64 protein-coding genes, 1 tRNA gene and 1 pseudogene are annotated in these 51,829 nt (G+C 56.7%); 33 read left to right on the plus strand and 33 right to left on the minus strand.

Going from position 1 to position 51,829, the window contains the following annotated elements; genetic code table 11:
• Positions 1 to 128 precede the first annotated feature (128 nt).
• Positions 129 to 1,955, plus strand: coding sequence for an amidohydrolase (locus I9187_RS21010; protein WP_171620001.1), 1,827 nt, complete (start codon positions 129 to 131; stop codon positions 1,953 to 1,955).
• A gap of 34 nt (positions 1,956 to 1,989) precedes the next feature.
• Positions 1,990 to 2,130: pseudogene (tuf, locus tag I9187_RS21015) on the plus strand (elongation factor Tu); the annotation flags it as partial.
• A gap of 93 nt (positions 2,131 to 2,223) precedes the next feature.
• Here the strand turns inward: tuf and I9187_RS21020 are convergent.
• Complete coding sequence (locus tag I9187_RS21020; RefSeq protein ID WP_216599166.1) at positions 2,224 to 3,288, minus strand: DUF1214 domain-containing protein; 1,065 nt, start codon at positions 3,286 to 3,288, stop codon at positions 2,224 to 2,226.
• 346 nt (positions 3,289 to 3,634) lie between these two features.
• Between I9187_RS21020 and rpsJ the strand changes: the two genes are divergently transcribed.
• Genes rpsJ through I9187_RS21045 form a run of 5 tightly spaced genes read left to right on the plus strand, consistent with a single transcriptional unit; the run spans position 3,635 to position 6,229 of the window.
• Complete coding sequence (gene rpsJ / locus I9187_RS21025; RefSeq protein WP_008756422.1) at positions 3,635 to 3,949, plus strand: 30S ribosomal protein S10; 315 nt, start codon at positions 3,635 to 3,637, stop codon at positions 3,947 to 3,949.
• Between the two features lie 18 nt (positions 3,950 to 3,967).
• On the plus strand, positions 3,968 to 4,693 hold the full coding sequence (gene rplC, locus I9187_RS21030) for a 50S ribosomal protein L3 (RefSeq protein WP_170574972.1): 726 nt from the start codon (positions 3,968 to 3,970) through the stop codon (positions 4,691 to 4,693).
• Complete coding sequence (rplD, locus tag I9187_RS21035) at positions 4,690 to 5,307, plus strand: 50S ribosomal protein L4 (RefSeq protein ID WP_068340788.1); 618 nt, start codon at positions 4,690 to 4,692, stop codon at positions 5,305 to 5,307. The genes rplC and rplD overlap by 4 nt, the downstream gene beginning before the upstream one ends.
• On the plus strand, positions 5,304 to 5,600 hold the full coding sequence (locus tag I9187_RS21040) for a 50S ribosomal protein L23 (protein WP_008757532.1): 297 nt from the start codon (positions 5,304 to 5,306) through the stop codon (positions 5,598 to 5,600). Before rplD ends, I9187_RS21040 begins: the two co-directional genes overlap by 4 nt.
• Positions 5,597 to 6,229 carry a hypothetical protein gene (locus I9187_RS21045; RefSeq protein ID WP_171181590.1) on the plus strand — a complete coding sequence of 211 codons (633 nt, stop codon included), beginning with the start codon at positions 5,597 to 5,599 and terminating at the stop codon, positions 6,227 to 6,229. Before I9187_RS21040 ends, I9187_RS21045 begins: the two co-directional genes overlap by 4 nt.
• A gap of 267 nt (positions 6,230 to 6,496) precedes the next feature.
• Here the strand turns inward: I9187_RS21045 and I9187_RS21050 are convergent, their stop codons facing one another.
• From I9187_RS21050 to rplB, 19 genes are all read right to left on the minus strand, one after another.
• Positions 6,497 to 6,709, minus strand: coding sequence for a DUF1127 domain-containing protein (locus tag I9187_RS21050; RefSeq protein WP_171181592.1), 213 nt, complete (start codon positions 6,707 to 6,709; stop codon positions 6,497 to 6,499).
• A 303-nt stretch (positions 6,710 to 7,012) separates the two neighbouring features.
• Complete coding sequence (rpmD, locus tag I9187_RS21055; protein ID WP_050605831.1) at positions 7,013 to 7,201, minus strand: 50S ribosomal protein L30; 189 nt, start codon at positions 7,199 to 7,201, stop codon at positions 7,013 to 7,015.
• Positions 7,202 to 7,213: 12 nt separating this feature from the next.
• A complete protein-coding gene (gene rpsE, locus I9187_RS21060; protein WP_155148691.1) occupies positions 7,214 to 7,783 on the minus strand; it encodes a 30S ribosomal protein S5 in 570 nt (189 codons plus the stop codon).
• A gap of 116 nt (positions 7,784 to 7,899) precedes the next feature.
• Positions 7,900 to 8,259 (minus strand): 50S ribosomal protein L18, encoded by a 360-nt coding sequence (gene rplR / locus I9187_RS21065; protein ID WP_039523386.1) that lies wholly within the window; start codon positions 8,257 to 8,259, stop codon positions 7,900 to 7,902.
• 11 nt (positions 8,260 to 8,270) lie between these two features.
• Positions 8,271 to 8,804, minus strand: coding sequence for a 50S ribosomal protein L6 (gene rplF / locus I9187_RS21070; protein ID WP_170467582.1), 534 nt, complete (start codon positions 8,802 to 8,804; stop codon positions 8,271 to 8,273).
• A gap of 11 nt (positions 8,805 to 8,815) precedes the next feature.
• The gene (gene rpsH / locus I9187_RS21075; protein ID WP_171181595.1) at positions 8,816 to 9,208 is read right to left on the minus strand and encodes a 30S ribosomal protein S8; all 393 of its coding nucleotides are present in this window, start codon (positions 9,206 to 9,208) and stop codon (positions 8,816 to 8,818) included.
• A 13-nt stretch (positions 9,209 to 9,221) separates the two neighbouring features.
• Entirely contained in the window at positions 9,222 to 9,527 is a 306-nt protein-coding gene (gene rpsN / locus I9187_RS21080; RefSeq protein WP_068340744.1) for a 30S ribosomal protein S14, read from the minus strand.
• 19 nt (positions 9,528 to 9,546) lie between these two features.
• Entirely contained in the window at positions 9,547 to 10,107 is a 561-nt protein-coding gene (rplE, locus tag I9187_RS21085; RefSeq protein ID WP_171181607.1) for a 50S ribosomal protein L5, read from the minus strand.
• On the minus strand, positions 10,100 to 10,411 hold the full coding sequence (gene rplX / locus I9187_RS21090; protein ID WP_171092002.1) for a 50S ribosomal protein L24: 312 nt from the start codon (positions 10,409 to 10,411) through the stop codon (positions 10,100 to 10,102). Before rplX ends, rplE begins: the two co-directional genes overlap by 8 nt.
• 2 nt (positions 10,412 to 10,413) lie before the next feature.
• On the minus strand, positions 10,414 to 10,782 hold the full coding sequence (gene rplN / locus I9187_RS21095) for a 50S ribosomal protein L14 (RefSeq protein WP_008757934.1): 369 nt from the start codon (positions 10,780 to 10,782) through the stop codon (positions 10,414 to 10,416).
• A gap of 75 nt (positions 10,783 to 10,857) precedes the next feature.
• On the minus strand, positions 10,858 to 11,088 hold the full coding sequence (rpsQ, locus tag I9187_RS21100; RefSeq protein WP_171181609.1) for a 30S ribosomal protein S17: 231 nt from the start codon (positions 11,086 to 11,088) through the stop codon (positions 10,858 to 10,860).
• 4 nt (positions 11,089 to 11,092) lie between these two features.
• The gene (gene rpmC / locus I9187_RS21105; RefSeq protein WP_010437082.1) at positions 11,093 to 11,299 is read right to left on the minus strand and encodes a 50S ribosomal protein L29; all 207 of its coding nucleotides are present in this window, start codon (positions 11,297 to 11,299) and stop codon (positions 11,093 to 11,095) included.
• 195 nt (positions 11,300 to 11,494) lie between these two features.
• Positions 11,495 to 11,917, minus strand: a complete 423-nt coding sequence (locus tag I9187_RS21110; RefSeq protein WP_171181611.1) for an ester cyclase — start codon at positions 11,915 to 11,917, stop codon at positions 11,495 to 11,497.
• Positions 11,918 to 12,025: 108 nt separating this feature from the next.
• Positions 12,026 to 12,646 (minus strand): 2OG-Fe(II) oxygenase family protein, encoded by a 621-nt coding sequence (locus I9187_RS21115; RefSeq protein ID WP_171181613.1) that lies wholly within the window; start codon positions 12,644 to 12,646, stop codon positions 12,026 to 12,028.
• Between the two features lie 235 nt (positions 12,647 to 12,881).
• On the minus strand, positions 12,882 to 13,295 hold the full coding sequence (gene rplP, locus I9187_RS21120; RefSeq protein ID WP_117872242.1) for a 50S ribosomal protein L16: 414 nt from the start codon (positions 13,293 to 13,295) through the stop codon (positions 12,882 to 12,884).
• Positions 13,296 to 13,307: 12 nt separating this feature from the next.
• Positions 13,308 to 14,015, minus strand: a complete 708-nt coding sequence (gene rpsC, locus I9187_RS21125; RefSeq protein ID WP_171091997.1) for a 30S ribosomal protein S3 — start codon at positions 14,013 to 14,015, stop codon at positions 13,308 to 13,310.
• Positions 14,015 to 14,395, minus strand: a complete 381-nt coding sequence (rplV, locus tag I9187_RS21130) for a 50S ribosomal protein L22 (RefSeq protein ID WP_039538267.1) — start codon at positions 14,393 to 14,395, stop codon at positions 14,015 to 14,017. The genes rpsC and rplV overlap by 1 nt, the downstream gene beginning before the upstream one ends.
• A gap of 3 nt (positions 14,396 to 14,398) precedes the next feature.
• Positions 14,399 to 14,677: a 30S ribosomal protein S19 gene (gene rpsS, locus I9187_RS21135; protein ID WP_005980699.1), complete on the minus strand. Its 279-nt coding sequence runs from the start codon at positions 14,675 to 14,677 to the stop codon at positions 14,399 to 14,401.
• Between the two features lie 3 nt (positions 14,678 to 14,680).
• Positions 14,681 to 15,523: a 50S ribosomal protein L2 gene (gene rplB / locus I9187_RS21140; protein ID WP_008757664.1), complete on the minus strand. Its 843-nt coding sequence runs from the start codon at positions 15,521 to 15,523 to the stop codon at positions 14,681 to 14,683.
• Positions 15,524 to 15,998: 475 nt separating this feature from the next.
• Between rplB and I9187_RS21145 the strand changes: the two genes are divergently transcribed.
• Together I9187_RS21145 and I9187_RS21150 are read left to right on the plus strand one after the other, a co-directional pair.
• Positions 15,999 to 16,466 (plus strand): helix-turn-helix domain-containing protein, encoded by a 468-nt coding sequence (locus I9187_RS21145; RefSeq protein WP_209940327.1) that lies wholly within the window; start codon positions 15,999 to 16,001, stop codon positions 16,464 to 16,466.
• Entirely contained in the window at positions 16,463 to 16,966 is a 504-nt protein-coding gene (locus tag I9187_RS21150) for a PIN domain-containing protein (protein WP_209940328.1), read from the plus strand. The genes I9187_RS21145 and I9187_RS21150 overlap by 4 nt, the downstream gene beginning before the upstream one ends.
• 259 nt (positions 16,967 to 17,225) lie before the next feature.
• Here the strand turns inward: I9187_RS21150 and I9187_RS21155 are convergent, their stop codons facing one another.
• Positions 17,226 to 18,260 (minus strand): fatty acid desaturase, encoded by a 1,035-nt coding sequence (locus I9187_RS21155; protein WP_171181618.1) that lies wholly within the window; start codon positions 18,258 to 18,260, stop codon positions 17,226 to 17,228.
• 318 nt (positions 18,261 to 18,578) lie between these two features.
• Between I9187_RS21155 and rplO the strand changes: the two genes are divergently transcribed.
• From rplO to I9187_RS21255, 20 genes are all read left to right on the plus strand, one after another.
• A complete protein-coding gene (rplO, locus tag I9187_RS21160; protein ID WP_171091991.1) occupies positions 18,579 to 19,052 on the plus strand; it encodes a 50S ribosomal protein L15 in 474 nt (157 codons plus the stop codon).
• Between the two features lie 109 nt (positions 19,053 to 19,161).
• A complete protein-coding gene (secY, locus tag I9187_RS21165) occupies positions 19,162 to 20,526 on the plus strand; it encodes a preprotein translocase subunit SecY (protein ID WP_171181620.1) in 1,365 nt (454 codons plus the stop codon).
• Positions 20,523 to 21,167: an adenylate kinase gene (locus tag I9187_RS21170; protein WP_171181622.1), complete on the plus strand. Its 645-nt coding sequence runs from the start codon at positions 20,523 to 20,525 to the stop codon at positions 21,165 to 21,167. Before secY ends, I9187_RS21170 begins: the two co-directional genes overlap by 4 nt.
• 201 nt (positions 21,168 to 21,368) lie before the next feature.
• The gene (gene rpsM, locus I9187_RS21175) at positions 21,369 to 21,737 is read left to right on the plus strand and encodes a 30S ribosomal protein S13 (protein WP_170328762.1); all 369 of its coding nucleotides are present in this window, start codon (positions 21,369 to 21,371) and stop codon (positions 21,735 to 21,737) included.
• Positions 21,738 to 21,752: 15 nt separating this feature from the next.
• Positions 21,753 to 22,142 carry a 30S ribosomal protein S11 gene (gene rpsK, locus I9187_RS21180; RefSeq protein WP_008757289.1) on the plus strand — a complete coding sequence of 130 codons (390 nt, stop codon included), beginning with the start codon at positions 21,753 to 21,755 and terminating at the stop codon, positions 22,140 to 22,142.
• A gap of 114 nt (positions 22,143 to 22,256) precedes the next feature.
• A complete protein-coding gene (locus I9187_RS21185; RefSeq protein WP_050605850.1) occupies positions 22,257 to 23,273 on the plus strand; it encodes a DNA-directed RNA polymerase subunit alpha in 1,017 nt (338 codons plus the stop codon).
• A gap of 116 nt (positions 23,274 to 23,389) precedes the next feature.
• Entirely contained in the window at positions 23,390 to 23,812 is a 423-nt protein-coding gene (rplQ, locus tag I9187_RS21190) for a 50S ribosomal protein L17 (RefSeq protein WP_171181624.1), read from the plus strand.
• Between the two features lie 139 nt (positions 23,813 to 23,951).
• Positions 23,952 to 25,274 (plus strand): DUF3300 domain-containing protein, encoded by a 1,323-nt coding sequence (locus tag I9187_RS21195; RefSeq protein ID WP_171181626.1) that lies wholly within the window; start codon positions 23,952 to 23,954, stop codon positions 25,272 to 25,274.
• Position 25,275: 1 nt separating this feature from the next.
• The gene (locus I9187_RS21200; RefSeq protein WP_171181629.1) at positions 25,276 to 26,166 is read left to right on the plus strand and encodes a DUF2950 family protein; all 891 of its coding nucleotides are present in this window, start codon (positions 25,276 to 25,278) and stop codon (positions 26,164 to 26,166) included.
• Positions 26,167 to 26,289: 123 nt separating this feature from the next.
• Positions 26,290 to 27,345 carry a TauD/TfdA family dioxygenase gene (locus I9187_RS21205; RefSeq protein ID WP_171181631.1) on the plus strand — a complete coding sequence of 352 codons (1,056 nt, stop codon included), beginning with the start codon at positions 26,290 to 26,292 and terminating at the stop codon, positions 27,343 to 27,345.
• Between the two features lie 74 nt (positions 27,346 to 27,419).
• Complete coding sequence (locus I9187_RS21210) at positions 27,420 to 28,805, plus strand: trypsin-like peptidase domain-containing protein (protein ID WP_171181633.1); 1,386 nt, start codon at positions 27,420 to 27,422, stop codon at positions 28,803 to 28,805.
• Between the two features lie 3 nt (positions 28,806 to 28,808).
• On the plus strand, positions 28,809 to 30,119 hold the full coding sequence (locus tag I9187_RS21215) for a replication-associated recombination protein A (RefSeq protein ID WP_209509893.1): 1,311 nt from the start codon (positions 28,809 to 28,811) through the stop codon (positions 30,117 to 30,119).
• 98 nt (positions 30,120 to 30,217) lie between these two features.
• A complete protein-coding gene (locus I9187_RS21220) occupies positions 30,218 to 31,024 on the plus strand; it encodes a crotonase/enoyl-CoA hydratase family protein (RefSeq protein ID WP_171619985.1) in 807 nt (268 codons plus the stop codon).
• Positions 31,025 to 31,144: 120 nt separating this feature from the next.
• Positions 31,145 to 32,188 carry an RluA family pseudouridine synthase gene (locus tag I9187_RS21225; RefSeq protein ID WP_171238477.1) on the plus strand — a complete coding sequence of 348 codons (1,044 nt, stop codon included), beginning with the start codon at positions 31,145 to 31,147 and terminating at the stop codon, positions 32,186 to 32,188.
• Positions 32,185 to 32,856: an HAD-IA family hydrolase gene (locus I9187_RS21230; RefSeq protein WP_171235896.1), complete on the plus strand. Its 672-nt coding sequence runs from the start codon at positions 32,185 to 32,187 to the stop codon at positions 32,854 to 32,856. Before I9187_RS21225 ends, I9187_RS21230 begins: the two co-directional genes overlap by 4 nt.
• Before the next feature lie 3 nt (positions 32,857 to 32,859).
• Entirely contained in the window at positions 32,860 to 33,567 is a 708-nt protein-coding gene (locus tag I9187_RS21235; protein ID WP_209509894.1) for an ATP12 family protein, read from the plus strand.
• A 205-nt stretch (positions 33,568 to 33,772) separates the two neighbouring features.
• Positions 33,773 to 34,789 (plus strand): amino acid ABC transporter substrate-binding protein, encoded by a 1,017-nt coding sequence (locus I9187_RS21240; RefSeq protein ID WP_171181642.1) that lies wholly within the window; start codon positions 33,773 to 33,775, stop codon positions 34,787 to 34,789.
• A 123-nt stretch (positions 34,790 to 34,912) separates the two neighbouring features.
• Positions 34,913 to 36,145: an ABC transporter permease subunit gene (locus I9187_RS21245; RefSeq protein ID WP_171181644.1), complete on the plus strand. Its 1,233-nt coding sequence runs from the start codon at positions 34,913 to 34,915 to the stop codon at positions 36,143 to 36,145.
• Between the two features lie 3 nt (positions 36,146 to 36,148).
• Entirely contained in the window at positions 36,149 to 37,447 is a 1,299-nt protein-coding gene (locus tag I9187_RS21250; RefSeq protein ID WP_171181646.1) for an amino acid ABC transporter permease, read from the plus strand.
• Positions 37,448 to 37,459: 12 nt separating this feature from the next.
• Entirely contained in the window at positions 37,460 to 38,251 is a 792-nt protein-coding gene (locus I9187_RS21255; RefSeq protein WP_280922860.1) for an amino acid ABC transporter ATP-binding protein, read from the plus strand.
• Between the two features lie 44 nt (positions 38,252 to 38,295).
• On the opposite strand, the gene I9187_RS21260 is transcribed toward I9187_RS21255, so the two are convergent.
• From I9187_RS21260 to rpmH, 11 genes are all read right to left on the minus strand, one after another.
• Positions 38,296 to 38,793, minus strand: coding sequence for a histidine phosphatase family protein (locus I9187_RS21260; RefSeq protein WP_171619983.1), 498 nt, complete (start codon positions 38,791 to 38,793; stop codon positions 38,296 to 38,298).
• The gene (locus I9187_RS21265) at positions 38,790 to 39,476 is read right to left on the minus strand and encodes a ferredoxin (RefSeq protein ID WP_171238458.1); all 687 of its coding nucleotides are present in this window, start codon (positions 39,474 to 39,476) and stop codon (positions 38,790 to 38,792) included. Before I9187_RS21265 ends, I9187_RS21260 begins: the two co-directional genes overlap by 4 nt.
• A 22-nt stretch (positions 39,477 to 39,498) precedes the next feature.
• Positions 39,499 to 40,362: an acetylglutamate kinase gene (gene argB, locus I9187_RS21270; protein WP_171181652.1), complete on the minus strand. Its 864-nt coding sequence runs from the start codon at positions 40,360 to 40,362 to the stop codon at positions 39,499 to 39,501.
• 60 nt (positions 40,363 to 40,422) lie between these two features.
• Positions 40,423 to 41,076: a ribosome biogenesis GTP-binding protein YihA/YsxC gene (gene yihA, locus I9187_RS21275; RefSeq protein WP_171619979.1), complete on the minus strand. Its 654-nt coding sequence runs from the start codon at positions 41,074 to 41,076 to the stop codon at positions 40,423 to 40,425.
• Entirely contained in the window at positions 41,073 to 41,810 is a 738-nt protein-coding gene (locus tag I9187_RS21280) for an MOSC N-terminal beta barrel domain-containing protein (RefSeq protein WP_209509895.1), read from the minus strand. Before I9187_RS21280 ends, yihA begins: the two co-directional genes overlap by 4 nt.
• Complete coding sequence (gene yidC / locus I9187_RS21285; RefSeq protein WP_209509896.1) at positions 41,807 to 43,657, minus strand: membrane protein insertase YidC; 1,851 nt, start codon at positions 43,655 to 43,657, stop codon at positions 41,807 to 41,809. Before yidC ends, I9187_RS21280 begins: the two co-directional genes overlap by 4 nt.
• Positions 43,658 to 43,783: 126 nt before the next feature.
• Complete coding sequence (locus I9187_RS21290; RefSeq protein ID WP_245223349.1) at positions 43,784 to 45,340, minus strand: bifunctional diguanylate cyclase/phosphodiesterase; 1,557 nt, start codon at positions 45,338 to 45,340, stop codon at positions 43,784 to 43,786.
• A 44-nt stretch (positions 45,341 to 45,384) separates the two neighbouring features.
• The gene (gene ttcA / locus I9187_RS21295; RefSeq protein ID WP_171235903.1) at positions 45,385 to 46,278 is read right to left on the minus strand and encodes a tRNA 2-thiocytidine(32) synthetase TtcA; all 894 of its coding nucleotides are present in this window, start codon (positions 46,276 to 46,278) and stop codon (positions 45,385 to 45,387) included.
• Positions 46,279 to 46,334: 56 nt separating this feature from the next.
• Positions 46,335 to 46,580, minus strand: coding sequence for a membrane protein insertion efficiency factor YidD (gene yidD, locus I9187_RS21300; protein WP_209509897.1), 246 nt, complete (start codon positions 46,578 to 46,580; stop codon positions 46,335 to 46,337).
• Entirely contained in the window at positions 46,577 to 47,002 is a 426-nt protein-coding gene (rnpA, locus tag I9187_RS21305) for a ribonuclease P protein component (protein ID WP_171619969.1), read from the minus strand. The genes yidD and rnpA overlap by 4 nt, the downstream gene beginning before the upstream one ends.
• A gap of 25 nt (positions 47,003 to 47,027) precedes the next feature.
• Positions 47,028 to 47,162 (minus strand): 50S ribosomal protein L34, encoded by a 135-nt coding sequence (gene rpmH / locus I9187_RS21310; protein ID WP_005980833.1) that lies wholly within the window; start codon positions 47,160 to 47,162, stop codon positions 47,028 to 47,030.
• A gap of 296 nt (positions 47,163 to 47,458) precedes the next feature.
• Here rpmH and I9187_RS21315 point away from each other — a divergent pair, with 296 nt between their 5' ends.
• The 4 genes from I9187_RS21315 to I9187_RS21330 all read left to right on the plus strand — a co-directional run bounded on the left by I9187_RS21315 (position 47,459) and on the right by I9187_RS21330 (position 51,154).
• Positions 47,459 to 48,190: a TVP38/TMEM64 family protein gene (locus I9187_RS21315; RefSeq protein WP_171620155.1), complete on the plus strand. Its 732-nt coding sequence runs from the start codon at positions 47,459 to 47,461 to the stop codon at positions 48,188 to 48,190.
• A gap of 3 nt (positions 48,191 to 48,193) precedes the next feature.
• On the plus strand, positions 48,194 to 49,612 hold the full coding sequence (locus I9187_RS21320) for an FAD-dependent oxidoreductase (protein WP_209509898.1): 1,419 nt from the start codon (positions 48,194 to 48,196) through the stop codon (positions 49,610 to 49,612).
• A gap of 15 nt (positions 49,613 to 49,627) precedes the next feature.
• Complete coding sequence (locus I9187_RS21325) at positions 49,628 to 51,013, plus strand: ATP-binding protein (RefSeq protein ID WP_171238474.1); 1,386 nt, start codon at positions 49,628 to 49,630, stop codon at positions 51,011 to 51,013.
• 64 nt (positions 51,014 to 51,077) lie between these two features.
• Positions 51,078 to 51,154, plus strand: a tRNA-Arg gene (locus I9187_RS21330).
• 112 nt (positions 51,155 to 51,266) lie between these two features.
• Here I9187_RS21330 and I9187_RS21335 read toward each other — a convergent pair.
• Complete coding sequence (locus I9187_RS21335; RefSeq protein ID WP_171722497.1) at positions 51,267 to 51,644, minus strand: hypothetical protein; 378 nt, start codon at positions 51,642 to 51,644, stop codon at positions 51,267 to 51,269.
• Positions 51,645 to 51,829: the final 185 nt, after the last annotated feature.

Raw genomic sequence — 51,829 nt, forward strand, 5'->3', positions numbered from 1 at the left:
CAGCCCGGCACATCGGTGAGACTAAGAAGGCCGCTCCCTAAGGGGCGGCCTTTTTCTTTTTCGCAAACGTCCACCGAGATGCTAAACTCTTTCGTATTGGATTATTGCAATTCGAAAGAGGTCATAAGATGCACGTATCGGCATGTTCGCTCTGTCTTGTTGCGGCAATTGCTTTTTCATCTAGTTCGGCGTTGTCCCAACAAATCGCGGATCGCATTTACCTAGGCGGGCCAATCGTCACGATGCATGACGATGACCCCTCTGCCGAGGCGGTCGCGGTCAAAGACGGGCGCATTCTGGCTGTTGGATCGCTGTCTGACCTGTCTGTGCATCAAGGTGATGGAACGGAAACATTCGATTTGAACGGACGGGCGATGCTGCCGGGCTTCGTGGACAGCCACGGACATGTTGTCATGGGAGGATTGCAGGCGCTGTCAGCCAACCTTCTCGCGCCACCCGATGGCGAGGTCGTTGATATCGCAAGTCTGCAATCCACGCTGACTGACTGGGCCGAGGAGAATGCGCAGGCCGTTGAACAGGTCAAAATGATCATTGGCTTTGGCTACGACAATGCTCAACTGCAGGAATTGCGCCACCCTACACGGCAAGAACTGGACGTGGTGTCCGAAGACTTGCCTATCATCATCATTCATCAGTCCGGGCATCTGGGTGTCGCAAATTCCAAAGCTCTGGAGTTGGCAGGCATCACCGCCGCTTCTGAGGCACCACCCGGTGGTGTAATTCAGCGTGATGAAGCAGGAGAGCCAAACGGTGTTCTGGAAGAATACGCCTTCTTTTCGGTTCTCGTACCCATGTTGGGAAATCTGGGTGAGGACGGCTTGGCTGCCTTCGCCCGAGCCGGAACCGAACTTTGGGCAAAGTTTGGATATACGACCGGACAAGAAGGCCGTTCTTCTGGCGAAATTGTAGAAGTTCTTAGGAAAGTTGCGGCCGAAGACGGACTTCCAATCGACGTTGTAGCGTTTCCGGATGTTCTAGAGGCCAGGGAATTTATCGGTGCCAATACCTCAGAGGACTATGAAGACCGGGTTCGGGTCGGGGGCTGCAAGCTTACGATTGACGGCTCGCCTCAGGGTTTTACTGCGTTGCGGGATCGACCCTATTTTGATCCGGTTGGAAATTACGCTGCTGGGTATGCGGGATATGCAGCCATTACAATGGAGCAACTCCAAGATGCCGTGAACTGGTGTTATGAAAACGGCTTTCAGATTTTGGTGCATTCGAATGGTGAAGGGGCCTCTGACATGCTGATTGCCGCATTGGAAGAAGCGCAGATGAAGTATGGTGACCCCGGCAACCGTCCGGTTCTGGTGCACGGTCAGTTCTTACGAGAAGACCAGGTTGCCAGCTTCAAGCGCCTTGGCGTGTTCCCCTCCCTTTTCCCGATGCACACATTCTATTGGGGGGACTGGCATCGGGATCACACCGTTGGGCCGGTCAATGCCGACAACATCTCACCCACCGGGTGGCTGCACGAACGGGACATGATGTTTGGCACGCATCATGATGCCCCGGTGGCCTTTCCAGACAGCATGCGGGTCCTTGCGGCAACGGTCACGCGTCGCACACGGTCGGGCGACATTTTGGGCCCGCATCAGAGGGTTGATGTCATGACCGCCCTGAAGGCCATGACGATTTGGCCCGCATGGCAACACTTTGAGGAAGATGAGAAGGGTTCGATCGAAGTGGGGAAGGTCGCCGATTTTGTGATCTTGTCCGATGATCCAACATCCATCGACCCCGAGACGTTGGCCGAACTGGAGGTGCTTGTGACTGTCAAAGGGGATGAGGTTGTCTATGAAGCCCAAGAGAGTGTGAAAGAAGGCAATTTGCAGTTTTCACCTTTTTCGAATGACCCGGTGATTGCGCATGTTTTCTTGCATGCGATCTATCAGGGAATGAAGGTAGAAGAGCCGTGGCTTGTACGGAATTAGGCTAAGGATTTAGGTTTCGGTTGCTTGAAGCCCTGAAATAGTCATGCCTGACCAAAACGCGTCGTTCAGCGTTGAGCTGATCGCACCGATCGCAACGGAAATAGGCCTCCGCTTCGCGACCCGCGGAGGCGACCGCACCGTCGGCGCTTGCGTTGTCTCGAAAATCATCGAGTAAGGCGCGCTTGCCGCAACTCGGTTGAACTAAAGAAGGCCGTCCCATATCGGGGCGGCCTTTTCTTGCAACAGCTTATAAATCAGGCTTTTGCGTTCAGTCCGTGGACACTGGGACAGCCTTGGGGAAAGTCCACGTTCCATCAAGGATTTCGGGACCAGGTTGATACAGGCGCACTGCATAGTTCCACCCATCTGTCAACGGGATGCAGTTTACGCGTCCGTCACCGCATCCGCCAAGATGAACAGTCATGCTGCCGTCATCGTTTTCCGCGCCTGAAACAGAGTTTACATTGTAGACGCCGGTTTCGTTTTCCTCAAAAAAGCCATCCGCGTTGTAGACGCTGATGGACCAAAAGGCGTCCACCGGGACCGCAGCCGGGATATCGATTTTATATTCACCAACAGGGCGATTGGGGTCAATCGACAGATAGAAGGCGGATTCTTCCGGCAATCCCCCCCAGCCAAAAGCAGCGCCCAGAAAGTGGCGGATGGGGTCCACTTCACTTTTGGGACCAAACGTGGCCCGGCTATCAGGAATAAACCGGCTGAGCGATAGCGCAGCTTGCAATACGCCATCAAAACTTTTCTCGTCATAATGAGGCGAGATAAAGGGTTTTGCGGACTTTGCCTCTAAAGTGATTTTGTCTTGCAAAGCAGAAACTTCCGCGATGTCATCGGGATCGCTGGCATCCACTAGAAGCCTCACAATCATCACGACAAAAGGGGTGTCGAACGTGTCAAAATCCAATTCATAGGTTCCAGCGCCCAGAAACACCTTGTTCATATAGTGATCCTGATTGACGATCTGGGCCGAGATGTAGCGGTTCCCTCCGTCCGGTAAGGTGAGGGTTGCTCCTTCGGTGATGTCAATGACTGCCATACTGTAAAGGGTGTCCCGATTCATGCGGATCGTGGGTTGTTGGTCAATCGGGGTAGGTTCTCGAATGTGCAAAACTTTGTTGATACCGCCAGATAGTGCCACGTATTTCCCAAACTCGATATCCGTGGCGGCCCGTACAAAATTGTCGACCGTGACAGGAACATTGCGACTGTCAAAGAACTTTCTCAGGTCATTCGATGCGCCTTGTGCGGCAGAATCGTCAAAAGGCATTGTCAGTGCAGCGCCAAGGAGCACAGCAGTTGCAACATGCTTAAGCATCGTGATTCTCCTTTGGTAAAAATGGGTCGACCACTATCCCACGGGGGTGCCAGTTCAATTTGGTCTATGACTATCCGAGACAGAGTTTAATGATTGCGGCTTTCGTATGCATTGAGGTAAATCAAAGGCTGACCCGCGATGACGAGCAAGCGCCTCACTATCGGGTAGCTGCCTCGAGCAGTGTTGAAATTTCCCCCCTTGCCAAACCCCACCAATCCCACTAATACGCGCGAGTTCTCAATAAGAACATCAAGGCGGGATGATTCCCGCCTTTTGGGTTCGAAGAGGGTTGGCGATGCGCGTCTGTCCTCCTCTCAACCTCAACGCCTGATAAAAGGCTGTTAATATGCAAAGCCAAAACATCCGTATTCGGCTGAAGGCATTTGACTATCGCGTTCTGGATGCCAGCACGCAAGAGATCGTCAACACTGCCAAGCGGACCGGCGCGAACGTGCGCGGCCCGATCCCGCTGCCGAACAAGATTGAGAAGTTCACGGTTCTCCGTGGCCCTCACGTTGACAAGAAATCCCGCGACCAGTTCGAGATCCGCACGCACAAGCGTCTGCTCGACATCGTTGATCCGACCCCCCAGACCGTAGACGCGCTGATGAAGCTCGACCTCGCTGCTGGTGTGGACGTCGAGATCAAGCTGCAGTCGTAAGATCGGAGGGTATAGATTATGCGCTCTGGTATTATCGCAAAAAAAGTTGGCATGACCCGCCTGTTCATGGAAGACGGCAAGCAGATCCCTGTGACCGTTCTTCACCTGGACAACCTGCAGGTCGTTGCACAGCGTACCGCTGACAAAGACGGCTACACCGCCGTTCAGCTGGGCGCCGGTGCTGCCAAGGCAAAACGCACCTCGAAGGCCATGCGCGGCCACTACGCCGCTGCAAAGGTCGAGCCCAAGCGTAAGCTGGCCGAGTTCCGCGTCTCTGAAGATGGCCTGATCGAAGTGGGCGCCGAGATTTCGGCAGAACACTTCCTGGAAGGTCAGAAAGTTGACGTTTCGGGTACCTCGATCGGTAAAGGCTTTGCCGGTGCAATGAAGCGCCACAACTTTGGTGGTCTGCGCGCCTCGCACGGTGTTTCGATCAGCCACCGTTCGCACGGTTCGACCGGTCAGTGTCAGGATCCGGGCAAGGTGTTCAAAGGCAAGAAGATGGCCGGTCACATGGGTGCTGCCCGTGTAACCACCCAGAACCTGGAAGTTGTCAAAACCGACGCCGACCGGAACCTGGTCTTCATCAAAGGCGCCGTTCCCGGACCGAAATCGGGCTGGGTCACCGTCAAGGACGCCGTGAAGAAGAAAGCACCGGAAGGCCTGCCTTTCCCGGCTGCTGTGAAATCGGCTGCAACCGAAGCACCTGCGGAAGAAGCTCCCGCGGAAGGTGGTGAAGCATGAAACTTGATGTAATCAAACTGGACGGCGGCAAAGCCGGCGACATCGAGCTGAACGCCGATCTGTTCGGTCTCGAGCCGCGTGCGGACATCCTGCACCGTGTGGTCCGTTGGCAGCGTAACAACGCGCAGGCCGGCACCCACAAGGTCAAGACCCGCTCGGAAACCAGCTACTCGACCAAGAAGATCTATCGCCAGAAGGGCACCGGTGGCGCACGCCATGGTGACCGCAACGCGCCGATCTTCCGCAAGGGTGGTATCTACAAGGGCCCGACCCCTCGTTCGCACGGCCACGACCTGCCGAAGAAGTTCCGCAAGCTTGGCCTGCGCCACGCTCTGTCGGCAAAAGCCAAAGCAGGTGAACTGGTTGTGATCGAGAACGCCGAAGCCGAAGGCAAGACCGCTGCTCTGGCCAAACAGGTTGCAAACCTGGGCTGGAAACGTGCTCTGGTCATCGACGGCGCGACCGTGAACGAAGGGTTCCTGAAAGCGTCCAAGAACATCGAAGGTCTGGATATCCTGCCGTCGATGGGCGCAAACGTCTATGACATCCTCAAGCGTGACACCCTGGTGCTCACCAAAGCGGCTGTCGAAGCACTGGAGGCTCGTCTGAAATGAGCGCGAAGGCAGAACACTACGACGTGATCCGCAAGCCGATCATCACCGAAAAGTCGACCATGGCGTCCGAAAACGGCGCGGTTGTCTTTGAAGTGGCGATCGACAGCAACAAGCCGCAGATCAAAGAGGCCGTTGAGGCTCTGTTTGGTGTGAAGGTCAAGGCGGTGAACACCACCGTGACCAAAGGCAAGGTCAAGCGGTTCCGCGGCCAACTGGGCCGTCGGAAAGACGTCAAAAAAGCATATGTGACCCTGGAAGAGGGCAACACCATCGACGTGAGCACCGGTCTTTGATCCGACGCTTACTGCGACTATTTACGGCCTCGGCGGATCAACCCGCCGAGGCCGATTTCGTTTCAGACCCTGAGACCACGCGTACACAAGTGCTGGAGAAGATGCGCGCGTTCAGCGCCGAACCGTATTTCCAGATTGCTGACGAGCAACTGGGGCTTTTGTCTGTTTTCGATGATTTGAAATATGACCGGGCCGACGTAGACATGATCTCTCCGGCGATGCGTCGTCATGTGGTCGGCAAGCTTGGCCCATTGGGGTTCCGTCAGACCTCTGGTACGGTGCTTGAACACGCCGAGGCGGACATGCGCGTACACATCCCCAAATTCCACGCCTTGGGCGCGTCGCCGTTTGACATTGCGCGCTACACAGACAAGCGCCCGCAGGATTACTGCCTGCTGACCCCCACACAAGTTGCTTGCCAGTTCGTGGACCACTACGAGCTGGACGGTGCCGTGCAGCGGATCGAGTTGCTTGTTAAGAAACACCCGATCAACTTACTAAAACTGGCTGACTATCTGGAAGGGAAACCCAAGCACCGCGCGTTTCGCGAGGTATTAGGATACATCAAGCGTCAGCAGCGGTTGGCTGTGGAATCCGAACCTCTCTGCCGCAGGCGGTCTTTAGGGTAGGGGCCATGAGGTCGCTGAAGTTGTGGAGACACATTCCAGCCAGCTTATGAGGTGCCAGATGGCATTTGTGCTGCTTATGACAGTGCACCGGCTGCTCCTGTTGGGTGACAAACGACGCAGAGCCCGAATTTAGCGCCTTACAGCCGCTTTCGACCTTCTCGAGAGACCATGGGTCATCCGGCGCTGTCTGATCGCACTGTGGGCTTCTGGTTGAAACAGAAAAGGCGCCCTGTGGCGCCTTTGTGTTTTTGCTTCGGGTATCCGCGATTATGAGCAATAAACGTGCTTGTGCGCGATGTCCGCGATATCACAGCGACGGACGCCGATGTCATCCAGCTCGCGGTTGGTCAGGTTTTGCAGTTCGCGGTAAGTGCGCTGATACTCAGCCGCACGGGCGCGCGCGGTTTTCATCCGTTCGATCATGTTTGCAATCCGGGCGCTGAAGCCGAAGCCGGAGTGTGTCAGTGTAGCAGTTGTCATCTTCTTATTCCTTTCTCAAATCAGGGCGTATTCCCTGACGTTTCCTTTTTCGTGTTCCTTCATTGGACAAGCGTGAAATAGGGTTGAGAGGTATCGCTAACAACCGAATTTTCGGTCTACCGGCTATGCGTTTTCGGTATGTCCAACGTCAATCCTTACGCCGAACGGATAGGAATAGTTTCATCGTTTCTCATCCTTTTAACACAATGGATCAAAGCGACACGTCAGTTGGTGTTAAAGGCAAAAAAAAACGCCCCCGACCAAAGTCAGAGGCGTTCTTGGAAATTCTCGAAGGCTTCGCGCTTAGCCGCGTTCTTCGACGATTTCTACCAGATGCGGGATCTTGCGGATCATACCACGAACCGAAGGAGTATCTTCCAGCTCACGGGTTTTGTGCATCTTGTTCAGGCCCAGGCCGATCAGGGTTGCGCGCTGTTCGGCGGGGCGGCGGATCGGTGAACCGATCTGCTTGACGACGATGGTTTTTGCCATGGGTCGCTCTCCTTATGCTTCTGCTTCAGCAGCAGCCGGTGCTTCGTCCCGCTTGGGCAGGATGTCGGCAACTTTTTTACCACGACGCGCGGCAACCGAACGCGGGCTCTGCTCTTTCTGCAGGCCGTTGATGGTGGCGCGGATCATGTTGTACGGGTTCTGCGAGCCCAGCGACTTGGACACAACGTCTTTAACGCCCAGCATTTCGAACACGGCACGCATCGGACCACCGGCGATGATACCAGTACCTTCAGGTGCGGTGCGCATAACCACTTTACCAGCGCCGTGACGGCCTTCGATGTCGTGGTGCAGGGTCCGACCTTCGCGCAGCTGCACGCGGATCATTTGACGCTTGGCTTGTTCGGTCGCCTTACGGATGGCCTCAGGTACTTCTTTCGCTTTACCTTTGCCAAAGCCGACGCGGCCTTTCTGATCGCCGACAACCACCAGAGCGGCGAAGCCAAAGCGCTTACCACCTTTTACGGTTTTCGACACGCGGTTGATTGCGACCAGACGATCTGCAAATTCCGGTGCTTCTTCACGGTCGCGGCCACGGCCCCGACGGTTTTCACGTTCTGCCATTTGGCATCCCTTTTCTCATGTGGCGCTTGTGACGCCGTTTGCTTCAATCCAAGTGAGCCCCGACTGTTGCCGAGGCCCCCGGATCATCGGGGCAGCCGCAAAGCTGCCCGCAAGTCTTAGATCTTCAGACCACCTTCACGCGCAGCGTCGGCAACTGCCTTCACTTTGCCGTGGAACAGGAAGCCACCACGATCGAAATAGGCCTCTTCGACGCCTGCCTTCTTGGCACGCTCGGCGATGGCTGCGCCCACTTTGGTGGCCGCTTCGACGTTGTTCTTGCCAACAACACCCAGATCTTTCTCCAGGGTCGAGGCCGAGGCCAGGGTCACGCCACGAACGTCGTCGATCAGCTGAACGCTGATGTTTTTGTTCGAACGGTGAACCGACAGGCGTACACGGCCGGCGTTGACTTTGCGAAGTTTGTTCCGAACGCGCAGGCGGCGCTTCAGAAACAGGGTTCTTTTGCTGTTTGCCATTGTTTGCGTCCTTACTTCTTCTTGCCTTCCTTGCGGAAGATGAACTCGCCCTTATAGCGGATGCCCTTGCCTTTGTACGGCTCGGGACGGCGCCACTCGCGGATTTTGGCCGCGGTTTCGCCCACCAACTGCTGGTCGATACCTTCCACAACGATTTCGGTCTGCTTCGGCGCGGTGATGGTGACACCTTCCGGAGCAGTGAAATCAACATCGTGGCTGTAGCCCAGGTTCAGTTTCAGGGTGTTGCCCTGCATCTGAGCCCGGTAACCGACACCCTGGATCTCCAGCTCTTTTTTGAAGCCTGTGGTCACACCGGTTACCAGGTTGGCAACCATGGTGCGGCTCATGCCCCACTGCTGGCGGGCACGCTTGGACATGCCACGGGGGTCGATCTTGACCACGTTGTCTTCAACCGACAGCGTTACGTCGTCGGTGGCGGTGAAGCTGCGGGTGCCTTTCGGACCTTTCACTTCGATGGTCTGGCCGGACACAGAGGCGGTAACGCCGCTGGGCAGCTCGACCGGTTTTTTACCAATACGAGACATTGCAGACCTCCTTAGAAGACGGTGCAGAGCACTTCGCCGCCAACATTGTTGGAGCGAGCGTTTGCGTCCGACATCACACCTTTCGGAGTGCTGACAATCGACACGCCCAGACCCTGACGGACCTGCGGGATGTCATTGACGCCCATGTAAACACGACGACCGGGCTTTGAGACCCGCTTCAGTTCGCGAATAACAGGGGTGCCTTCGTAGTACTTCAGGCTGATTTCGATGGCCGGATGACCGTTTTCGCCGGTCGTCTTTTCATAGCCACGGATGTAGCCTTCGTCCGCCAGCACATCCAGAACCCAACCGCGCAGCTTGGAAGCCGGGGTGGAAACGGTGGATTTGCCGCGCAGTTGCGCGTTGCGGATACGGGTGAGCATATCGCCGATAGGATCATTCATATCTATGTCTCCCTTACCAGCTCGATTTCACCATGCCGGGGATCTGACCAGCAGAACCCAGCTCGCGCAGCGCGATACGGCTGACCTTCAGCTTACGGTAGTAAGCGTGGGGACGACCGGTCAGCTGACAACGGTTGTGCAGACGGGTAGCCGAGCTGTTGCGCGGCAGTTTCGCCAGTTTCAGACGCGCCTTGAAGCGCTCTTCCATCGGGCGGCTCTCGTCATTCGCGATTTCTTTCAGCTCGGCACGCTTTGCGGCATATTTGGCCACCAGGCGTTCGCGCTTCTTCTCGCGTTCGATCATTGCTTTTTTAGCCATGTCTCAATCCTCCCGGCGCTTACGCGTTGAATGGCATGTTGAATGCTTTCAACAGGCTCTTCGCTTCAGCGTCGGTTTTCGCTGTGGTGGCAATTACGATATCCAAGCCCCAGACCTCGTCGACCTTGTCGAAGTCGATTTCCGGGAACACGATGTGCTCTTTCATGCCCATGGCAAAGTTGCCACGACCATCGAAAGACGGCTTAACACCGCGGAAGTCACGAACGCGCGGCAGCGCGATGGTGATCAGACGATCCAGGAATTCGTACATCCGGTCGCCGCGCAGGGTCACTTTTGCACCCAGCGGCATGTCTTCACGGACGCGGAAACCCGCGATCGACTTCTTCGCCTTTGTTGCAACGGCCTTTTGACCAGCAATCGCAGTCAGATCCTCGACAGCAGCTTTCGCTTTCTTCGAGTCTTTGACCGCCTCAGCACCACAACCGATGTTCAGAACGATTTTTTCCAGCTTGGGCAGCTGCATGTCGTTCTTATAGCCGAACTCTTCTTTCAGAGCGGCACGGATGGTTTCAACGTACTGAGCTTTCAGACGCGGGGTGTAGGTTGCGTTATCAAGCATCGATCACGTCCCCTGTGGTCTTGGCGAAGCGGACCTTCTTGTCACCTTCCATGCGGAAGCCAACGCGGGTTGCTTTGCCGTTCTTGTCCAGCAGCGCCAGGTTCGACAGCTCGATCGGGTTTGCCTGAGGCAGGCGACCACCTTGCGAGGTTTGCGACTGACGGGTGTGGCGGATGGCGATGTTGATGCCATCGACAACAGCTTTACCGGCTTTCGGGTCAACCGAGGAAATGGTTCCCTCTTTGCCCTTATCCTTGCCGGCCAGCACGACGACCTTGTCGCCTTTGCGGAGTTTAGCAGCCATGATTACAGCACCTCCGGAGCCAGCGAGATGATTTTCATGAAGTTCTTGCCACGCAGTTCGCGAACAACGGGGCCAAAGATACGGGTACCTACGGGCTCGTTGTTGTTGTTCAGGATGACGGCGGCGTTGCGATCAAAACGGATCGCGGTGCCGTCTTCGCGACGGACTTCTTTGGCGGTGCGTACGACGACGGCCTTGCGGACGTCACCTTTCTTCACGCGGCCGCGCGGGATGGCTTCCTTCACCGAGACGACAATGATGTCGCCAACGGAGGCGTATTTACGCTTGGAACCACCCAGGACCTTGATGCACTGAACTCGGCGTGCGCCGGAGTTGTCAGCAACATCCAGATTGGTCTGCATCTGGATCATGTGGTTTCTCCCGACCTGTGGGGGCTGGTCTTGTTAAATCCCCCAGGGTTTCGACAAATGAAAAATCCCGGAAGCTTATGCTTCCAGAACTTCCCAACGTTTCGTCTTCGATTTCGGCGCGCATTCGATGATGCGTACGGTGTCGCCGACCTTGAAGGCGTTCTTTTCGTCGTGAGCCCGGTATTTCTTGGACTTACGAACGGTTTTTTGCAGCAGCGGGTGCTTGAAGCGGCGTTCGACAGATACGGTTACGGTCTGTTCGTTGGCGTCGCTGGTCACGGTGCCTTGCAGGATACGCTTGGGCATCTGATTACTCCTCGGATGCCGCAGCAGCGGCCTTTTCGTTCAGAATGGTTTTGACGCGGGCAGCATTGCGGCGGGCCGCTTTGATACCAGCTGTATTTTCCAGCTGACCGGTTGCCTGTTGAAAGCGCAGGTTAAAGCTTTCTTTCTTCAGGTTGGCCAGTTCCTCGCGGAGCTGGTCCGGGGTCTTGTCACGCAGTTCTTGGGCGTTCATCGCCTTTTTCCTTTGCTCAAAACACCAGAAGGCCCCCTTGCAGGGTCACCTTGGACCTGGTGGATGAATGATAGACATGCGAATCCCCCGACTCGGCCGGGGGACTTGCAGGATGCCGCCGTATAAGGGTTTAGGGGGTGGGTGGCAAGAGGAAGTTTCTAAAGGAAGAACATCCGCAAAAAATACACACGATCCTTACATTAAACCGAGGTTTCGAACGATTGTGGCACTGTCATAATAGTCGCGCCCTTCGACAACCATACCGTTCTTTACGCGCATTACAGAACAGTAGCGTACTTCGTATCGCTTACCCGTAGGTTCAAATTCTCCCAAACTGGAATGCAGGATACCAGTATGCGTACCGGTATTGTGAAACTCTACAATGGCCCACTCGCCACAATCGCTCACGATGACATTGTCAACGATACACTCCCCATCTGGAAATGCTTTTCGCCAACGCGCATAGTCTTCTTTATACGCGAGCTTTCCTATTTGCCTTTCACCACGGGCTACATCCTCAAACTTACAGTCATCAGAAATAACCTGCGCGCCACGTTCAGGGTCGCGCATGCCCCAGCTTTCGTGAAATTGGCGTACAACACGCTCTGCTTCTCTCATTACCGTTACTCCTCTATTAATGAGAGAGTAACGGCTGTAATTGAGATTGGCTTGTCCTAGTTTACCAGAACCCACAGAGTTCTAAGAGAACCCCTAACAGAGTGCACGCTACTCCCACTTGTAGTTGAAGCTGACGCTAATCCGTTCGTCCTCGGCCATGTTCATCGGCACCTCGTGGCGCAGCCAGCTTTCCCACAGTAGGACATCCCCTACCTGTGGCTTCATATAAATGAACGGCTGCAATTCCCGCCGACCACCTTTGAGACGCGTCGGCGCTGCCATCATGCGGCCTGAGCGCGGATCTTCCAGTTTCAACGCGCTCGCCCCTTCGGGCATCGCCACATAGGTCGTGCCAGAAATTACGCTGTGCGGGTGCAGGTGGCTGGAGTGCATACCACCTTCGGGCAGGATGTTGATCCACAGATCCTCCAGCTTCAGCTCTCCTTCACCAAGATCAAACTCCAGATCCTTGGCAAAGGCCGCCACGTGTTGATCCAGCACTTTCACCAGATCGGCAAAGATCGGGAACCGCCAGGGCAGATCCGTCAGCGAGGCATAGCTGGTATAGCCGGGATAGCCATTCTCTTCACACCAATCCTGTCCGGCCTCGTCATCTTCCGCGATAACAAGGCAAGAGTTTTCAAGCTCCTCCGAGTCTATTTTGGGATCAAACTCGGACAAAGCTGCGCGATAGAGACGGGTAACGAAAAGTGATTCAATCTGTGCCATGCGTCCTGTCTTAGACCAGTGATGCGGGGAAGGCGATGGCGGAAATGCGAGGCTCTGCCTCGCGCTCCGAGGTATTTTTGGCCAGATGAAAAATGGATTCCTGCTTCATCTGGCTAAAACTACCCCGGGGGAGGCGTGGCTTGCCGCGGCGGGGGCAGCGCCCCCAACATAAAACCCCCGCCGGTGTCCCGACGGGGGTCAATCTTTTTGCGAACTGGGCCTTAGCCCCAATCGCTTACCAGTCTTCGCGAACCACGACGCGGGTCTTGATCGGCAGCTTCATCGCGGCCAGGCGCAGGGCCTCGCGGGCGATGTCGTCATTGACACCGTCGATCTCGAACATCACGCGACCAGGCTTGACCTTGCAAACCCAGCGGTCCACCGAACCCTTACCTTTACCCATACGAACTTCGATCGGCTTTGCAGTGACCGGAGTGTCGGGGAAGATACGGATCCAGACACGACCCTGACGTTTCATGTGACGGGTCATGGCACGACGTGCAGCTTCGATCTGACGCGCGGTGACGCGTTCAGGCTGCAGAGCTTTCAGACCGTAAGTGCCAAAGTTCAGATCAGAGCCGCCTTTGGCTTCACCCTTGATCCGGCCTTTGTGCATCTTGCGGAATTTTGTACGCTTTGGTTGAAGCATCTCAATTCCCCCTTAGCGACGGCCGCCTGCACCGCGAGGTGCCGGACCATCCTGGAGTTCCTGTGCTTTACGGTCACGTGCCTGCGGATCGTGCTCCATGATCTCACCTTTGAAGATCCAGACCTTGATCCCGATGATCCCGTAAGGAGTCATCGCTTCGGCATGTGCGTAATCGATGTCGGCACGCAGGGTGTGCAGAGGCACGCGGCCTTCGCGGTACCACTCGGTCCGTGCGATTTCGGCACCACCCAGACGACCAGCGACGTTCACCCGGATACCCAGGGCGCCCATGCGCATGGCGTTCTGAACGGCACGTTTCATCGCGCGGCGGAACGAGACACGGCGTTCCAGCTGCTGAGCGATCGACTCGGCAACCAGTTGACCGTCGAGTTCCGGCTTGCGCACTTCGACGATGTTCAGGTGCAGTTCGCTGTCGGTCATCTTGGCCAGCTTCTTGCGCAGAACTTCGATGTCTGCACCCTTCTTGCCGATGATGACACCCGGACGTGCAGTGTGGATCGTGACGCGGCACTTCTTGTGCGGACGTTCGATGATCACACGTGCAACACCGGCCTGCTTGCACTCTTTGTTGATGAACTCACGGATCTTGATGTCTTCCAGCAGAAGATCACCGTAGTCCTTGGTATCAGCGTACCAACGGCTGTCCCAGGTGCGGTTGACCTGAAGGCGCATGCCGATCGGATTGACTTTATGTCCCATTAGGCTTGCTCCTCAACTTGACGCACCTTGATGGTGATCTCCGAGAACGGCTTCATGATCTTGCCGAAACGGCCACGGGCGCGCGGACGACCGCGCTTCATGACCAGGTTCTTGCCAACCCATGCTTCGGCGACGATCAGCTCGTCAACGTCCAGGTTGTGGTTGTTTTCGGCATTCGCGATTGCGGACTGCAGGCACTTCTTGACGTCCTGCGCGACACGCTTGTTCGAGAAAGTCAGGTCGGTCAGAGCCTTCTCAACTTTCTTGCCGCGGATCATTTGCGCAACCAGGTTCAGCTTCTGCGGGCTGGTGCGAAGCATGCGCGTTTTCGCCATTGCTTCGTTTTCAGCCACGCGGCGGGGGTTCTTTTCCTTGCCCATGACTTACTTCCGCTTCGCTTTTTTGTCTGCGGCATGGCCATAATAGGTACGGGTCGGCGAGTATTCACCGAACTTCTGACCAATCATGTCTTCCGAGACGTTGACGGGAATGTGCTTCTGGCCGTTGTACACACCAAAGGTCAGACCCACGAACTGGGGCAGAATGGTGGAACGACGCGACCAGATTTTGATGACTTCGTTGCGGCCCGACTCGCGCGCTGCTTCGGCTTTTTTCAGCACGTAAGCATCGACGAAAGGACCCTTCCAAACAGAGCGAGACATAGATTAACGTCCCTTCTTCTTGGCGTGCCGCGAGCGGATGATCAGCTTCTGGGACGCTTTGTTCTTGTTGCGGGTACGCTTACCCTTGGTGTCCTTACCCCACGGCGTAACCGGTGTACGGCCACCCGAGGTACGACCTTCACCACCACCGTGCGGGTGATCGATCGGGTTCATTGCAACACCACGAACCGACGGACGCACGCCTTTGTGGCGCATACGACCGGCTTTACCGAGGTTTTGGTTCGAGTTGTCGGGGTTGGACACGGCACCGACGGTGGCCATGCATTCCTGACGGACCATGCGCAGCTCGCCCGAGCTCAGACGGATCTGAGCGTAGCCGCCATCGCGACCAACGAACTGAGCGTAAGTACCGGCCGCACGTGCGATCTGACCGCCTTTGCCAGGCTTCATCTCGATGTTGTGGACGATGGTACCAATGGGCATGCCCGAGAACGGCATTGCGTTGCCCGGCTTGATGTCGGCCTTGGCGGATGCCACGACTTTGTCACCAACAGCCAGACGTTGCGGAGCCAGGATATATGCCTGCTCGCCGTCTTCGTATTTTACCAGTGCGATGAATGCGGTCCGGTTCGGGTCATATTCGATCCGCTCGACGGTTGCCGCGACATCAAATTTGTTCCGTTTGAAGTCAACGATCCGGTAGAGACGCTTTGCGCCACCGCCGCGGCGGCGTGAAGTGATCCGTCCGGTGTTGTTCCGGCCGCCCGATTTGGTCAAACCCTCAGTGAGAGACTTGACCGGACGTCCTTTCCAAAGCTCCGAACGGTCGATCAGCACCAGCCCGCGCTGGCCCGGCGTCGTCGGCTTGTACGACTTGAGTGCCATGCTTTCTGTCTTCCGTTTAGCAAGTGCAGGGGTTTTCCCTGCTATGTGATAGGCCCCCGTAGGTGCCAAGGGTATAGGGCCCCGAAGGTCCCCGGTTACAAATATCAGAGGCCCCGGAACGAATCCGAGGCCGCAAGATTGGGTGCGTTTAGCAGTGTTGGCGGTGGGTGTCTATAGGGAATTACTTGCGTTCTGCAATGCTGAGAAAGGTAGTTTACGAACGGCCAGCCAACTTGCACGCATAAGTTTTTCGATGCTACGCGCAAATCCCAATGGCTAGGCCAAATCGCTATCTGTAAAGAACTTTTGAATGCATCGCACCACAATTTAAACACATTTTTTACTTGATACTGTCAGAAAGTTGTTGCGAATATTGCGAATAGATCCATATAAATACACAACGGTGTGTGGAAAACTACCGAGCCCAGACAAGTAACTCTATCGAACCAACATATACAATAAGAGAGAACACGCTATGAATGCCGCGTTAAATGCGCCGGCCTTTGACGAACGCTTGCCAACTGAGTTGGAAAGCACAAACGCCGAGACGCTTAGACAAATCGTCGCCTCGCAAATCAAGGAGGACGGCGAAGCAGTAATAAACATATCTAATGTCGAGGGTGAGACGCAGCCAATCACGCTCTCGCCCGCACTTGCGCACTCTTTTTTAGAGTTGTTGCGGCTAGTTAGCAGTGGTCGAGGCTTCCAACTGATTCCACTGGATAGTCAACTGACCACGCAACAAGCAGCTGATATACTGAACGTTTCACGCCCTCATCTAATCAAATTGCTTGAAAGAGATGAAATCCCCTTTGATCGCGTTGGGAGACATAGGCGCATCAAAGCAAGCGACTTGATGGCATACAAAGACAAACGTGACACTGAGCGTGCTGACGCTCTTGCAGACCTTGCGGAATTTGACGGAGAGCACGGCCTACTTTGAACTATCAAGCTGACCGCTTCACGGCGCTGGCTGACGCTTGCGTGTTATCCAGCGCCCTTAAGCGAAATATTTTACTTTCCTTTGCCCAAGCTGAATTTTATCGCGTTCGATGGTCTAACAAGATCATGGATGAGACTGAACGAACTATAGTGAAGCTGCTTCAACGCAAAGAAATCGCCGAACCCGATAAGGGTGCGAAACGCCAGCGCAGTAATATGTGCCGAGCGTTTGAGGAAGCTATGGTCGAGGATTTCGAGGTTCTTGAACCTTCACTAGATGGCATTAACGAGAAAGATCGGCACGTTCTTGCAGCGGCAATTAAGACCTGCGCATCGGTTATCGTGACCGACAATCTGAAAGATTTCCCGCCGGAATATTGCGCGCCATTTGATATAGAGCCACTGTCGGCAGATAGTTTTTTTTGCCGACTGCATTTCATTGTCACCATCAGAAACCATGGCGACACTCAGAAGAATGCGCGAACGTCTCAAAAACCCTGAAATCACACCGGAAAAACTTGTTACACTCTGCGAGGGTGAAGCGATGCTAAAGACTGCTTCACTAATCCACGAATACAAGGCTGCCTTGTAAAACTGTTCAGACGACCGGTACAAAAAAACCGCTTTCGCGGGGTCTTTAACTCTCTCCAAGGACGGGTCCGATCAGCGACCGGAGGACACGGCGATGGAGCTGCCCTTTTCCAGGGTCACATAGGATTTCTTGGCGTCTTTCCGACGAACCAGCTGGCCACGGAACCCCTCACCCATAAAGCGCCCTCGCCTCGGCGAAGGACAGCAGGCGGCGGCTTTGCTCATCCCACAGATGCAGCCGTGCGTTGGCGAGGCTTTCGCGGATGGTCATCCGGTTGCTGTTGGCCAGCTCATCATGATCGCGCAGCACTTCGGGCAGGCGATAAAAGGGAATACGGCTGTAGAGGTGATGCACGTGGTGGATGCCGATATTGGCGGTGAACCACTGCAAGACCGACGGCAATATATAATGAGAGCTTCCGTGCAGCGCCGCTTCGTGCAGCTGCCAGTTCTCATCCGACTCCCAATGTGTGTCCTCGAACTGGTGCTGCACGTAGAACAGCCATACTCCGGCGGCTGCGGCAATCAGGGTTGAGGGCAGGAAGATCAGCAGCATCGGCATCAGGCCGCCAAAATAATAGACCGTCAGTAATATGGCCAGTATGGCGACATTGGTGGCCATGGCGCTGACCCAGAACCTGACGCTGTCGGTCAGGCCCAAGGGTAGGCGGTTCTGAAACAGAAACAGATAGCCGGGGCCAAACACGAACAGGGTGATCGGATTCCGATAGACGCGATACCAGAACCGGTTCATTGGCGTTTTGGCTTGATACTCGGCCACAGTCAGGGTGTGGATATCGCCCATCCCGCGCTTGCCCAGATTGCCCGAGCTGTTGTGATGCGTGGAATGCGTGCGACGCCAGACATCATAAGGTGTCAGGGTCAGAACGCCGATTCCGCGCCCGATCCAGTCACTGACCGTCCGGTTCTTGAAGAACGCGCCGTGTCCGCAATCATGCTGGATGGCAAAAAGGCGCAGCAGAAAGGCCGCATTGAGCACGGAAATCGCAAAGGCCAGCCAATAGCTGACAGACAGCGACATCCAGGACAACGCCCAAAGCGCGAAGAAGGGAACAATGCTGACGCCCAACTCGAACGTGCTTCGCAGTTGGTCCGGTTCGCGATATTTGGCAAGCGTTGTTACCCAGTCACGTGCGGCGGTTGTCTCCGGCTTGTCCCGAAGCGAGTGAGAAGGGTGAGTCATGCGCCTGCCAGTCTGGTGTTTACAGGCATCCCGATAGACTACCACTCCGGTATGGCAAGGGGTTTCTGCCAAAGTTGGTGGAATTCGTGCTCAAATAACGGTTAGAAACCGGCGAGGTCGCCCTTTTGGGAGCAGTTTACAGTCTGGTTCGGGTACCTTTGACTGCGCCGCAGAGCGGACGGCAATCTACAGACTTGCCAAGCTTGGCCATCGGGCCTATACGCCTGCGGTGGCTTTCCGCCATGAGAATCAAAACCAAGAAATGCCGTGTTTGGCCCATCACGCTTCGGGGGTCATATCCGGCTTAGGAGAAGCGAAATGAAACTGAACGAATTGCGCGACAATCCAGGCGCCGCACCTAAACGCACTCGCGTTGGCCGTGGTCCGGGTTCTGGCAAAGGTAAAATGGGTGGTCGTGGTATCAAAGGCCAGAAATCCCGCTCGGGTGTGGCCATCAATGGCTACGAAGGCGGTCAGATGCCATTGTACCAGCGTCTGCCCAAGCGTGGCTTCAGCAAGCCGAACCGCAAGGCATTCGCCGTTGTTAACCTGGGCCTGATCCAGAAGTTTGTCGAAGCCGGCAAGCTGGACGCTTCGGCTGCGATCACCGAAGACGCTTTGGTTGCGTCCGGTCTGGTCCGCCGCAAGCTGGACGGTATCCGCGTTCTGGCCAAAGGCGAAATCAGCGCCAAAGTGAACCTGGAAGTAACCGGTGCTTCGAAGTCTGCCGTTGAGGCAGTTGAAAAAGCGGGCGGTTCACTGAAGGTCACAAAAGCTGCTGCGGCAGAGTAATCGCTTGTGAGTGGGCCAAGACCCGCTTACATAGACCTCAGAGTTTTCCAAGACGCCGTCCGAGCCGGAAAACGGTTCCGGGCGGCGTTTGCATAAGAGAGACCGATTTATGGTATCAGCAGCAGAACAAATGGCAGCCAATACAAGCTGGGCTGCTCTGGGCAAAGCCACCGATCTGCGCAACCGCATCCTGTTCACGCTGGGTTTGCTGATCGTCTATCGCCTAGGCACTTTTATTCCGGTGCCGGGGATTGACGGGCAGGCGCTGCGCGAGTTCATGGAGCAGGCGGGGCAAGGCATCGGCGGCATGGTTTCGATGTTCACCGGCGGTGCGCTGGGGCGGATGGGTATCTTTGCCCTCGGCATTATGCCCTATATCTCGGCCTCGATCATCGTGCAGCTGCTGACATCCATGGTTCCCGCGCTTGAACAACTCAAGAAAGAGGGCGAGCAGGGCCGCAAGAAGATCAACCAGTACACCCGGTTCGGTACCGTGGCCTTGGCCACTGTACAGGCCTATGGTCTGGCGGTTTCGCTTGAAGCTGGTGATTTGGCGACAGATCCGGGGCTGTTCTTCCGCATGTCGACCATGATTACTCTTGTTGGCGGCACCATGTTCCTGATGTGGCTGGGTGAACAGATCACCGCGCGCGGCATCGGCAATGGTATCTCGCTGATCATCTTTGTGGGCATCATTGCTGAGGTTCCGGCAGCACTGGCACAGTTCTTTGCTTCGGGTCGTTCGGGTGCAATCAGCCCTGCAGTGATCGTTGGGGTGATCGTGATGGTCATCGCCGTGATTACCTTCGTGGTGTTCATGGAGCGCGCGCTGCGCAAGGTTCACATCCAGTACCCGCGCCGTCAGGCCGGGATGAAAGTCTATGAGGGCGGATCCAGCCACCTTCCGGTCAAAGTCAACCCGGCAGGCGTGATCCCTGCAATCTTTGCCAGCTCGTTGCTGTTGCTGCCGGTGACAATCTCGACCTTCTCGGCGGGTGCTACAAACGGACCGATCATGTCGTGGATGCTGGCCAACTTTGGCCCCGGACAGCCGCTGTATCTGCTGTTCTTTGCGTCGATGATCGTGTTCTTTGCATATTTCTACACGTTCAACGTGGCGTTCAAACCCGATGATGTTGCGGACAATCTGAAAAAGCAAAACGGTTTTGTACCGGGTATCCGCCCGGGTAAGAAGACCGCCGAGTATCTGGAATACGTGGTCAACCGCGTGCTGGTTCTGGGTTCAGCCTATCTGGCAGCGGTTTGCCTGCTGCCCGAGATTCTGCGGAACCAGTTCGCCATCCCGTTCTATTTTGGCGGCACCTCTGTTCTGATTATCGTCTCTGTGACTATGGACACGATCCAACAGGTGCAGAGCCATTTGCTGGCGCATCAATACGAAGGGCTGATCGAAAAGTCACAACTGCGCGGTAAGAGCAAGAAACGCGGCAGGAAGGGACCCGCTCGTCGATGAACATCATTCTTCTTGGCCCTCCGGGCGCTGGTAAAGGGACGCAGGCGCGTCACCTGGTTGAAACACGCGGCATGGTGCAGCTGAGCACCGGCGACATGTTGCGCGAAGCCAAAACCTCGGGCACCGAGATGGGCCAGAAGGTTGCGGCGATCATGGATGCGGGCAAGCTGGTCACAGACGAAATCGTGATCGGCCTGATCGAAGAGAAGCTGACAACTGAAACCGGTGCTGGTTTCATTTTTGACGGCTTCCCGCGCACGCTGGCTCAGGCCGATGCCCTGTCGGCATTGCTGACCAAGCTGGGCCAGTCCTTGCACACAGTGATCGAGATGCGTGTGGATGACGAAGCCTTGGTGCAGCGGATCACTGCGCGTTCGACCTGTGGTGGTTGTGGTGAGGTTTACAACGATATCACCAAGCCGATCCCGGCCGACGGCAAATGTACCAATTGTGGCAAGGAAAACGATTTCCAGCGCCGCGCAGACGACAACGAAGACAGCCTGCGCACGCGCCTGATGGAATACTACAAAAAGACCTCGCCGCTGATCGGGTATTACTATGCCAAAGGCGATCTGCGCCCGGTCAATGGCCTGGCCGAGATCAAAGAAGTGACCGCCTCTATTGAGGCTATTCTCGGCTGACTTCAGGTTGGGGCTTGACGGCCCCACCAAAAGCCCATATCGACCCCCATCCCTAAAGGGAATCAAGTCTGCGTGAGGGATTCGTCCCAAACGCCCCGACCACCTCGAATAATGCTGGACCCTCTGGCGACACTGCCACGGTCAAGCGTTGTGAAAAAAGGTTCTGGAGTTACGGAACCGCAACGAAAAGGAAAGTGACACGTGGCACGTATTGCCGGCGTAAACATCCCGACTGCAAAGCGGGTACCAATCGCCCTCACATATATCACCGGTATCGGCAACACTTCGGCCAAAGCAATCTGCGAAGCCGTGGGCATTGAAGCGACTCGTCGCGTCAATGAACTGTCCGACGCCGAAGTTCTGGCCATCCGCGAACACATCGACGCCAACTACACCGTCGAAGGTGATTTGCGTCGTGAAGTTCAGATGAACGTCAAGCGCCTGATGGACCTGGGCTGCTATCGCGGTCTGCGTCACCGCCGCAACCTGCCGGTTCGCGGTCAGCGCACCCACACCAACGCTCGTACCCGCAAAGGCCCCGCAAAGGCCATCGCTGGTAAGAAGAAATAAGGGAGGGTCTGACTGATGGCACGTGATAAGACTCGCGTTAAACGCAAAGAGCGTAAGAACATCGCATCGGGCGTTGCCCATGTGAACTCGACCTTCAACAACACCAAGATCCTGATCTCGGACGTACAGGGCAACGCCATTTCGTGGTCGTCTGCCGGTACCATGGGTTTCAAAGGATCGCGGAAATCGACCCCCTACGCCGCTCAGATGGCTGCAGAAGATGCAGGCAAAAAGGCGCAGGAACATGGCGTCAAGACGCTGGAAGTCGAAGTTCAGGGCCCCGGTTCGGGTCGTGAATCGGCTCTGCGCGCGCTGGCTGCAGTGGGCTTCAACATCACGTCGATCCGCGACGTGACCCCGATTGCTCACAACGGCTGCCGTCCGCCGAAGCGTCGTCGCGTCTAAGCGATTTTGAATTGAGCTGGGGCTGTGTTTTTGCACGGCCCCAGCACGTCATTTTGAACCTCGGGCGTCTGCACCTTGTTGGTCATGGGGCGCGGACAGGAATGGAGGGATTACATGATCCACAAGAATTGGGCAGAATTGATCAAGCCGACTCAGCTGGAAGCCAAGCCGGGCAACGATCCCGCACGCCAGGCGACCCTGGTTGCCGAACCGCTGGAGCGTGGCTTTGGTCTGACTCTGGGCAACGCCCTGCGCCGCGTTCTGATGAGCTCGCTGCAAGGTGCGGCCATCACCAGCGTTCAGATCGACAACGTCCTGCACGAGTTTTCCTCGGTCGCAGGTGTTCGTGAAGACGTTACCGATATCATTCTGAACCTCAAGCAGGTTGCTCTTCGCATGGAAGTCGAAGGCCCTAAGCGCCTGTCGATCAATGCCAAAGGCCCGGCAATTGTCACTGCGGGTGACATCAGCGAAAGCGCTGGCATCGAGGTTCTGAACCGCGATCACGTCATCTGTCACCTGGATGATGGCGCCGATCTGTTCATGGAACTGACCGTCAACACCGGCAAAGGCTATGTTTCGGCTGAGAAGAACAAGCCCGAAGACGCACCTATCGGTCTGATCCCGATCGACGCGATCTATTCGCCGGTCAAAAAGGTCGCCTATGACGTTCAGCCGACCCGTGAAGGTCAGGTTCTGGACTATGACAAGCTGACCCTGAAGATCGAAACCGATGGTTCGATCACACCTGAAGACGCGTTGGCCTTTGCCGCTCGCATTCTGCAGGATCAGCTGTCGATCTTCGTCAACTTCGACGAGCCGGAATCGGCGAGCCGTCAGGACGAGGACGATGGTCTGGAGTTCAACCCGCTGCTGCTGAAGAAAGTGGACGAGCTGGAGCTGTCGGTCCGTTCGGCAAACTGCCTGAAGAACGACAACATCGTTTACATCGGCGATCTGATCCAGAAAACCGAAGCCGAGATGCTGCGCACACCGAACTTCGGCCGCAAGTCGCTGAACGAGATCAAAGAAGTGCTGTCCGGCATGGGCCTGCACCTCGGCATGGATGTCGAAGATTGGCCGCCCGACAACATCGAAGATCTGGCCAAGAAATTCGAAGACGCGTTCTAAGCGCGTCTTCCCAATGCCCGGCTTTCCGGGGACTGTCTGGGCGATGATGCCCCAAGGAGAGCCGGTGACACGCATCGCCGGCCAGACAAAGCAAAACGCAAGATAGGAATTGAAAAATGCGTCACGCACGTGGTTACCGCCGCCTGAACCGTACTCATGAACACCGCAAGGCTCTGTTTGCGAACATGGCTGGCTCGCTCATCGAGCATGAGCAAATCAAGACAACTCTGCCCAAGGCAAAAGAACTGCGCCCGATCATCGAAAAGCTGGTCACTCTGGGCAAGCGCGGCGACCTGCACGCCCGCCGTCAGGCCGCATCACAGCTGAAAGAAGACAAAGACGTCGCGAAGCTGTTCGAAGTTCTGGGCCCCCGCTACGCCGAGCGTCAGGGCGGTTATGTCCGCATCCTGAAAGCTGGCTTCCGCTATGGCGACATGGCCCCGATGGCGATCATCGAGTTTGTTGATCGTGACATCGACGCCAAAGGCGCAGCCGACAAAGCCCGCGTCGCCGCCGAAGAGGCTGCAGACGAAGAATAAGAAAGCCCTGCTTTCGAATAACTGGCCCCTGCGTCCCGGACGCGGGGGCTTTTTGGTTTTTGGCTTTGGGCCAAATTCCGAGATTTGTTGCCAGAATCATGAACTTGGGCGATCCTCAAAGAAATTGAAGGATCGCTATATGTTTAGATATCTGATTTTTGCGCCCCTGTTTTGCGCAAGCACTGCGCTTTTCGCGCAGGAAACCACAGATGAAACGACCGAGGCGGCGTCGCAAGAAACAACGGACCTTCTGACCGACGCAGAGCTGCAAACTCTGGTCGCGCCGGTTGCATTGTACCCGGATACTCTGCTCATCCAGATACTTGTCGCCTCGACCCAGCCGCTGGAGATTGTGAAGGCCGAGCGTTTTCTGATCGACAATGCAGACCGAGATCCGGCTGAGCTTGAGCCTGAAATCGAAGCGATGGGCTGGGACCCGTCCGTCAGCGTGCTTGCAACAGCGTTCCCCGAGATCGTTGGGCAAATGGCGACACATGTCGACTGGACCGAAACGATGGGAACAGCGATGCTGGCCCAATCTGACGATGTGATGGATGCCGTCCAGGTGATGCGGGATCAGGCAATCGATAGCGGTGCACTGGTGTCCGGCCCGGAACAAACGGTTGAGGTTGAAGAGGATGAAACCGTCGTCATCACACCGACCAACACGGAAACAGTTTATGTTCCGCAATATGATCCTGCCACGGTGTACACCGGGCCATCAACGGGTGACGTCGTTGGGGCCGCTCTGCTGACCTTTGGCACCGTGGCGTTGATTGACGAGATTTTTGACGATGACGATGATTGGTACGATTATTGGGGGTGCCGAAACTGCGGTGGATGGGGCGGTGGCCCGATCTACAGAAACCCGAATATCGACATAGACGTCGATGGTAACGTCAATATCGGTAACAACATTAATCGCAAAGATGTTGAATGGAAGCCTGATACGAACCGTCAGCAACAAGCGCGGAACAAAATCGCCGATCATAAACGCACTGGTGGCGGTGCCGGAACATTGCCCGTTGACCGGCCAAATGGCCGCACAGATGAGTTGCGCTCAAAGCTCAGCAGAGAATCCGGGGCTGCCGACATAAGTCGGGACGGCTCGGGCGCTGCGGCATTGGCGGCCGGGGCGGGCGCCGGGGCGATTGCGGGTGGTGCACTGGCCAACCGCGGCAATGATAAGCAATTGCCCAAGGTCAATCGGGGTAATGTCGACACTGACAGAGCCGCCGCGAAACAGAAGGCTGTGGACAGAACCAAGCAATCCTCTGGTGCCGCCAAGAAGCCGGTTAAAAGCAACGCCAAGACCGCCAAGAAACCTCAGGCCCAAAGGGCAGCAGTTCAGCAGAAAAAACCTGCGGCCAAAGGGAAAGCCATGCAAAAGAAAGCGTCCGGCAAGCGAACCCACAGCGCGTCAAAACGCGGGCACGCGGCCAAGGGAAAGCGGAGGAGATAAGATGCGAAATTTCATAGTTTCTTCTGCCATTCTTTTGATCACGGCGAGCACAGCGGCATCCGAGGGTGCCCGATACAATAGCCCGCAAGCGGCGTTGGATGCGTTTGTCGGTGCTCTGAAGTCGGATGATCGGAATCAGTTGCTGGATGTGTTTGGGGCTGAGGCCGAAGACTTGCTTGCAACCGGCGACCCCGAAGAAGACCGCGCCAGACGAGAGGAAGTGCTTGGCATGTATGCCGAGGGCTATCGTTTCCAGCCGGACGAGCACGGTGTTGTCGTTTTGCTGGGGGAAGACAGTTGGCCCTTCCCGATCCCGATTTCTCGGGCCGGTGAGGAATGGCACTTTGACCTCGAAGCTGGCATCGAAGAAGTTTCGGCCCGCGAGATTGGCTTGAATGAGCTGGAAGTGATGGAATTGCTTGATGCTTATGTCGATCTTCAGGCCGCGTTCCGTTTGGCCGACCATAATGGCGACGGCGTGATGGAATTCGCGCGCAACATCATTTCCGACCCGGGCGTGAAGGACGGTTTGTTCTGGCCTGAGGAAGACAGCTTTGTCGGCGCGGCGCTCGCACGAGCGGTGGCCTCTGGGTGGAGTGACGGAGAAGAGGACCACGAACCTGAACCCTTCCTGGGTTATTACTACACAATCCTTCAGGGGCAGGGACCCAGTGCTCCGGGTGGTGCGTATTCTTACTTTGTTGGGGATCATTTTGTAGCAGGTCATGCGCTGCTTGCCGTTCCTTCTGAGTATGGCGAGACCGGAATTCATTCGTTTCTTGTGGGTGAGAACGGGATCATTTTCGAGGCGGACTTGGGTCCTGACACGCTCGAACGCGCTGCGGATATCCAAGAGTATGACCCGGGCTCTGATTGGTCGCCAGCAGAGTAAAACCAAAAGCGTTTGCGAACGCGGACCAGATGGGTGTCGTATTTTAACAAGTTTCGGTGACTTCAGATGATGAACTGTGCTTTCTCACGCGTGAATATTGAAACAGCGTGATTGGAGGCAGCGATGACCGTGTTTTCTGAATTACCGGCACAAATCACCGGTCCATCTGTTTGGAACGGACGGGAAATGGCAGCGCGGAAGAATGAATGGCTGTTGCATCTGAGCCCTGTGGATGTCGCAGACCTTGAGCAAGCCGCGCGCCACTATCTAAGCTTGGGGCAGGATATTGGCGAAATCACCAAAACAGATTTTCCGTTGCGCCGGTTCGACCGCCATCTTGAGACTCTAAAAGACACGCTGATCAACGGTATTGGGTTCGAAGTGATCCGGGGCCTGCCGGTCGAGACCTATTCTCAGGAGATGGCCGCCGCGATCTTCTGCGGGGTGGGTGCCCATTTGGGATCGGCGCGATCCCTGAATGCGCAGGGGCATATTCTGGGTTATGTCCGGGATATCGGTGCGGACGCAAATGACCCGAACACGCGGATCTATCAGACTCACGAGCGCCAGACATTTCACACAGACAGCGCCGATATCGTAGGGCTATTGTGTTTTCGGGACGCCAAGGAGGGCGGGGATTCACTGCTGTTCAGCGCTGAAGCAATCTACAACCGGATGCGCAACGAATGCCCGGACCTGCTGGAGCGATTGTTCGACCCGATAGCGACCGACCGGCGCGGCGAAGTGCCGGAAGGGATGCAGCCCTTTATGACCATTCCGCCCTTCAATTGGCATGATGGCAAGCTGACCGTGTTCTATCAGCGGCAGTATATCGACAGTGCGCAGCGGTTTCCCGAAGCCATGCGCCTGACCCCAGAGCATGTCGCTGCTTTGGACAAGTTCGACTCCTTGTCGAACGACCCAGATCTATATCTGACCATGCGGTTGCAACCCGGCGATATGCAATTTGTCTACAACCATTCTCAGTTGCATGACCGGACGGGTTTTGTGGACTGGCCTGATCCGGCCGACCGTCGGCATCTTTTTCGCCTATGGCTCTCACCCGAGGGAGACCGGGAGTTACCTGACGTTTTCAAACAGCGTTACGGGTCGATCGAAGTGGGTAATCGGGGCGGGATCATTACAAAAGGGACCCGCCTGCACGCGCCGCTGGATTGAGTGCGCCGGACAGGTGCTTGCATTAGCGCGCCCGTAGTCGCATATCCTACGCAGCTTTTGAGGTAGAGGTATCCATGCTTCGCGCGACACTTATCGCTTTGACCTGTGCAGTTTCCACATTTGCGACGGCTGAAACACGCGTGCCGCAGTCGCAGGCCGAGATTTCGCTGGGATTTGCTCCTGTGGTGAAAAAAGCCTCTCCTGCGGTCGTGAATATCTATGCCAAGATCGTGCGGCAGGGGCGGGCCAGCCCGTTCTTTTCGGACCCGTTTTTTCAAGACTTCTTTGGCCGGGGCTTTGGCACGCCACAGCCGCGCGTTCAAAACTCGTTGGGTTCTGGTGTGATCCTGTCCGATGACGGTTACGTGGTCTCCAACTATCATGTGGTTGGGTCCGCAACAGAGATCCGGGTCGTCACCACGGACCGACGCGAGTTTTCGGCCACAGTTGTACTTGGCCATGAAGAAAGCGACATCGCGATCCTGCGCTTAGAAGAGGCCGAAAACCTGCCTTTCCTGAGCCTGCGGGATTCCGATCAGGTTGAAGTTGGCGAACTGGCCCTGGCCATTGGGAACCCCTTTGGTGTGGGGCAAACCGTGTCCTCGGGCATCATCTCGGGTCTGGCGCGCACGGGAACGGCAACGGGCAACGGTCGCGGGTATTTCATCCAGACGGATGCGGCGATCAACCCGGGCAATTCCGGCGGCGCATTGATCGACGTGAATGGCGATCTGATCGGGATCAACACGTCGATCCTGACACGGTCGGGCGGTTCCAACGGTATCGGTTTTGCCATCCCGGCAAATCTGGTGGCTGAGTTCCTGAAACAGGCGCAGCAAGGCAATGACAGCTTTGTCAGCCCTTGGGCGGGAATGTCGGGTCAGCACATGAGCGCGGATATCGCGGAATCTTTGGGGCTGGTTATCCCGCTGGGCGTTGTGATCTCGGACCTGCATGACCTCAGCCCGCTGCGCGAGGCGGGGCTGAAGGTGGGCGATGTTGTCACCCATGTGGACGGGGACGAGGTGAACTCCCCCGCTGAAATGAAGTTCCGCATGTCTATTGCGGGTGTGGGGGGAAGCTCGGTTCTGACGCGGCTGCGCGGCGACCAAAGCGATGAGGTCGAGGTGGCCTTGATCAAAGCACCTGAAACACCCGCTGCCGAAGAAACCGCGCTGGACGACAATACAGTTCTGCCGGGCTTAGTTGTGTCCCGAATCAATCCGGCGGTGATTACCAAGCTGGGTCTGCCCCTGTCTCTGACCGGCGTTGTTGTCGTCGATCCGGGCGCTTTTGGCGCGCGGGCCGGGTTGCGGCCTGGCGATGTGATCGAGACCATCAATGCGGCCGATATTCAGCGCCCCGGTGATGTCGAACGCGCAATGACGGACCCGGGACGCCGCGTGCACATGGGGCTTCAACGCGAAGGCCGCTCCGTGTCCCTGCGATTCCGGCTGTAACGTATGAGCGATCTGTTCGACACCGGGCCAACCGAACCCGTCGATGCCCCGCACCGCCCTTTGGCAGATCGATTGCGGCCCCAATCGCTGGGCGACGTCATCGGTCAGGAGCAGTTGCTGGGGCCGGAAGCTCCGCTGGGCGTGATGCTGGCGGCGGGCAGTCTGTCCAGCCTGATCTTTTGGGGTCCGCCCGGGGTAGGAAAGACGACCATAGCGCGGCTTTTGGCGCAGGAAACCGATCTGCATTTTGTCCAGATCAGTGCGATCTTCACGGGTGTGCCTGACCTGAAGAAGGTCTTCGAGGCCGCCAAGATTCGCCGGCAGAACGGGCAGGGGACGCTGTTGTTCGTGGACGAGATCCACCGTTTCAACAAGGCACAGCAAGACGGGTTTCTGCCCCATATGGAAGACGGCACCATCCTGTTGGTCGGTGCCACAACCGAAAACCCGTCATTTGAACTTAATGCCGCTGTGCTAAGCCGGTCGCAGGTTCTGGTACTGGAACGCCTCAGCCTTGCCGACCTTGAACGCCTGACGCAGCGCGCCGAGAAAGAGTTGGACCGCGCATTGCCTTTGACCCCGGCTGCGCGCGATGCGTTGCAGGAAATGGCAGACGGCGATGGGCGGGCGTTGCTGAACCTGATCGAACAGGTCTCGGCCTGGAAAGTGGACGCGCCGCTGGATCCCGATGCATTGTCGACGCGGCTGATGCGGCGGGCTGCGAAATACGACAAGTCGGGTGATGAGCATTACAACCTGATCTCGGCCCTGCATAAATCGGTACGTGGGTCTGACCCGGATGCTGCGCTGTACTGGTTCGCACGAATGCTAACCGGCGGCGAAGACCCGCGCTATCTGGCGCGTCGGATTACGCGGATGGCAGTTGAGGATATCGGTCTGGCGGACCCTCAGGCGCAGGCCATTTGCCTGCAATCGTGGGAAACGTATGAACGGCTGGGGTCTCCCGAAGGGGAATTGGCGCTGGCTCAAGCCTTGGTTTATTTGGCGCTGGCCCCAAAATCCAATGGGGCTTACGTGGGCTATAAAGCGGCCATGCGACTGGCCAAGCAGTCCGGTAGCGAGCCACCGCCCAAGCATATCCTGAACGCACCCACTTCGCTGATGAAGGATCAGGGATATGGTGCGGGTTACTCTTATGACCATGACGCCGAGGATGGGTTTTCCGGTCAGAACTACTTCCCTGAAACGATGAAACGCCCGGACCTCTATCAGCCGGTCGAACGCGGGTTCGAACGAGAGCTGAAAAAGCGCCTCGATTACTTTGCCAAGCTTCGGACGCAGCGCAACAGTTAGTTACGCAGGGTTAGTATTGAACATGCCGCCGCGTCACAGGCGACAGGTTCGCAATTGAACGCTTCCCTTGGGTCAATACCAGCAAGGGAGGACGGGAAATGCCGGTTTCAATTGAAAAGACCCAAGACGTCTGGACCATCATCCATGACAGGCCGGATGCACGAAATGCCGTTGATACGGAACACGCTGTAGCTCTGGTTGACGCATTCCTGAGTTTTGAAGTCAGTTCTGCCAAAGCCGCTGTGTTCTGGGGCAAAGGTGGCAATTTCTGCGCGGGCTGGGATCTGAAACTCGCCGCCTCGCTGGCCGACCCTGAACTGCGTGAGGCGTATTTCGACAAACATACCTTTCCAATAGGTTCAGCCACTTCGACACTTGGGCCGATGGGACCGTCCCGGCTGGAGCTTTCGAAACCGGTCATCGGCGCGATTGAGGGTGCCGCCGTGGCCGGAGGCATGGAGCTTGCTCTTTGGTGCGATATCCGCGTGATGGCGGAAACGGCATATCTGGGTGTTTACTGCCGCCGCTGGGGGATTACGCTGATGGATGGCGGCTCGGTCCGGTTGCCGCGTTTGGTGGGGCAAGGCAAAGCGCTGGAGATCGCCTTGACAGGTCGGAAAGTCGAGGCCGAAGAATGTTATCGGATCGGGCTGGCAGAAAAGGTCGTCCCGCATGGTGAAGCGCGTTCTGCAGCTGAAGAAACGGCCCATGAAATTGCACGTTTTCCGCAAGAGGCTGTGCGGGCTGACCGCCGTTCGATCATCGAAACGCGGGGTATGCCGGTGCGCGAAGCGCTCAAGGTGGAATGGGCCAACGGGTTGGAGGCGATCCGCCGTGAAGGAACCTCGGGCGCGGGGCGTTTCCGGGACGGGGCGGGGCGACACGGGGATTTCTCGAACATCTGATCGCAACAGCCAGATACCTTGACTCTTGGCGCATTGCGCGCGACAGACGCCCATGATTTCTGGGACACGGACAAAGGTGCAATCCGGGCGGCTCACCCGCGCGGTGCAAGGGTTAATGGCATGAGTGGCGTACAGATGATTACAGTCGCTGAAGGGGATGGCGACCAGCGCGTTGACCGCTGGCTGCGCCGTCTTTTTCCGCATGTCAGTCAGGGCCGCATTGAAAAGATGTGCCGCAAGGGTGAGCTGCGTGTCGATGGCAGCCGCGCCAAAGCCTCGACCCGGCTGGAGGTCGGGCAAGTGGTGCGTGTGCCGCCTTTGCCTGACGCAGATCACAAACCGGCTGAGGTCAAACATCGTATCTCGGATGCCGATGCCAAGATGATCCAGTCCTGCGTGATCTACCGCGACGATCACATTCTGGCGCTCAACAAGCCGCAGGGCCTGCCGGTTCAGGGCGGCAGCGGGCAGACCCGGCATGTCGACAGCCTGTCCGAGGCGTTGCGGTTCGGCTATGACGAGAACCCGCGTCTGGTCCACCGCTTGGACAAAGATACGTCAGGTGTTCTGCTGATGGCCCGCACGCGTGAGGCCGCCAAGGGCCTGACGGCCGCTTTCCGTCACCGCGACACGCGCAAGATTTATTGGGCACTGGTGGCCGGTGTTCCGACTCCCTACCTGGGTGAGATCAAGACGGGCCTTGTCAAAGCACCGGGTCATGGCAAGCACGGCGAAGGCGAAAAGATGATCCCCGTGCATATGAACGAAATCGACAGCACACCAGGCGCCAAACGCGCGCACACGCATTACGCGACCCTCTACCGGGTGGCCGGCCGTGCCGCATGGGTTGCAATGGAGCCGATCACCGGGCGGACGCACCAGCTGCGGGCCCACATGGCGGCCATCGGGCATCCGATTATTGGCGATGGAAAATATGGCGGCTCGGGCCAGGAAAACCTTGGCGACGGCTGGGGCGCGCAACTGGGTGGGATCATTAGTAAAAAGCTTCACCTGCATGCCCGGCGACTGTCGTTTCAACACCCAATGACCCGTAAGCCTGTGACAGTCACGGCACCTTTGCCGGATCATATGAAGCACAGCTGGGATACGTTCGGGTGGACCGAGGATCTGGCTGCTGACGATCCGTTTGAGGATCTGCAATGAGCGCACCCTTACGGCTGGTTCTGTTTGATGTCGACGGCACGCTGGTCGACAGTCAGGGCAGTATCGTTCACTCCATGACAACCAGCTTTCAGGCTGCTTCGGTGCCTGTCCCGTCGCGCGACGCGATCCTTTCGATTGTGGGTCTGTCCTTGCCACACGCCATTGCGCGACTGGCACCGGATCAACCATCCTTGGTCCAGGGTGATCTGGTTGAAGGGTACAAAGAGGCTTACCACGCACATCGGCTGGACCTGGGTGCGGCCAGTTCGCCGCTTTATCCCGGCGCGCGTGAGGCGATTGAAGCGTTACACGCTGTGCCCGAAGTACTTTTAGGAGTAGCCACCGGCAAGTCACAGCGCGGTCTTGATGCGTTGATCGAGGCGCACGGGCTGGAGGCTTATTTTGTGACGCGTCAGGTTGCAGATCATCACCCGTCCAAGCCACACCCGTCCATGGTGCAGACCGCCTTGTCTGAAACCGGTGTTGATCCGGATTGCGCAGTGATGATTGGTGACACGAGCTTTGACATGGACATGGCTGCGGCGGCGGGTGTGCGCGGAATTGGGGTGACCTGGGGATACCATGATCGCTCGGCTTTGGCTTCGGCGACTTGCGTGATCGAGACATTTGACCAGTTGCCCACGGCGCTGGCTGGAATATGGAACTAGGAAATGAGCGACTGGAAACCAAAACGCTTCTGGAAAGACAGTGCCGTTGTCGAGGCCGACGGCGGGTTTGCGGTTGAATTGGACGGTCGATGTGTCAAAACGCCCGCCAAGAAAGGTTTGATCTTACCGACCCGCAGCATGGCCGAAGCGGTCGCGGTAGAATGGGATGCGCAGGAAAAAGAAGTTGATCCTGCGACAATGCCGTTCACACGTTCTGCGAATGCCGCAATCGACAAAGTGCGCGTTCAGCATGCAGAAGTGGCCGACATGCTGGCCGATTACGGCGATTCTGATCTGCTGTGTTACCGTGCCACGCACCCGCAAGAGCTGCAGAACCGCCAAAGGGACGAATGGGACCCGGCCTTGGATTGGGCCGAATCTACGTTGTCCGTTCGTCTGGTACCGGTCGCAGGGGTGCTGCACCAACCACAAGCGCGTCCGGCCTTGGAGACGCTGCGCGCACGGGTCCATGCGCTGAATGCGTTTCAACTGGCGGCCTTCCACGATCTTGTCAGCCTGTCAGGGTCGTTGATTCTTGGGTTCGCGGCAGCCTTGGATTGGCGCAATCCGGACGAGATATGGCGCATTTCGCGACTGGACGAAATCTGGCAGATCGAGCAATGGGGCCATGATGACGAGGCGCATGAGGTTGCTGAGGTCAAAAGGGCGGCGTTTCTACATGCAAAACGCTTCTTTGATATGTCGGTTTGAGCCATAATTCCTGATATTTGGGCAATTGTGCAAAGGGCTTGGGGGGTGAACCATCGATTTCGATGATCCGACCCTTGACGTTTGTTTATGAATACGCCCAAACTCAGTCCCACTAAAGGGGAGACACCTTTGGGGTAACCTATCCGGCATCCACTTGCCGGGCAGAGCCGTTTCTTATGAGACGGAAAATCAGGAAGAGGTAAAAATGAAAAAATCCGTAATCTTGGGCGCGGCGACGATTGCCGGTCTGGCTGCTGGTGCAGCTGCGGCGGGCACCATTGACGACGTCAAGGCGCGCGGCAAGTTGAATTGCGGCGTGACCACCGGTCTGGTTGGTTTTGCTGCACCCGACGCAAATGGTGAATGGCAAGGCTTTGACGTTTCGCTGTGCCGCGCTGTTGCTGCTGCCGTTCTGGGCGACGCAAACGCCGTTGAGTTTGTTCCGACCACCGGTAAAACACGCTTTACTGCGCTGGCATCCGGCGAAATCGACATGCTGGCCCGTAACACCACATGGACCTTCAGCCGCGACGTCGACCTGAAGTTCGAATTCACTGGTGTGAACTACTATGACGGTCAGGGCTTCATGGTTCCCAAGGCGCTGGGCGTCAGCTCGGCCAAGGAACTGGACGGCGCAACCGTTTGTATCCAGACCGGCACCACAACCGAGCTGAACCTGGCGGACTTCTTCCGCTCGAACAACATCAGCTATGAGCCGGTTCCGATCGAAACCAACGCCGAAGCGCAGCAACAATATCTGGCTGGTTCGTGTGACGTTTACACCACTGACGCATCGGGTCTGGCAGCGACGCGCGCCACGTTTGAAGCACCGGACGAGCACGTTCTGCTGCCCGAAATCATTTCGAAAGAGCCTCTGGGACCGCTGGTTCGCCACGGTGACCACGAGTGGGGCGACGTTGTCCGCTGGACTCTGAACGCGCTGGTCTCGGCAGAGGAACTGGGTGTGACCTCGGCCAATATCGATGAGCTGAGCGGTGGCACCGACAACCCGGAAATCAACCGCCTGCTGGGTACCGAAGGTACTCTGGGTGAGATGCTGGGCCTGGACGCTGACTGGGCTGCCAAAGCCATCAAAGCAGGTGGCAACTATGGTGAAGTATTCGCCAAGAACATCGGTGAAGAAACTCCGATTGGTCTGGCGCGCGGCTTGAACGCTCAGTGGACCGAAGGCGGCCTGCTGTATTCGCCGCCGTTCCGCTAAAATCTACGGAGATGGGCGCAGGGTATAACCTGCGCCCTCTTCACATCAAAGAGCTGCGGAAGCATTCAGAGCGGGAAAAACTCGCCAAGACAAAAAAACCGCACGCTACGGGGATTTCAAAATATGTCGACTATGACTGATCCACCGAAAGCTGACTTTCGGTTGTCCATGCTCATTAACGACACTCGCTATCGCTCCCTGACGTTTCAGGTGATCGCGGCGATCGTTATTGCGCTTTCCATCTGGTATCTCGGAAACAACCTGATCCAGAACCTTCGGGCCGCAGGGCTCAACATCTCTTACTCGTTTTTGGGCGACTCCTCCGGGTATGACATCAACCAGAGACTGATAGAATATGACAGCCAGTCCAGTCACGGGCGTGCGGCTGTTGTTGGTATTCTCAACACGCTGTTGGTTGCCTTTCTGGCATGTATTACGGCCACGGTGTTCGGCGTGATCGCGGGGGTTCTGCGGCTTTCGAACAACTGGCTCGTGTCGAAACTGATGGCGGTCTATGTCGAGATCTTCCGGAATATTCCGGTTCTGATCTGGATCATCATAATCTTCACCATCATGACGGCTGTACTGCCCGCGCCACGCGCGTTCCGGGGCGATGCCGCCACATCCAGTATGTTGTTCGACGCCTTTGCCTTTACCAACCGGGGTGTCTATATCCCGCGGCCCGAGTTCGCAAACGGGCTGTTTGGCGCAACCATTCTGAACTGGTTGCTGGTGATTGTCGTTTTGATCGGTTCGTGGTTCGCCTCGCACGAGATCGAAAAGCGGGCCACATTGAAACAGGAAGAGACCGGCGAACGTCCGAAGACATTCTTGGTCAAATTGGCTGTTTGGCTGGTGCCCTTTGCCTTGCTGATGCTCATCATGGGTTTGACCTGGGATATTCCCGCTCTGAAAGGCTTTAATTTCAGCGGTGGTATCAAGGTTGGCGGCCCGCTGATTGCATTGTGGTTCGCCCTGTCGATCTACACCGGTGCCTTCATTGCGGAAAACGTACGTGCGGGTATTCAGGCGATCAACAAAGGTCAGACCGAGGCCGCCGCCGCGCTGGGTTTGCGTCCCGGACGGATCATGAACCTTGTCGTTCTGCCCCAGGCACTGCGTGTCATCATACCGCCGCTTATTTCGCAATACCTGAACATCACCAAGAACTCGTCGCTGGCGATCGCTGTTGGTTATGCAGACATCACTGCCACGCTGGGCGGCATCACGCTGAACCAGACCGGTCGTGCGATCGAATGTGTGCTGCTGCTGATGCTCTTCTATCTGACAGCCTCGTTGCTGATTTCGATGGCGATGAACATCTACAACGCCTCCGTTAAGTTGAAGGAGCGCTGAGCCATGAGTGATCAAACAACAAACCCGATCGCCTTTGTGGCCGAAGGCACTATCCCGCCTTCGCCCCCACCGGCAAATGAAGTCGGAGTGGTCAAGTGGCTACGCGAGAACCTCTTCTCGGGCGTGACAAACACCATCCTGACGGTGCTGTCGCTGGTGCTGATCTACATTCTGTTGAAAAACACGTTGCCGTGGATTTTGAACGGGGTGTGGAATGCCAACTCTCTGGCGGAATGTCGCGAGATCCTGGACGGCAAGACCGGCGCCTGTTTTGCGGTTCTGACGGAACGCTGGCCTCAGCTGATCTATGGCTTCAAATACCCTGCCGACGCTTATTGGAGACCGAACCTGGCCTTTGTGCTGATGCTGGTTGCCCTTGCCCCGGTGTTGTTCTTTGACCTGCCACGCAAGATGCTGCTGTTCACTGCGGTTTACCCGTTTGTGGCCTTTTGGCTGATCTGGGGCGGTACGATCCTGGTTCCTCTGGTGGCGCTTGTCGGTTTCATTGCAGCAGGTGCTGTGTTCCAGAAGCTGGGCAACAACAGTTTTGCTGCCGGCTTCTTTGGGGCTATCGTGACTGCGTTGGTCATCTGGAACGTCGGCGGAGCTCTGATCCCGGAAAGTGCATCAGAGAATGCTTGGCTCACAGCTGTTCCCAGCCGTGATCTGGGTGGCTTCATGCTGAACATGATGCTGGGTGTGACCTGTGTGTCTCTGTCGGTGCCGCTGGGCATCGCGCTGGCCTTGGGTCGTCAGTCGAACATGCCGCTGATCAAGTGGGTTTGCGTTATCTTTATCGAATTCATCCGTGGCGTGCCTCTGATCACGCTGCTGTTCGTGGCTTCGGTGATGCTGGCGTATTTCTTCCCGCCTGACAGCACAGTCGACCTGTTCCTGCGTGTTGTGATCATGATCACCATGTTCTCAGCCGCCTATATCGCCGAGGTGATCCGTGGCGGTCTGGCGGCACTTCCGCGTGGACAGTACGAAGCAGCAGACAGTCTGGGTCTGGATTACCCGCAAGCGATGCGGCTGATCATCCTGCCGCAGGCTCTGAAGATTTCGATTCCCGGGATCGTGAACGTGGCCGTGGGCCTGTTCAAGGATACCACACTGGTTTCGGTCATCTCGATGTTCGATCTGGTGGGCATGATCCGGGGTCCCATTCTGGCGTCGACCGAATGGAACGGCGTCTATTGGGAGCTTCTGGGCTTTGCCGCGCTTCTGTTCTTCGTCGTCTGTTACGGCATTTCTCAATATTCTCAGTGGCTCGAGCGTCGCCTTGCCACAGATCATCGTTAAGGAGTTCAACACATGTCTGAACTTGCAGTAGAACGCGAAATCGACCGCTCGAAGATGCAGGTGAGCGATGAGGTCGCCATCGAAATCAACGGCATGAACAAGTGGTACGGATCATTCCACGTGCTGCGCGACATCAATCTGACCGTCAATCAAGGCGAGCGGATCGTTATCGCGGGCCCGTCGGGTTCGGGTAAATCCACGCTGATCCGCTGCCTGAACGCGCTGGAAGAACACCAGCAGGGCAAGATTGTCGTGGACGGGATCGAGCTGTCGAATGACCTGAAAAACATCGACAAGATCCGGTCTGAGGTTGGCATGGTGTTTCAGCACTTCAACCTGTTCCCGCATCTGACCATTCTGGAAAACTGCACGCTGGCCCCGATCTGGGTGCGCAAGACGCCCAAGAAAGAGGCTGAAGAGCGCGCGATGCACTTCCTTGAGAAGGTGAAGATCCCCGATCAGGCCTTGAAGTACCCCGGTCAGCTGTCCGGTGGTCAGCAGCAGCGTGTGGCGATTGCGCGTTCGCTGTGCATGATGCCGCGGATCATGTTGTTCGATGAACCAACATCGGCGCTGGACCCCGAGATGATCAAAGAGGTGCTCGACACCATGATCGAACTGGCCGAGGAAGGTATGACCATGCTCTGTGTGACCCACGAGATGGGCTTTGCCCGTCAAGTCGCCAACCGCGTGATCTTTATGGACGCGGGCCAGATCGTGGAACAGAACGAGCCGGAAGAGTTCTTCAACAATCCGCAGAGCGAACGGACCAAACTGTTCCTCAGCCAGATTTTGGGGCACTAAACGGCCTGAAATTGAAGAAAGGGCGGGGTTTTGCCCCGCCTTTTTTATTCCAGCAACTCGCGCGGAATGGCGAATCCAAGGATTTTTCCGCTGTGCCATTGCACCTCGGTCCAACTGGTGATGTCAAATTCCATGACGGTCGTTGCGCAGGTCGGATAGTCCAGAAATCGCGGATGTGTCGGAGCTTCCCGCACCAGCTGGTGGGCAAGCTGCGCTATCCCAGGATTGTGCCCCAACATCAAAACGGTTTGCCCCTTTGCTTCGAATAACTGGCGTATCATCTGGTCAGGCCCCGCCAGGTAGAGCGCGTCGCGAAACTTTGCGCGCCGGGCCGTCATGGACATCCTATCCCAGGTTTCGCGGGTTCGGGTCGAGGTCGAGCTGAGAACCTCATCCGGCACCCAACCATGTGTACGCAGCCATTTGGCAATTGCGGAGGCTGACTTGCGTCCACGTTTGTTCAACGGGCGCGCATGATCATCCAAAATCGGGTTATCCCAGCTGGATTTGGCGTGGCGTGTCAGGATCAGCGTGCGGGTCATGACGTGTGGAACGACCTCATGTGATGGGCCGACTGTTCTGATGTGCGCTCCGCTCCTGCACTGAGAGGGCATGCAAGGCGGGCAAGACATCCGCCGGTCATGCAGGTCTGTCCTTGGGTTGTGTCAAGGTGGCTGTGGCAGGCTGAGATGTTGTAGAATTCCTGAGCGTTCAGGGCACCGACCGGGCAGGCCTGCGTACATGGCGCGACGCAGGTAATGCAGGGAGATTGTCCGGGTGTGTCCGGGATACTGAATTCTTCGGCAAAGTGCAGTGCACCTCGATATGAGATCATCATGCCCACCGTGTCATGCACCAAAGCGCCCACCGGGCTGCTGAAGGTCCGTCCTGATTTCAGGGCCCAATCGATGAAAGGGGCATAAGGTGGCCCGCCAAAAGGAAAATAGGCCTCGGCATTAAATGTCTGGGCTATTTCGCCAATGATCCTAGCGGACCAGCGGTCAACCGGGTCCGGTGCCCCCCATTCTGGTGCGGCCTTCAAAACAGGCCAAAAGTCCCCTCCGGCGCCTAAAAGGACCAACGTACCGGATTCAAGCTGTTTGGCTTCCACCTTACGGGGACGCAGTGCTCCCATGACAATCAGTCCCTCACGATGAGCGACCTCAACGATGTGGTCATAGGATATCGCATTTGGGTCAGAGGAAGGCTGCGCAAGATTGGCCATGTTTCATCCTTCCTTGAACGGGTCAGTCCGGCCTTATAAGCGACCCGGCCCCGTGTTCTGTAAACAATTCTAGCAACACGGCATTCGGTGCGCGCCCGTCCAGGATCACCACGGCCCGGACGCCGCTGTGCAGCGCGTCCAGGGCCGTTTCAGTTTTGGGGATCATGCCGCCCGCGATCGTGCCTTCGCGGGTCATTTCGCGAATTTGTCCTGCCTTCAGTTCGGTCACAACATCTCCGGCGGCATTCTTGACGCCTGAGACATCGGTCAGCAGCAGCAGACGGTCGGCTTTCAGGGCCGAGGCAATTGCGCCCGCCGCCGTATCGCCATTGACGTTGAAGGTTTCACCATCGCGGCCGGCACCCAACGGGGCAATCACCGGGATCACATCATGAGAGAACAAGTCATGCAGAATCTTCGGGTTCATGTCAGAGGGGGTGCCCACATATCCCAGAGATGCGTCCGTCTGGTCGCAGACCATCAGGTTTGCATCCTTGCCAGACAGCCCCACGGCAGAACCCCCTTGATCGTTGATCGCCTGGACAATGCGCTTGTTCACAAGACCGGACAAAACCATCTCGACCACTTCGACGGTTGCTGTGTCTGTCACACGCTTGCCGTTCACGAATTCAGACTGGATATCCAGCTTGTCCAGCATCGCGTTGATCATCGGACCGCCACCATGAACGACAACTGGATTAACCCCAACCTGACGCATCAGAACCACGTCACGGGCGAAGCTTTCCATCGCCTCATCGCTGCCCATTGCGTGACCGCCCAGCTTGATGACGACAATGGCCCCGTCATAGCGCTGCAGATAGGGCAGAGCGCTGTTGAGTGTGGCTGCGGTGGCGATCCAGTCCCGGTTCATATCTCTTGTCTTCATGGCTAAAGTCCCTTTGGAGACCTGTGTTAGGGCCTTTGTCCGGCCCTGCCAAGTGTGAAGCTATTCCAGATGCGCAATGATGGACCGCAGGGTCGCGATACCGTCGCCTTTTTCGGAAGAGGTCAGCACGATTTCCGGGAACGCTGCGGGGTGCTTGGATAGGGCCGCACGTGTTTGGTCCAGCACCTTTTCGCGGTCCTTGGCCTTGACCTTGTCCGACTTGGTCAGAACGCATTGAAAGGTCACGGCGCTGGTGTCCAGCAGCTTCATGATCTCGGCATCGACTGGCTTCACGCCGTGGCGCGCATCGATCAGTACAAAGGCACGTCGCAGGGTCTGGCGACCACTGAGATACTGTTTCAGCAGCTTCTGCCATTTCTCCACCACTTTCAGCGGGGCGTTGGCGTATCCATAGCCGGGCAAGTCCACCAGATAGAGTTCGGGGCCTTGGGTGAAAAAATTGATCTCTTGCGTGCGCCCGGGCGTGTTCGAGGCGCGCGCCAAACCCTTGGTTCCGGTCAGCGCGTTGATCAGACTGGATTTGCCGACGTTCGACCGGCCTGCAAAACAGACCTCCAACCGATCAGGGGCGGGCAGGCCGTTCATGGCGACCACGCCTTTGACAAATTCAGAAGGGCCAGCAAACAGCTTGCGCCCGTGTTCTTTGGTAAGGTCATCCGGCTCTTCAGCCAGTGGAAACGGAAGCGATGTCATAGCACGCGCACCTCATCATTCAGGCGGACTTCACCACCCTGAATGACTTCGGCGTAAACACCGAAATCCTGATGGCCCCAATTGCTCAGCGCACCCAGAGTGTCTGCGTCACGTGCGCCAGTCTCTGGGTTCGCGGTGGTGGCCATGCAACGGGTAATGCGTTCGCGGATACGGAACACGGCCTGCCCAATGCGGACGTCGCGCCCCAACCAGTCAAACTCTTCCCACAAGGGCAGGCCGTCAAACCAGATGTTCCCGCGCCAGCGGACGGTGGACAGCGACTGGCCAAGCTTTTGCTCGACAGCGCGGTGTGATGCCATGTTGCACAGGCTGATGGATGGGAAATCACTGTCGGTCATCCCGCGTCCCGGAACCCGGACTATTCTGTCAGGTGCCGCGCGGTCGGCGGGCATCAGAGGTTTTACCCAATCCAGGAAAACCTCTTGTTCGGTATCCGGGGCAAATAGCAGATCAGGCCGGTCAGGATGGCGCAAAGTTACACGCTCGTCTTGGAGTTCGGCTGAGATCGCCGCCAGCTCGGGTGCTCTAGCGACCCGGGTGAAATTCGAACAAGGGGCCCAGTCCGAACCATCTGTCTTGGCCGCCTCATGAGCCACCGCCCAAACGCGATCCCCGGGCATGGTCTGCCCGGGGATGACTGTGACTTGGCTCAGCGTTTCTCGACCATGGCTTTTGATCGGGTGACGCCAGAGGTTTGAGACTGTGCCGCTCATTTGTTGTCCGTTTTTGGCGTCTTCTTGAAGCCGGACTTAATGTTCCCGAATACGTCCGGGGTATAGCCCTGACTGCGCATGATCAGATATTGCTGCGTGAACGTGATCGTGTTGTTCGCAATCCAGTAGACAACCAGACCGCTGGCGAAACCGCCCAGCATGAACATGAAGACCCAAGGCATCCAGGCAAAGATCATCGCTTGTGTAGCGTCGGTTGGTGCCGGGTTCAGCTTTTGCTGCAGCCACATCGAGATACCCAGCAACAGCGGCAGAATACCGATGAAGATCAGCGCCATGAAGCTTTCGGGCGCGGGTGCGGCCCAGGGCAGCCAGCCAAAGAAGTTGAAGATCGAGGTCGGATCCGGCGCGCTCAGATCCTGGAACGGGCCGAACCAGGGGGCCTGACGCAGTTCGATCGTGACAAAGATCACCTTATACAGCGAGAAGAAGATCGGGATCTGCAACAGGATCGGCAAACAGCCCGCAGCCGGGTTCACCTTTTCCTTCTTGTACAGTTCCATCATGCCTTGCTGCATCTTCTGCCGGTCGTCGCCGGCGGCCTCTTTCAGGGCCTCCATCTGCGGCTGCAGTTCTTTCATCTTCGCCATCGAGACGTAGGATTTGAACGCCAGCGGGAACAGAATCGCCTTGATGATCAGCGTCAGGCCGATAATCGACCAACCCATGTTGCCAATCAGCACGTTGATGTTGTGCAGAAGCCAGAAGATCGGTTTGGTCAGGAAGAAGAACCAGCCCCAATCAATGCTGTCGATGAACTTCTGAACGCCTTCTGACTGGTATTCCCGAATGGCCTCCCATTCTTTTGCACCGGCAAAAAGGCGTGTGGTGACCTGCTCGGTCGCGCCCGGCGCAACTGTCAGCGTCGGCAGAACCGTTTCTGTCTGATAGATTTTGCGGCGCGAGTCATACTTGGCGGCAGCTTTGAATGCGGAACCAGGCTCAGGGATCAGAGTGGTCATCCAATAATGATCGGTGAAACCGATCCAGCCATTTTCCTTTACCTGATATACCTCGGCCTGCGCACGCTCATTCGGGTCGATGTCGAAATCACGGACGTCGCCATAGTCCACCTCCGTCAGTGTCCCGTCGGCCATGCCGATGACGCCTTCATGGAGAATGAAGAAATTCTTCAAGCCAGGCAGATCACCGTCTTCGCCGATACCGTGGCGTGCCAGGATGCCGTAGGGGGCCATGCCGACCTCGGCTTCGGTGGCGTTTTCAACCGACTGTGTGACGCTGAACATATAGTTCTCATCAACCGAGATAGCGCGGCGGAAGGTCAAACCATTGCCGTTGTCCCAAACAAGCGTCACCGGACTGTCAACGCCAAGGGTCTCGCCCTGTTCAACGGACCAGATTGTGTTGGGTCCGGGAACGTCGGCACCGCTCAAGCCCGCGCCAGGGGCCCAACCGTATAGGGCATAATACGCGGACTCGGACCCCACCGGTGACATCAGTTCGACAATCGGAGAATCGTCGGCCAGCGAAACCTTATAGTCTTTCAGCGACAGCTCATCGATGCGACCACCGGCCAGCGACAGGCTACCGGTCAGGCGCGGGGTGTCGATATCGATCCGTGGCGCCTGGGCCTCGGGCTCAGCTTCTGTCGCAGCCGCAGTAGCTTCCCCCACAGCCGCAGTAGCTTCCCCCACAGCGCCTGTACCTGCAGCGCTGGGCGTCTGAACCTCATTGCCTTCAACATTGGAAATTTCAGCCTGTTCAGGAGCAGGTGTCGGTTCCGGCGGAGGGAACAGCACAAACCAGACCAGGATCACGAGAAAGCTGAGCGCAGTTGCGAGGATGAGATTCTTGTTCTGATCGTCCATAGGGGACAGCCACCTTGAGCAGTGAAAGACACCCGCAGGGTTCAACAGAGTGCGGGCCCAAAGGTCAAGCGGAATCGCCCTTCAATTCGTCACGTACCGGTCTTCTTTGGCTTGATTTGGGGTTCTTTAACCTGTTTCCCGCCCAATTTTGGGTACTCGGTTCAATTTGCTGCGATAGGACATGATCCAGTCCCTGGTTTTTTCGACTGGCATCGGCTTGCTGATACCAAAACCCTGAACATGGTCACATCCCAACTGGGCCATCAATGCATGCTCGCCTGGCGTTTCGACGCCTTCGGCCAGTGTTTCCAGATTCAAACGTTCAGCCATGGTCAGAATGGCGCTTGCCAGTTGCTGCTGGCTGGGGTCTTGATCGGCTTTTGCGACAAAAGACCGATCGATCTTTATGCGCGACACGTTGAATCGTTTTATGGATGCGATCGAGGCATGGCCGGTTCCAAAATCGTCCAAATCAATGCAACAGCCCATTGTAGCCAACCCGGTGACGTTGCGGGTTATGACGTCATCAGGTCGACGGGAAAAAACGGTCTCCAACACTTCGACTGCCAACCTGTCGGGTGTCAGGTCGAATTGATCCAACTCCCATTTTAGGCGGTCGATCAGGCCCGGATCGCGCAGCTCGTCCGAGGAAAAGTTGATGCCGATACGCGGCACATAAAGCTCTGCCTGATCCCAGTCGCGCATGGCAGAAAATGCGTAGTGCCGCATGGTCTGCCCCAGCCGACCCATAAGATCGGCATGTTCTGCAAACGGCAGAAAGACGTTGGGGCCCAGAACCCCCTTTTTAGGGTGCTCCCATCTGGCCAGTGCCTCAAAGCCAGTGACGCGCCCGGTGTCGGTGGATATCTGAGGTTGAAACCAAGGACGAATCTCACCGCTGTCCAGGGCAGTTTCAAACTCCTTGCGCAGATTGGAGCGGACCTGAGCCCGGCGGCGGGTTTCGGACGAAAAGGCGCGAATCGTGGATGGGCCATTCTGTTGCGCTTCAAGCAGGGCGTTATTCGCAGCATCGCGCCAGTCCATAGCCGACCCGTCCGGAAAGCTGCCGCTTAGGCAGAAACCGATAGAGCACGACATGTAGACGCCGGTTCCATTCAGCATGATCGGCTCTTCCACCGCCGATTGCATACGCCCCGACATTTGAATGCAGGCCTCTAGATCCAGTTGGCCAGCGGGGCGCAAGACCACCATCATCTTATTCCCGCCAACGCGTGTCGCGCAGTCGTTCGTGCGGATCATGGACATGACACGCGCGCAAAACTGCTGTGCAACGTGGTTTGCGGCTGCCTGACCATGAAGATCAAGCAACTGAGTGTAATCATCCAGAACCACGGCAAAACAAGCAGAGTCTTCGCCTTTGCGACAGGTTTCAGCAAACACTTCGTTTAATGCGGATGCGAAGTCGTCGTTTGACAATAGGCCAACCGACCGCCCCAAGCGCGGACGGGTTTGTTTGGACGAAAACGCACCAAGGCCTGTGATTGCCAAGGGGAGGCCCAATGCAATTGAAACCAAAGCACGTTCGCCCCCGATCCAGAACGCACCCAAACTGAGCGCGGGAATAAACGCCAGCGCTGATGGACTGTTAAAAACGGAGTTCAAAGAACGTATAAAACGGTCGATAGAAGAATGGTTCCGCATCGTGCTTTTGGCCTTGGGCATGAATGACACGCCGTTGAGCCTAGGAAACCAGTCTGAGTCAGTCGTTAACGCAGCTGCGGAATTCCGTCCAAGTTTTCGGTTTTTTTGTCAGAATTTATTGAAAGGTTAAGGAAATCAAACAGTTTCGCGTCCAGCAGATGCGAAGGGCGTGCATTTGTTAAGGCGCGGAACATAACTTGACGCCGACCCGGGCTGTTCTTTTCCCATTGATCGAGAATCTGTTTCACCTGCTGGCGTTGCAACCCGTCCTGACTGCCGCAAAGATCGCAGGGTATGATCGGGTATTGCATTGCATTGGCAAATTTCTCGCAATCGGCTTCGGCAACATGGGCCAGCGGTCGGAAGACAAAAAGATCGCCCTCTTCATTCACCAGCTTCGGCGGCATGGTGGCCAGACGACCGCCGTGGAAGAGATTCATGAAAAATGTCTCAAGAATGTCGTCGCGGTGATGGCCCAGAACAACCGCCGAGCACCCCTCTTCACGCGCGATGCGATACAGGTTGCCACGGCGCAGGCGTGAACACAGAGCGCAGTAGGTTCGGCCCTGCGGAACCTTGTCCATCACAACGGAATAGGTGTCCTGGTACTCGATCCGGTGCGGTACATCCATGCGTTCGAGAAATTCGGGCAGGACTGTCGCGGGAAATCCGGGCTGACCTTGATCCAGATTGCAGGCCAGCAGATCCACAGGCAGCAGGCCACGCCATTTCAATTCGTAGAGAACGGCCAGCAGCGTATAACTGTCCTTGCCGCCTGACAGACAGACCAGCCAGCGTGGCGGTTTGCCGTCCTTGTCGTGGGCAGACGGGTCTACCATCCCGTATTGCTCGATCGCTTCGCGGGTTTGCCGTACGATACGCTTGCGCAGCTTCTTGAACTCGGTGGTCGAGGGCGCGCCAGCAAACAGCGGGTGGATATCGTCTGCATCATCAAACATGCGCTGCCCCTACAGCAGTTGGCCCAACCGGGCAAGATGGTGACAGGATGCCGGGTCTAGCCCTTATCGGTCGAGGTATCGGAGTCAGGGACCGGATCGTAGCCGTCGCCACCCCACGGATGACAGCGCCCGATCCGACGCGCGGCCAACCATGCGCCCTTTATCGCACCGTGCTTTTCCAATGCCTCCAGCGCATAAGCTGAACACGTTGGCTGATATCGACAGTTAAAGCCAACCCACGGGCTGAAAATCAACCGATAGGCCCGAACGGGCAGGGCGACGATATGGGCCAGAAATGTCATTTGCCCTGTGCGTGAACCTTGCGCAGCGCATAGCGCAGGTCACTCAACAGTGCGTCGTAGGAGCGGTTGGCCGTGACTTCGGCCCGGCCGATCAGAACGTAATCCCACCCATCGCGACCAGATTCGGGCAGTATGGCCCGCGCGGCTTCGCGTAAGCGACGTTTGGCGCGGTTGCGGGCCACGGCGTTGCCGACCTTCTTCGAGCAGGTAAAACCTACGCGAATCCCGGATGCCTCTTCTGGAGTGCGTCTGCGCGCCTGGACCATCATCGACGACGTTCCTTGCCTGCGCGCGCGTGCGGCTTTCAGAAAGTCGGACCGTTTTTTAAGAACGACAAGAGGTTCAGGTGCACAAACGGACGCCGCCGGGGGCGTATTCCCGGGCTGGTGCATACCATCCTCAGGGGCCTCCGGCGGCGTCATGTTCATAACCTGATCGGTGAGCGGTTTACGCGCTCAGCGACTTGCGGCCGCGTGCGCGGCGTGCGTTCAGGATCTTGCGGCCGGCCTTGGTGGCCATGCGCGCGCGGAAACCGTGGCGGCGTTTGCGAACCAGGTTCGAAGGCTGATAGGTGCGTTTCATCGCTCCGTCTCCAATCTATAGCGGTGGGGTGCGGCGCGGATTCGCCTGGCCCTAGTGTTCGAAGCCCGTCCTCTACTGCTAAGCGGGTGGTAAGTCAAACCCCAACAGTGGGGTTTTCGCGCCTTTTGCAACAATTCTGTACCCGCAGAGCTGAAAAGGTTTCAAAACACCCAATTATCGATGAAATCTCTCACATTCAGCGCCACAAAGATCAAGGCCCCGTGATCCCTCTGTTGCTTGACCGATTGGAAGCGCATCTTGGGCACAGAATGAAACAGAAAGAACCGGAAAACCTGATGTCTGAAACAAGCCAGGCACCGCGCAGCGGGTTTGCGCGCCATATTCCGTTGCTGGTGATCCTTGGTGTTGCCGTTGCGGGCTTTTTCACGCTGGGGGATTACCTGAGCTTTGAAACCTTGCGGGACAACCGCGAGGCGCTTTTGGCTTGGCGGGATGGTCATTATTGGGTCATGGCCGCAGCGTTTGTGGCCATTTATATCGTCATTGTAGCGTTCTCGCTGCCGGGGGCGGCGGTCGCGTCGATGACAGGCGGGTTCTTGTTTGGATTGTTTGCGGGCACGGTTCTCAATGTTGTGGCTGCAACCATCGGAGCTTCGGCTATTTTCCTGGCGGCACGCTGGGGATTGGGTGAGTCGCTGACCGCCCGTTTGGAATCGTCGGAAGGGACGGTCAAGAAGCTGAAGGATGGTCTGCGCGAGAATGAGATTTCGGTCCTGTTCCTGTTGCGGCTGGTCCCGGTTGTTCCGTTCTTTGTTGCAAATCTGGTGCCTGCTCTGGTCGGCGTGAAGTTTCGCAACTTCCTGATCACCACTGCCCTGGGCATTATTCCCGGGGGGATTGTCTACACGTGGATTGGTGTCGGGCTTGGTGGTGTATTCGATCGCGGCGGAACACCGGATGTGTCTCTGTTGTGGGAGCCGTTCGTGATCGGACCGATTATCGGCTTGTGCGTTCTGGCCGCTTTGCCCATCGTCATCAAAGCCTTGCGCGCAAATAAGGACAGCTGAGCCATGACCGAACTGAAAACAGACCTCCTGGTCATTGGGGCCGGGTCCGGCGGCCTGTCAGTTGCAGCTGGGGCCAGCCAGATGGGTGCAGATGTCGTTTTGCTGGAAGGCCACAAGATGGGCGGCGATTGCCTGAATTTCGGCTGCGTCCCGTCCAAGGCGCTGATCGCAAGCGGGAAGGCCGCTTATGGTCAGACGCATTCCGCGGCGTTTGGGGTAGCGGATGTGACTCCTCAGATCGACTATGGGGCGGCCAAGGACCATGTGCATAACGTCATCGCCCAGATCGAACCGATGGACAGCCAAGAGCGCTTTGAAGGACTTGGCGTCAAGGTGATCCGAGAATACGGTGCCTTTATCTCTTCCAACCAAGTGCAGGCAGGAGATCACTTCATCACTGCGCGCCGGATCGTGATTGCAACAGGGTCATCGCCCCTGGTGCCGCCGATTCCCGGGCTGGATGCGGTTCCTTACTTTACGAATGAAACTATTTTCGACCTGCGCGAGCGGCCGGATCATTTGCTTATCATTGGCGGTGGCCCGATCGGTATGGAAATGGCGCAGGCCCATCGACGCCTCGGCAGTAAGGTCACGGTCATAGAGGGTCAAAGGGCGCTGGGCAAAGACGACCCCGAAGCCGCGGCGGTGGTGCTGGAAGCGCTACGTAGCGAAGGTATCGATATCCGCGAAAGCGCCATGGTGGCACAGATCCGAGGCAGCGAAGGCGCGGTAGAAGTGGTGACCGAAAACAGTGAGATTCTCAAGGGATCTCATCTTTTGATCGCGGCCGGGCGCAAGGCAAACATTGACCGGTTGAATCTGCAAGCGGCGGGTATTGACCGCACCCGGACCGGCATTAAGACAGATGAAGCCCTCAGGACGACAAATCGCCGGATCTATGCCATTGGTGATGTTGCAGGTGGGATGCAGTTCACTCATGTGGCGGGCTACCATGCGGGTATCATAATTCGCTCGGCGTTGTTTGGTCTGCCGTCCAAAGCCAAGACCGCTCATATCCCCTGGGCGACCTACACAGATCCTGAACTGGCGCAAGTTGGTCTGACCGAAGCTCAAGCGCACGACCAGCATGGCGACAGGCTCGAAATTGCCCGCTTTGACTATCATCACAACGACCGGGCCATTTCCGAGCGTAGGACAAACGGCTTCATCAAGGTCATGGTTGTCAAAGGCCGTCCTGTTGGGGCCACAATCGTGGGTCATCAGGCAGGCGAGTTGATCAACTTGTGGTCGCTTGCATTGGCCAATAACCTGAAGATGGGGCAGATTGCTGCAATGGTTTCGCCCTATCCGACGATCGGAGAGCTTAACAAACGCGTGGCGGGTGCTTATTTCACGCCAAGGCTGTTTGAGAATCAGACAGTTAAACGTGTGGTCAGGTTCGTCCAGCGTTGGATTCCCTGACCTGAGGAGGGGCGCATTTTGAACTCGCTGTCGGGCCGATTTCTGATCCTGACGACGGTCTTCGTTATGTTGGCCGAAATCCTGATTTTTGTCCCGTCTATCGCTCGGTTCCGTGAGGATTTCCTGCTGAACCGTCTGGAGCGCGCCCAGATTGCTTCGCTGGCGTTGCTGGCAGACGATATGCTGGCTGATGACCTCGAGGCCGAACTGTTGGCGAATGCGGGTGTTTATAACGTGGTTTTGCGTCGGGACGAAGTTCGGCAGCTTATGTTGTCTTCACCGATTCCGGATTCAATTGCCAAGACATACGATCTGCGCGATGCGGGGCCCTGGGTTCTGATCCGGGACGCCATGAGCCGGATTGTCACGCCCGAAAATGAAATCATTCGAGTTATTGGCGAGCCGGTCAAAGGTGCGGGCTTGCTGATTGAAGTCACCACAGACAGCGCGCCATTGCGAATGGCGATGGTGGACTACGGCCTGCGTATTCTTGGCTTGTCTTTTGTCATTTCGATTATCACCGCTTCGCTGCTTTTCCTAGCTGTACGGGTTGTGCTTGTACGGCCAATCAAAAGCGTAGTGGGGTATATGCAGCGCTATGCCAGCGCGCCCGAAGACGCGCGGGGGATCATCTCGCCGAACTCGAAAGTGACAGAGCTGCGCGAAGCTGAAGAGGCGCTGCAAATGCTGCAGACTGACCTCACACAGGCGCTGCGACAGCGCGAGAGGTTGGCGCAGCTGGGTGGTGCCGTCGCCAAAGTCAGTCACGATTTGCGCAATATTTTGACATCGGCACAGCTGTTCACGGACAGGATCGAATCCAGCGATGATCCACTGGTTCGTCGGATGGCCCCTAAATTGGTGAATTCCATCACCCGTGCCGTATCTTTGTGTGAAAGCACGCTGGCCTTTGGGCGCGCGGAAGAACCGGCCCCGACGCTGACGATGGTTCCAGTGCGGTCGCTGGCCGCGGATGTGGCAGCCAGTGAACAACTTGCCGTCGCCGATGCCTGCGTCGAAATTGTGAATGAAGTTCCCGAAGATCTGATTGTCCGCGCAGACCCCGAGCAGCTTTTTCGGGTTATCATGAACCTCGTGCGCAACGCGCGTCAGGCCCTGGTTGCGGCGGGCAAGCCTGGGCGCGTTACAATTGCCGGCTGCGAATATGGAGACACCTGGTGCATTGAAATCAGCGATACAGGCCCGGGTCTTCCACCAAAAGCGCGCGAAAACCTGTTTACACCATTCCAGGGCGGAGTTCGAAAGGGCGGTTCGGGTTTGGGGCTGGCGATTTCGCAGGAACTTGTGCGCGGACATGGTGGAGACCTGAGTTTGAAACAGACTGGACCCGAAGGAACCGTGTTCGAAATAAGCCTTCCGCGCGGCGACATGACTTTTTGAAATATTTTTGAAGAATCGACTTGCACGTCCTGGGCGGCAGGTCTAAACACCGCCTCACCAACGCGGACCGATAGCTCAGCTGGATAGAGTACTTGACTACGAATCAAGGGGTCGGGGGTTCGAATCCTCCTCGGTCCGCCACTGGTTTACACTTGAAAATAAAGACTTAGATGGTGTGGCCCACTTGATGATTTCGCGGGCTTTTTACTCAAGGCAACTTTGAGGCAACCGTTCTGGGTAAAAAAGGATGTTTTCACCCCAATCCATACGGTCCACCCTCCTGTAAATCGCCGAATACTGCCCATGCCTCGTGGCATGCGTTTGCGAGTGCTATGTCATCTTCGGGAATGCTGTCCTTGAAATTAGGGTATTCCATTCGGTCGCCCAAGTTCATCAGCACCGTCATCAGGTGGTTGCGTGGAATGAACGCTCGGTAGCGATAGTCGCCGCCCGGTGTTTCGATCACCTCGCCGTCCATACCGTAATTGCGCAGAAGTTCGGCGTCCTGAGCGCGGCGGAACCGCAGACAGACGCGAGACCCCTTGTGCGGTCCGCTGATGTTGCCGCGCTCATCCTTGGCGACGGCAGAGAAAAAGCCCGAACCCTCGGGCGTCGAGAATGCTACCCACATATGCAGGTCCTCCTAATTTTTTGGAAAAGGGCACATTCTTTATCAAATACAATAAGGGGTCGTCAACTCGAGGGGGCTTACGTGCGCGGGCGCATAGCCTGTAGGCACAAACCCAAACCTCTACACCTGCCAGTAGCTACGTGATGGTTGGAGACTATTCGTCGTCATCCAGTTTTGCCTCAATC

This window comes from Ruegeria sp. HKCCE4148, assembly GCF_017872495.1.
GTDB lineage: Bacteria > Pseudomonadota > Alphaproteobacteria > Rhodobacterales > Rhodobacteraceae > Ruegeria.

Bases quoted from the DNA above. Each gene is read 5' to 3' on its own strand.
- I9187_RS21205 (WP_171181631.1), top strand. From the start codon at position 26,290: ATGACCGTGTTTTCTGAATTACCGGCACAAATCACCGGTCCATCTGTT.
- rpsE (WP_155148691.1), bottom strand. From the start codon at position 7,783: ATGGCAGAACGTGAAAACCGTCGGGGCCGTGGCCGCGACCGTGAAGAA.
- rpmC (WP_010437082.1), bottom strand. From the start codon at position 11,299: ATGAACGCCCAAGAACTGCGTGACAAGACCCCGGACCAGCTCCGCGAG.
- I9187_RS21215 (WP_209509893.1), top strand. From the start codon at position 28,809: ATGAGCGATCTGTTCGACACCGGGCCAACCGAACCCGTCGATGCCCCG.
- I9187_RS21195 (WP_171181626.1), top strand. From the start codon at position 23,952: ATGTTTAGATATCTGATTTTTGCGCCCCTGTTTTGCGCAAGCACTGCG.
- rplP (WP_117872242.1), bottom strand. From the start codon at position 13,295: ATGCTTCAACCAAAGCGTACAAAATTCCGCAAGATGCACAAAGGCCGG.
- rpsQ (WP_171181609.1), bottom strand. From the start codon at position 11,088: ATGCCCAAGCGTATCCTGCAAGGCACCGTGACCAGCGACGCCAACGAA.
- ttcA (WP_171235903.1), bottom strand. From the start codon at position 46,278: ATGTTTGATGATGCAGACGATATCCACCCGCTGTTTGCTGGCGCGCCC.
- secY (WP_171181620.1), top strand. From the start codon at position 19,162: ATGGTATCAGCAGCAGAACAAATGGCAGCCAATACAAGCTGGGCTGCT.
- I9187_RS21050 (WP_171181592.1), bottom strand. From the start codon at position 6,709: ATGACAACTGCTACACTGACACACTCCGGCTTCGGCTTCAGCGCCCGG.
- rpsH (WP_171181595.1), bottom strand. From the start codon at position 9,208: ATGAATGATCCTATCGGCGATATGCTCACCCGTATCCGCAACGCGCAA.
- I9187_RS21200 (WP_171181629.1), top strand. From the start codon at position 25,276: ATGCGAAATTTCATAGTTTCTTCTGCCATTCTTTTGATCACGGCGAGC.
- I9187_RS21245 (WP_171181644.1), top strand. From the start codon at position 34,913: ATGTCGACTATGACTGATCCACCGAAAGCTGACTTTCGGTTGTCCATG.
- rpmH (WP_005980833.1), bottom strand. From the start codon at position 47,162: ATGAAACGCACCTATCAGCCTTCGAACCTGGTTCGCAAACGCCGCCAC.
- I9187_RS21280 (WP_209509895.1), bottom strand. From the start codon at position 41,810: ATGAGCGGCACAGTCTCAAACCTCTGGCGTCACCCGATCAAAAGCCAT.
- argB (WP_171181652.1), bottom strand. From the start codon at position 40,362: ATGAAGACAAGAGATATGAACCGGGACTGGATCGCCACCGCAGCCACA.
- I9187_RS21240 (WP_171181642.1), top strand. From the start codon at position 33,773: ATGAAAAAATCCGTAATCTTGGGCGCGGCGACGATTGCCGGTCTGGCT.
- I9187_RS21110 (WP_171181611.1), bottom strand. From the start codon at position 11,917: ATGAGAGAAGCAGAGCGTGTTGTACGCCAATTTCACGAAAGCTGGGGC.
- I9187_RS21235 (WP_209509894.1), top strand. From the start codon at position 32,860: ATGAGCGACTGGAAACCAAAACGCTTCTGGAAAGACAGTGCCGTTGTC.
- I9187_RS21040 (WP_008757532.1), top strand. From the start codon at position 5,304: ATGAGCGCGAAGGCAGAACACTACGACGTGATCCGCAAGCCGATCATC.
- I9187_RS21170 (WP_171181622.1), top strand. From the start codon at position 20,523: ATGAACATCATTCTTCTTGGCCCTCCGGGCGCTGGTAAAGGGACGCAG.
- rplV (WP_039538267.1), bottom strand. From the start codon at position 14,395: ATGGGCAAGGAAAAGAACCCCCGCCGCGTGGCTGAAAACGAAGCAATG.
- yihA (WP_171619979.1), bottom strand. From the start codon at position 41,076: ATGACATCGCTTCCGTTTCCACTGGCTGAAGAGCCGGATGACCTTACC.
- I9187_RS21265 (WP_171238458.1), bottom strand. From the start codon at position 39,476: ATGGCCAATCTTGCGCAGCCTTCCTCTGACCCAAATGCGATATCCTAT.
- rplQ (WP_171181624.1), top strand. From the start codon at position 23,390: ATGCGTCACGCACGTGGTTACCGCCGCCTGAACCGTACTCATGAACAC.
- rplR (WP_039523386.1), bottom strand. From the start codon at position 8,259: ATGGCAAACAGCAAAAGAACCCTGTTTCTGAAGCGCCGCCTGCGCGTT.
- I9187_RS21230 (WP_171235896.1), top strand. From the start codon at position 32,185: ATGAGCGCACCCTTACGGCTGGTTCTGTTTGATGTCGACGGCACGCTG.
- I9187_RS21335 (WP_171722497.1), bottom strand. From the start codon at position 51,644: ATGTGGGTAGCATTCTCGACGCCCGAGGGTTCGGGCTTTTTCTCTGCC.
- rpsK (WP_008757289.1), top strand. From the start codon at position 21,753: ATGGCACGTGATAAGACTCGCGTTAAACGCAAAGAGCGTAAGAACATC.
- rplN (WP_008757934.1), bottom strand. From the start codon at position 10,782: ATGATCCAGATGCAGACCAATCTGGATGTTGCTGACAACTCCGGCGCA.
- I9187_RS21255 (WP_280922860.1), top strand. From the start codon at position 37,460: ATGTCTGAACTTGCAGTAGAACGCGAAATCGACCGCTCGAAGATGCAG.
- rplE (WP_171181607.1), bottom strand. From the start codon at position 10,107: ATGCTTGATAACGCAACCTACACCCCGCGTCTGAAAGCTCAGTACGTT.
- I9187_RS21010 (WP_171620001.1), top strand. From the start codon at position 129: ATGCACGTATCGGCATGTTCGCTCTGTCTTGTTGCGGCAATTGCTTTT.
- yidD (WP_209509897.1), bottom strand. From the start codon at position 46,580: ATGACATTTCTGGCCCATATCGTCGCCCTGCCCGTTCGGGCCTATCGG.
- rplC (WP_170574972.1), top strand. From the start codon at position 3,968: ATGCGCTCTGGTATTATCGCAAAAAAAGTTGGCATGACCCGCCTGTTC.
- rplO (WP_171091991.1), top strand. From the start codon at position 18,579: ATGAAACTGAACGAATTGCGCGACAATCCAGGCGCCGCACCTAAACGC.
- rpsN (WP_068340744.1), bottom strand. From the start codon at position 9,527: ATGGCTAAAAAAGCAATGATCGAACGCGAGAAGAAGCGCGAACGCCTG.
- I9187_RS21260 (WP_171619983.1), bottom strand. From the start codon at position 38,793: ATGACCCGCACGCTGATCCTGACACGCCACGCCAAATCCAGCTGGGAT.
- I9187_RS21020 (WP_216599166.1), bottom strand. From the start codon at position 3,288: ATGCTTAAGCATGTTGCAACTGCTGTGCTCCTTGGCGCTGCACTGACA.
- I9187_RS21185 (WP_050605850.1), top strand. From the start codon at position 22,257: ATGATCCACAAGAATTGGGCAGAATTGATCAAGCCGACTCAGCTGGAA.
- I9187_RS21290 (WP_245223349.1), bottom strand. From the start codon at position 45,340: ATGCCCAAGGCCAAAAGCACGATGCGGAACCATTCTTCTATCGACCGT.
- rpsC (WP_171091997.1), bottom strand. From the start codon at position 14,015: ATGGGACATAAAGTCAATCCGATCGGCATGCGCCTTCAGGTCAACCGC.
- I9187_RS21225 (WP_171238477.1), top strand. From the start codon at position 31,145: ATGAGTGGCGTACAGATGATTACAGTCGCTGAAGGGGATGGCGACCAG.
- rplF (WP_170467582.1), bottom strand. From the start codon at position 8,804: ATGTCTCGTATTGGTAAAAAACCGGTCGAGCTGCCCAGCGGCGTTACC.
- rpsJ (WP_008756422.1), top strand. From the start codon at position 3,635: ATGCAAAGCCAAAACATCCGTATTCGGCTGAAGGCATTTGACTATCGC.
- rpmD (WP_050605831.1), bottom strand. From the start codon at position 7,201: ATGGCAAAAACCATCGTCGTCAAGCAGATCGGTTCACCGATCCGCCGC.
- I9187_RS21145 (WP_209940327.1), top strand. From the start codon at position 15,999: ATGAATGCCGCGTTAAATGCGCCGGCCTTTGACGAACGCTTGCCAACT.
- I9187_RS21250 (WP_171181646.1), top strand. From the start codon at position 36,149: ATGAGTGATCAAACAACAAACCCGATCGCCTTTGTGGCCGAAGGCACT.
- I9187_RS21210 (WP_171181633.1), top strand. From the start codon at position 27,420: ATGCTTCGCGCGACACTTATCGCTTTGACCTGTGCAGTTTCCACATTT.
- I9187_RS21315 (WP_171620155.1), top strand. From the start codon at position 47,459: ATGTCTGAAACAAGCCAGGCACCGCGCAGCGGGTTTGCGCGCCATATT.
- I9187_RS21115 (WP_171181613.1), bottom strand. From the start codon at position 12,646: ATGGCACAGATTGAATCACTTTTCGTTACCCGTCTCTATCGCGCAGCT.
- rplB (WP_008757664.1), bottom strand. From the start codon at position 15,523: ATGGCACTCAAGTCGTACAAGCCGACGACGCCGGGCCAGCGCGGGCTG.
- yidC (WP_209509896.1), bottom strand. From the start codon at position 43,657: ATGGACGATCAGAACAAGAATCTCATCCTCGCAACTGCGCTCAGCTTT.
- I9187_RS21220 (WP_171619985.1), top strand. From the start codon at position 30,218: ATGCCGGTTTCAATTGAAAAGACCCAAGACGTCTGGACCATCATCCAT.
- rpsS (WP_005980699.1), bottom strand. From the start codon at position 14,677: ATGTCTCGCTCTGTTTGGAAGGGTCCTTTCGTCGATGCTTACGTGCTG.
- I9187_RS21155 (WP_171181618.1), bottom strand. From the start codon at position 18,260: ATGACTCACCCTTCTCACTCGCTTCGGGACAAGCCGGAGACAACCGCC.
- rplX (WP_171092002.1), bottom strand. From the start codon at position 10,411: ATGGCTGCTAAACTCCGCAAAGGCGACAAGGTCGTCGTGCTGGCCGGC.
- I9187_RS21320 (WP_209509898.1), top strand. From the start codon at position 48,194: ATGACCGAACTGAAAACAGACCTCCTGGTCATTGGGGCCGGGTCCGGC.
- rnpA (WP_171619969.1), bottom strand. From the start codon at position 47,002: ATGACGCCGCCGGAGGCCCCTGAGGATGGTATGCACCAGCCCGGGAAT.
- rplD (WP_068340788.1), top strand. From the start codon at position 4,690: ATGAAACTTGATGTAATCAAACTGGACGGCGGCAAAGCCGGCGACATC.